The organism is Streptomyces sp. NPDC049040 (assembly GCF_043197715.1).
In the GTDB taxonomy this organism is placed as follows: Bacteria; Actinomycetota; Actinomycetes; order Streptomycetales; family Streptomycetaceae; genus Actinacidiphila.
The window spans coordinates 378,982-434,642 of sequence record NZ_JBICTO010000005.1 but is presented as its reverse complement, the minus strand read 5'-3'; the positions used below and the strand labels follow the sequence as shown (position 1 = coordinate 434,642).

The window sequence follows — 55,661 nt, the reverse complement described above, 5'->3', positions numbered from 1 at the left end:
ACAGGCCGGACACGTCGTCTCACCATCCCATCGCAGTGCCTCGCCCACCAGCGCCTGAACACCGCACCACTCCGCCTCAGCACCGCATCCCCGGCACACAGCGGAGTACCTGATGGACTCAACCAAGATCGACTTTTCCATAATCCCACCCCTCAAGAGGAGAGGTTGGACGGCGGGCGGCGAACGTCCTTCCGGGGCGCCAACATGTCCCCTGCCACCCGAGCCAGCGGTCCAGGCCGCGCTGGTCCATGCGCTGACGCTGTCTCTCGTGAACATTCCGAGACCCGGTGATCATCAACTGACGCCCAAACCGGCAGACAACGCTGCTGCTGAACGTGAACAAAGCCAACGTCGCGACCATGAGCACCCTCCTCCTCCGGGACGGCCGGGAATTCTGCTGCCCCGCGGCACTCAAGGAGGCTTTCACGCCGCCGTGAAGACCCGGGCGGCTCCGTCGTCGCAGGCGGTGGCGAGCCACTGCCCGTCGGGGCTGAACGCCACTGCGTTCACCGGGAGTCCGTGGTCCAGGCGCAGGATCTGCACGCCGGCGGCCGGGTCGAAGAGGCCGGCCGTGCCGCCGGCGGACGCGGATGCGAGGCGGCGGCCGTCCGGGCTGAAGGTGACCGCTCGCACCGGGGCGCCGATCTGCCAGTGGAAGAGCTCGGCGCCGTCGGCGAGGCGGAACAGCCGGACGAGCTCGTCGTCGCAGGCGGTGGCGAGCAGGCCGGCCGGGCTGACCGCGACGGACAGGACGGAGCCGCCGTGGGTCAACTGGTACCGCTGGGCGCCGGTCTGGCGGTCGAAGACCCGCGCCGTCCGGTCGGCGGAGGCCGTGGCCAGAAAGGCTCCGTCCTGGCTGAAGGCGACGTGGTGCACCGGCCCGGCATGGCTCAGTACCGCGTGGCCGGTCCCCGTCCCGGCGTCGAAGATCCGTGCCGCCGTGTCCGCGCTGCCGGTGGCGAGCCACTTTCCGTCCCCCGTGAACGCGACCGTCCCGACCTCGCCGCCGTGCGTGAGCTCGAACCTTGGCTCGCCGGTGTCACCCGCGAATACCCGGGCCTTGCCGTCCGCGCTTCCCGTGGCCAGGGACAGCCCGTCCTCGCTGAACGCGACGGCGGACACGGCCCCGCCGTGGACCATCTCCTTCAGGACTGCGCCTGTGGCCGCGTCCCAGAGCCGGACCTTGCCGCCGCTGCCGCCGCTGGCGATCGCGCCCAGGGGCGAACACGCCACGGCCGTGACGGTGCCGCTGGAGATCTGGCCGCTCCCCTGGGTGCCGCCGGCGGCGTCGAAGACCCGGGAGGTCCCGTCCTGGGAGGCGGTCGCCACCTGGCCGCCCGCCGGGCTGAACGCGACCGCGTTCACAGGGCCGCCGTGGGTCAGTCGGCAGCGCTCCTGGTCGGCGAAGGGGTCGAAGACCCGCGTCACGCCGTCGGAGGGACCACCGGCCGCGGCGACCAGCGTGCCGTCCGGGCTGAACGCCGCGCTCACACAGAAGCCCAGGAGCGACAGCTTCTTCCCCGTCGCCGCGTCGAACACGAGCCCGCCGCCCTCCGTGCCCGGCGGCGCGTCGACGACGATCCCGGACGACGACGTGGCCAGCCATCGGCCGTCCCGGCTGAAACCCGCGATGCCGGCGGTGTACCCGTGCGCCACCCGGTACCTCTCCGCACCGCTTGCCGCGTCGAAGAGGCGGACCGTGTAGTCGGCTCCGGACAGTGCCACCGACGCGTCGTCGGGGCTGAACACCGCGCCCCCCACCTGGTGGTCGAGATCGAGGGGCTCAAGGAGCCGGGTGCGCAGCGTCCCGGTGGTCGAGTGGACCACCATCGCACTCCCGTCCCCGCAGGCGGCGGCGAGGTACTTTCCGCTGTTGCTCCAGGCCACGCTGTTGACGACGCCGGTCATCGCGACCTGCGCCATCACGATCCCGCCGTCGGTGTCGAAGATCGTCACCAGGCCCCGTTGCGTGTCCGCGGCGGCCGACGAGCCGAAGCCGACAGCCAGCCGCAGGCCCGGGGTGTCGGGGCTCCAGGCCACGCACCTCACCGGGTACCACTGGGTGTCACCGGACGGGAACGCCAGTTCCAGCGCGCCGGTGGCGGCGTTGAAGATCAGGGCCGCGTCGTCCGCGCCCGTGGCCAGTCGTCTGCCGTTCCTGTTCCACGCCAGGCAGGACGTGCCGCGCTCCTCCGGCGTGCCGACGGCGTGCTCCATGCGGCAGCGCTCCGCGCCGGTCGCGGCATCGACGACCACGGCCCGCACCGTGTCGAACCCCATCGCCAGCCACTGTCCGTCGGGACTGAAGGCGACGACGTTGGGGGACCCGGCGATCCGGCAGCGTTCCACGCCCGTGCGGGCTTCGAAGACACGCACCGTCCCGTCGGCGAAGCCGGTCGCCACCCATCGGCTGTCCGCGCTCCACGACGTGCCGAACGCCGCCCTGTCCTCGCCGCCCGGAGCCAGGAAACCCACCAGCTTCGCCTGCCGCGTCGTCATGCCCCGACCCGCCGATGTCCGACGTCGTCCCCGCTCGGCACTGCCATGGCGCGCTCTCTTCCCTGGACGGCTACGATCATCCGGACGGCCCCGATGGGGCATCCCGCCCGTCCAGGATCAAGGAACCCGCCGGGGCCCGCACCCGGGACGACCCCGTTCAGGCCGGCCCGCCACAGGGCGGGAACCTACGGCCCCCGCCGGATGCGCAGGGCCGCCCGCCGTGGGGCACGCGGGAGCAGGCGAAGATCACGCTCCTCATACACGACCACCACGGACTCGGCGGGACGAGCCGGACCACCCTCAATCCCGCCGCGGCGCCCGCGGACCGGCACCCGGTCACGAGCCTCCCGCTGCAGCGGCACCCCCGGCCCCCACGACTGCCGCCACAGTGAGATACGCGGGCCCGGAGTCCACCGTCCACCGTCGGCGGACCCGGCTTCATCCCACAGCCGAGCAGCAGCTTCTTCACCCTCCGCTCCCGCTTCCCGAACCACTCCGAGCCCTCCCACCGCTCATCCAGCGACTGCCGCTCGGCTGCGTCACGGCGCTGCCTCCTGCCTCCCGGCTTCGGCAGCCTCCACGGCACGCCGGCTCTGCCTGCGGCGCCGGCGATACCCGGCTGCGGTGTGGGTGTCGGAGAGCACCTGCAGCAGCGGCTCGAGTTCCTGGCCGCGTTCCCGCGCGACGCGGAACCACACCGATCCCATCGGGCCGTGCTGCTGCAGACGCTCCCGTGTCGTCACCACCACCGGGACCCTGGCGGTGAAGTCGAGGTGGAACCGCCATCATCGGGGTGGCTGTAGCCGGCGTGTTCGGTCCCGGCCCAGAACTCGCACGACAGCCCGGCGACCGCGCGCATACGGTTGGCCAACGCGGTGGGGCCGGCCCCCGTGAGCACGATCGCCACCGGCGGCAGACCCGACAGGCCGGTGCGGGGGCAGAGGGTCTCCCAGGACGGCACCGTGTTCATCTCGCCGATCGTGCCGCGGCCGGGGCCCGGCAGCCCCAAAGGCCGCACCCGGCGGGCGTAGCAGTCCGCGTAGGACCCGGCCTTGTCTGCCAGGACGTGCGCGGGCTCGGTCGCCCGGTCGACCTCCACCATCAGCAACCGCACACCTGCGGCCTTGTCCTGGAACATCGCATCGGCGCGGACGTTCCGCTTGCCCGAGCCGGTGAGCGGGTGCGGCACCTCGGTGCGCCATGCCTCGAGGCCGCCCATCCGGCCGCAGCACCCGGTGCTCTGCCGCCGCAGATGAAGGCCGTGACCGTGGCATTGACCGCCATCGCGTGCGGCACGCCCCCGATACCCGCACCGCGGGTAAATGGCCGCCCATCACGTCCTGTTCGCGCCCGAGTTGCTCCGCGGCCGCGCCCAGGCCTGGCCGGTGTCAGGCACCACAGCTTCCGCGACGGCTCACCCACACGGTCCGGCGCACCGAACTTCCCCGCCGGACCCGCCGTGCCACCCTCGACGACCACCAGCTTGTCGGCCTGGAGTAGCAGCAGGGCGTTGCGGATCGCCCTGTCGTCGAGAAGGTGCGGGCGGACCAATCCCACGATCTGCCTCGCCATCGCCACCTCCAGCACACCCAGCACCCGCAGCACGTCCATCCGGTCCCGCACCGTCGACCGCGGCCGCCGCGCCTGCTTCCCCCCGATCTGGTCACCGAGCCTGCCGCATCCGCCACGTGAGCCTGCCTGCGACATCTGGCTGCGGAGGCTGTCCATGGTCGCCCGGCCCGGCTCTCCTCCCCGGCCGACACAACCAGCGGCCGCCAGCTTCCGCCAGGTACGGCCAAGGAGAGTGGAGAGCACATCGCCATCGGCGCCATCGCCATCCGCTTCGGGGATCACCTCCGCTCGCGCGGAGATGGTCCGGAAGGCACGCACCTGAGCGGCCGGCAGCTGTAGTGCTCTCCGCGCGAGCGGAGATGGTCCGTGCCCGCGGCTGGCAGGCCCGGGGCGTGGCCGGGGAACAGAAACCCACAACGCACCAGGGCCACCGGGCCCAACAGCACCTTCATGACCCGTATCCTGAGTCAGGTGTGCCAGAGCGTTCCCGGGGGGGAATATGAAGAAGCATCGGCCTGTGTTCCGCTGGATCACCGCTCTCGGACTGGTCCTGATGGCCGGCGGCATCGGCTTCTACTGGGCTGATCCGCAGAACGCGCCCAGCAAGCAGGTCGAGCTGACCGTGCTCCAGGAGGATGCCGACGGGACCTGCACGGTGCAGTGGCACGACCCGGTCAGCGGCCACGACCGCAAGGGGCCGTTCCACTGCGACGCCGACCGCGACTCGCTCCTCAAGGTGCCCCAGGGGGCCGGCTGGGACACAGGTTTCGTCGTCACCAGCGGCCCGTACAAGGACCGCCTGTACTCGGCAGACGACGAGACGTGGCAGACGAACGCCTCCGACGTCCTCATCTCCGTTTCCGTGCTCGCGCTGAGCGTCGGCGTCATCGGCGGCAGCATCCGCGCCGTGACGCGCCTCAGCGGAGTGCGCCCGGAGACCGTGCGCCGGGCCAGGCGGCTGAGAGAAGCCGCTGCGCTCGCGGCACAGGACCACCAGCGGGCAGTGGAAGCGGTGCGGGCCGCCGCACAGGCCTGGGGCAGCGGCGGCATCGGGGCGCTGACAGCGGACGGCGAGCGAACGGACCCGCAGACCGCCGCACTGCTCACCGCCGTGCAGATCCTCGTCAACGCCGGCCCCCAGGCCACGTACGTGGCCGCCGCGGGACAGGAACTCGCAGCGCGGCTGGACGGCCTGCTGGCCGAGGCCGAGCCGACCGAAGGGTGGCGGCAGATGCTGGACGCAGGGACCGAGGAGCGAAACCGGGCACGTGTCGCCATCGGCAAGCTGCACGCAGTGGTGGAAGAGGCCGAGGCGCGCGGACTGCCCGAGCAGTTCGCGCAGACGTCAGTCGACCTGCTGCGCACCCCGGGCGACGGGCCGGGAGCCCTTCCGGCGTGGCTCGACTACGAAGCGCGGCCCGCGGAGTACCGCAACGTCCTCACCTCGCTCGTCAGCCCCGCGCTCGCCCCGCCGCGCGAGAGCGCCTGAAGCAGAACACGCACAGGGCACGGCTTGATAGCAGCAGCGCGTGAAGGGCCGAGGCCGGACTTCCCCCAGGGCCCGTGCCCGGTCCTTGTACGCCGCCCTGGCTGCCCCGCTGACACCAAGTGGCACAACCCAGCCCGGCCCGGATACGGACGCCAGAGCGGTCCGGGCGTGAGACGGCTGGCCGGGCCGATCAGTAAGACGGCCGGTGGCTCTGTCGGACAGAGGCCGTATCGAGGGTCCAACAACCAAGATCAGCCGTTGACTGGACACACCCGGTTCGCTCCGCCGCCTTGACCGGGGACGCCTGGTTAGGCTCCGCCATCTTCACCGCGGACGTCCGGTTCGATGCAGCAGTGTTCAAGGGGACGTCGGTGTTGGGTCCGTTGGTGTGCGCAGGGACGGTGGTGTTGTCGCGTGCGTCGTTCGGGACGGCGGTGACGGTGGAGGTTGCGTCGGCTGCCGTGATCTTCCGGCGGACGCGGTGGGAGCAGATGGCCATGGTGTGGCTGCGGTACGCCGAGGTGGATCTGACCGACGCGGTAGCCGAATACCCTGTGACCGTCGCCGCCCGCCCACGCAATTTCACGAGCCACGCAGGCGCGCCAGTCCTTGAGAGCGTGCTTGGTGGCATGCCGACGGATCAGGTGCCGGTGACTTCGCTGCGGGGGGTGGACGCCGCCCATCTGGTCCTGACCGACCTCGACCTGAGCCGGTGCCTGTTCGCCGGCACGGTCCACCTGGACCAGCTGCGCCTTGAGGGCGCTGGCCGAGGAACACCACTGGGGCCAGAGCGTTCCCCACGCCGTCGCCGGCTGGCAGCCACCCCCCGCCAGTGCCGGCGGGGATGTGGTGCAGCCGCGGGCTCTGGCCGCGGCCTACCGGGCGCTGCGCAAGTCGTATGAGGACTCCAGCAACGCGCCCGGGGCCGCGGACTTCTACTACGGCGAGATGGAGACGCGCCGCGCCGACCCCCGCACACCGCCGGCTGAACGCGGCCTGCTCACCGCGTACTGGGGCCTGTCCGGGTACGGGCTGCGCCACTCCGTGATCTTCCGATCCTCCGGCAAGGACCTCACCACCGCCGGCACCTACACCGAAATGGCCTCACGCCTGACCGAACCCGTCCTCCTCGGCCTGGCCGTCCTCGCTGTCCGCGGCCGCATCAAACGCTGACCGCACACGCCAAGGCCACCCCCACCCCGACGGTCAACGCAGGGGGCGGGTTTCAGCCTCGTCGACGCGGCCGCCTGGTCCGAGGGCACGTACACCGCCGACAGCCTCACCACCTGCCGGGGCATGAGCTTCTCCGCCCGGTTCAACGCGCACGTCGAACTGGCCTGGCCGGCCAACGCCCAGTTCGAGCTGGCCGATGCGATCCAGATCAACGGCGGCGCCCTGGCGGTGCGGGTCCTGCACGGCGTCTACGCCAACGGCCCCGCCCGGCACGAGCGGCACAGCTTCGGCGTCTCCCAGGCGTCCGGACTGGCCCCGCACACCGGCTACGCAGCCCGTGTCTGCCCGGCGGTCCACGTGATCGCGGGGAGCGTCACGTTCAACCAGTGGATCACCGACACCGACCTGCTCGTGGTCACTCGATAGGAGCCCGGCATGCACTACTTCGTCAACGACGGCGGCAGGTGGATGTCGATCGGCGTCGACATCGACGTGCTCGGGATCGGCCCGGACGGCTACCGCGAAGTCGGCGAGGACGAGTTCAACGAGGCCGCCGGAATCGTCGTCATGACGCCGGACCGCCGACGAAATGCGGTGACCTCTGGCTTTCAGCGCTCCGTACAAGACCGTTCCCGGGCGTGACGGGCGGGATTCCCGGCTCTTGTGCTCTCCTACGGTTTGTTCGCCTGCTCGCGGCAGTGGGCGAGGAGGTCGCGGACAGTGAGGGTGTCGGGGTGGTCGGGGCCGAGCACCCGTACCAAGTCGTCCAATAACTCTGCGAACGTGGTTGCAGCGCCGCCCTCGTCCCCCGCCATCCCCCGCCACCGGGCGAGGTAGCTGCGGGTGGCGAAGGTGTACCGGTGGTCCGGACCAAATACCCGCAGCCGGTCCTGCAGCAGGTCGGCGAACGCTTCCACGGCGCCGGCCGGATCCCCTGCCTCCCCCTGCCACCAGGCGAGGTCGGTGCGGGTGGTGAAGGTGTCGGGGTGGTCGCGACCCTGCACCCGCAGCCGGTCCCGCAGCAGCTCGGCGACCGCGGCTGCGGCGCCGGCCGGATCCCCTGCCATCCCCTGCCACCAGGCGAGGTAGCCGCGGGCGGTCAGGGTGTCCGGGTGGTCGGGGCCGAGCACCCGCAGCCGGTCCTCCAGCAGCTCGGCGAATGCCTCAGCGGCACCAGTCGGGTCCCCCGCCTGCCCCCGCCACCAGGCAAGGCCCCCGCGGGCGGTCAGGGTGTCCGGGTGGTCGGGGCCGAGCACCCGCACCAAGTCGTCCAGCAGTTCTGCGGTCGCGGCTGCGGCGCCGCCCTCGTCCTCCATCGCGCCCTGCCACCGGGTGAGGTGGCGGCGAGCGGTGAGGGTGTCGGGGTGGTCGGGGCCGAGGTCGTGGCGGGTGGTGTGGCTGAGCTGCCGGAAGTGGTCGAAGGCGGCAACGGCCTGCCCGGATTCGCCCAGGCTTTCCCCGTACCGGTAGAGGACCGCGTGGGTGTTGGGCCGGTGGAGGGACCGTGCGGGTTCGGCGCGGTTGGCCAGGACGGCGGTGCCGGCGCGCAGGGCTTGGGCGAGGGCTGTGTCGCGTTCGATTTTGGGCCAGGCAGCCAGGAGTGCGTCGGCTGCCGCCCGGATGCAGGCGGTGTGCCGGTCGGGGGTGAGAGTGTCGCTGGTGGTGCGTTGGATCAGGGCGTGGACGCGAACAGCCTGGTGCGGGGTGTCAGGGGTGTGGTCGATCAGGCTCAGGCGGTCCAGCACCCGCAGCGCCTGGTAGACCTGCTCCCCAGACACCGCCGCCACGACGTCCGCGCCGCGCCGCCACCACCGGCGCTCCCGCTTCGTCTCCTGCTGGGCGCACCACGCACGGGCCGGGTGGGAGGTCAGGACCGCCGCGGGGATGCCGTTGGGGTCGAGCAATGCTGTCAGTTCGAGCAAGCGGCGGGCCAGGCCGGGCGGGCCCTGGCGGTCGGCGAGGTCCACCGACAGCGACCAGGCAGCGCTCACCCGGTGGCGCTGACCGTCCGGGAGACCGCCAGGTGCCGGCAGGGCGCGGTCCAGGGTGCTGGTGCGGTCGGCCAGCAGCACCCGGTAGTCCGCTGCGCTGAGGGCCTGGTCGACCAGGTAGGCCGCGGCCTGCGACAGCGCAAGCGGCAGGCACCCCAGATCCTCCGCAAGCGCCGCGAGCTGCTGGTCGGGTTCGGTACGGCCATGCGCGGCCAGCGCTCCGGACAGGCACGCGGCGGCCTCCGTGGTGGAGAAGACGCCGACGTCGATACGGCGGCCCTGACCGGCCAGCGCCGCATCCCTGCGCCGGGTCGTGACCAGGGTCCGCCCGGCGGGATTGTCGGGCGGCCACAGACCCGCCAGGTCGGCGGGGTCGGCGACATCGTCGAGTACCACCAGCCACCGGTGTGACCGGGCCCGCAACCACGCCAGGAACGCCGCCGCCGCCCGCTCGGGATCGGTCGGGTCGGCCCCGCACAACTCCTCACCGGCCTGCGCGTATGCGGCCAGGACCGTGCTGCGGGAGACCGCGGTCACCCACACCAGCATCTCGACCTCGTGCTCGTCCCAGGCCCGGTGCGCGAAATCCGCCGCCAACTGGGTCTTGCCGACCCCGCCCATCCCCGTCAGCACCTGGCACAGCACCGCCGTGCCACCACCGTCGACCGCCGCCCGCAACCGTTCGGCTTCGGCACGGTCCTGGAAGGACCGTGCCCGGGACGGCACCACTCCCACCTGATGCGGCAAGTCCACGGCTTGTCGCGGGGGCGCATGGAAGTTGATATCGCCGTCGACCCGGGCCGCCGCCAACGACCCGCCCGCGGCGCGGAGATCCACGTTCCCGCCCACGGCCGTGCCACCATCCCCCGCGCCAACCGCCGGCCGTGACCCCCCGCCCCGCCCACGCCGCCGACCCATCGGCTCCCCTCCCGCACTGTCCGGCCCACCCCCCGTCCCCCAGGGCCGGATGCCTCAGCAACCAAGCCCAGCACACACCCGGCATTCCGTCACCCCGAAAACCCCAACTCGTCGGTGGCCCGCATCGGGGACGAGGATCTCCGGGTGCGGGTGCAGGCCCTGCCCGAACAGCGCCGCCATCTCCACCTCGGTCACCACACCCGACATCCCCAGCAGCGGCGCCTCGCGGCCGGTCCACTACTCCGATGGCACCCCGGCCAACTCCTGGCCGACCGGTAGCGGCACGTCGCGGTCCCGGTGGCCATCGCCCACCGCCACACTTCTCAGGTGGTACCGGTACGCAGGCCCGGGGTCGAATCTCGCTATCGACATCGACCCAGCGCAAACACCCCGCCCCGGCCGGGCAGAACGGCGCGGTGGGCACCAGGCCGGCAAGCCGGGAGGGGATGGCTGGGACGACTGCGTGCGCCGTCCCGTACGGCGGTGCGGTGCGGTGCGAGGGCAGAACGAGATGGGCTGTCCCAAAGCTCCGACTCGCGGTCCAGACCGTCCCCTGCCGACGGTGTGCGGCAGTAGTTGTCGTGGCTCTGCAGGCGGTCGGTCAGGGTGTTTGCTCCCGTGCGGTCGTCTCCGGCTGCTCGGCATCCCGGTCGTCCTGGGGCGGTCGGACCACCAGGGATTCGGGCGTGCTCGTTGTCAGTTGTCGCTCGGTTTGCGGAAGCAGCGCGAGTAGACGTCGAAGACGATCGCTGGATCGCCGCGTTGGAGGTTCTTGTGCCAGGTAGCGTCGAGCTGCGTTTTCGTGGCCAGGTGGACGGCCTGGATCTCCTGGCTCCTGCTCAGGCTTCTGTCGGGGCCGTTCTTCACCACCTTCCAGCCCTGTTCTGGGAGGCCCGCGACCAGGTTGGCCATCGCCTTGCCCAGGGTGGTGTTGTCCACCTCTGTCAGGGACCAGATGTTGAGCATCTCGCGGTTCGGGTCGTCGTCGCTGTCGTAGTTGCAGGAGACCTCGGTGACGCCGCCTCCGGTGATCCTGCCTTTGACCTGCGTCATGGTGACAACGGCGTCGGTCTGCGTGCTGACCTCGTCAGTGACAGCCTGCGGGTCGCGGACCGGCGTGCTGTGGCCCGCACCGCATCCTGCGGCCTGTGTGAGGGCGAACACGAGCGCCGCGCCTCGCCAGGCATAGCGTGCTCGGGTTGTTGCCGGCATCAGAGGGACTCCTGTACAGGGATGAAGAAACGCGAGTCGACGGAGAAGATGATCAGCGGATCCCGTCCGTGGATGCCCTTCCTCATGGTGGCTTCGAGTTGAGCACGGGTCGCCATGTGGACGGCCAGGATCTGCTGGTTCCTGCTCTGGCTGGAGTCGGGGCCGTTCTTCGCCAGGGTCCAGCCGTTTTCCGGCAGGCGGTCGGCGAGAGCGGCTGAAGCGGAACCGGGCGGTGGCCACCCGTTTCGACAAACTCGCGGTCCGTTTCGAAGCGACCGTCCTGATCGCCGCGATCAACGAATGGCTGTGACCTGACGGACGAGTCGGTCCCGCATGTCATCCTGACCGCGATCAGGTCAGCGGGGTGAGGGGAGGCAGAGCCGATGGGGGCTACGCACCACCGGGCCGAGAGCGAGAGCGGCGACCACGTCGACGACCCGTCCGAGGACATGCTGTTCATGCTCATCGAGGACCTCAACGACTCGGACAACACCTTCGTCGTCATCCAGCCCGACGAGGACGACCCGGCCTGGTTCACCTTCCGTCGCCGTCCTCGACGGCGGCCTGTCCCAGAGCTTCGCAGAAGTGCGATTTTCCGGTCCCGGACGGGCCGACGACGCAGAGGTTCTCCCGGCGGCCGACCCATTCCAGGGTCCGCAGCGACGACAGGATGGGGACCGGAATGGAGGAGGCGTCCTCGTTCCAGATGTGGAAGGTCTTGCCGGTGGGGAACGCCGCGCGTTGGCGGCGGGTGCGCAGGTTGGAGGCATCGCGCCCGGCGGCTTCCTCGGCGAGCAGTGCCCGGACGACCTCGGCGGGGTCCCAGCGCTGGGCTTTGGCGACCGGGACGATCTCGGTCAGGGCGCGTCGGATGTGCGGGAGTTTCAGCTTGCGTGTCAGCGCGATCGCCCCGTCGAGGGCAGCGCCAGAGGTCGCGGCGACCGCGGAGGCCGGGGCCTGGGCACGGGGACGCGGAACGGACAGGGTGCTGGTGGTGTCGCTCATGGGCAGGGGGTCTTCCTGATCGGTGCGGACAGCCCTCGGCTAGGGTGCCGGGATGCTGGAGAAGGTGGGTGCTGAGGTTCTGGCCGAGCGCGAGCGCATTGCGGCCCGGGTGCGGGACGAACTGGTGGCCGCCGGCTTGCCAGTCGTGGCGCCGGGGCTGAATCCGGTGCTGGCACAAGGCGTTGAGGTCACCGTCGACCCGTTCGACGACGCAGCCGGCGGGGTGTCGGTGGGCTGGAAGTCCAGCCCGCGGCTGCAGAGCTGTGTGCTCCGGGCGGTGAAACACAGCCTCCTGGACGATCCGGCGCTGGCCCATCAACAGGTCGTGCTGGAGGCGATGCTTGCGGCGATCACTGCGATCCTCGGGTCGGCCGGGTTCACGGTGCGCGACAGCCTCAACGACTACGCACCTTTCACTTTGGAGGTGCCGGCCGGGCCCGGTGGCAGCCCGTCGTGGGGGCCGCGCGAGGAAGAGGTGGCCGTGTCGGGCTGGTCGGGATCCTCAGCCGGAGAATCCGAATCCTGACCAGGCCGAGGTGCCCGGTTGAAGGCTGTGCTGTTCGCCGGGCTTGGTCGGCTCGGCATCGTCGTGCTCGACCTGGTGGGCCAGGATCGCCATCAGGTCGCCGTCGGCGAACTGCTCGACGGTCGCGGCGGTGCCCAACGACCGGTCGACCGCGTCGATGCCGTGCAGCTTCGCCAGCGCGACCGCGTCGGTCATCTTCGCCGACACCCGCCGCACTCCTGCCTCGCCGGCTTCCTGCAGCCACAACGCCGCGCCTGGCCCAAGCGCCAGGAACTCCGCCTCGGCCGGAGTGGTCGGCGTCGGCACCCGCTCGCCGCGGGCGCTCTCGGGGTAGTGGGCGTCGTCGATCCGCGGGTTGCCCGGGGTGGAGCGGGTGTGTCGGGCGGCCTCGACCGGCAGGCCCTCGATCATCGCGGTGACGATCAGGTCATCGCCGTGGAAGCGAACCCAGACACTCTGCTCGATCAAGGCGTGTGGCACCGAGTAGCGGACCGCGTCGACCTGGATCGTGGCGTCCTTGCCGACCGGGCGGCTCTGCCCGAGGGCTGCGGTGAACGCGTGCTGGGGCACGGGATGCAGCCGCTGGCGTTCCTCGGCGAGCATCTGGGCGGGGACCCGCCGGGTCTCCCGGTGGGCCCGGCTGTTGACCTCGGCCATGAAGGCGTCGCAGGCCGCCAGCAATGCCGGGAAGTCGCGGTATTCCTCGCGCAGGTTCACCGCGGTCGGCACCAGGTCCCGCTTGGCGATGCGGACGGTGGCCTCGGACCCGCCCTTGGACTCGGGGTCGGCGGGCAGGCATGTGCGCACGACCGTGCCGTAGTAGCGGCCGATCGGCACGATCTCGGGGTTGCGGATCGCGATCCGTGCGATGTGCTTGACCGTGACGGTCTTCTCGTTGTCGGTCAGGCAGTAGGTCGGCACCCCGCCGACCAGCCGGAACGTCTGGTCCAGGCAGGCGGCGATCGTCGGCAGGGTCTTGTCGAGCACCGGGATCACCACCCGGAAGCGGGGCCAGGCCAGCCAGGCGCACCACAACTGGGTCTGGCGGCCCTCGACCGTCGGTCCCCATCCCCAGTCCCACTGCAACCACATCCCAGGCTCCGGGGTCCACGGGCGGTAGACCCGCCGGCGCTCGGATCGGTAGGACTCCTTGGCGGCGGCCACTGCCCGCCGGGTGGTGCGGTCAGTCCCGCCGAAGCCCATGGCCTCGATCTTCTTGCGAACAGCGTCCGCGCCGATCTTTCCGTGCGACCGCTCGACGAGCTCCTCGACCTTCGGTAGGAACTCGTCGATCAGTTTGGTCCGGGCCACCGGCTCGGTCCTCGGGCTTCCTCACCCCGGCTGTGCAGCGGTAGGTCCTTGGAAACCAGATCCGGGCGGAGCCTGATCCAGCGGACGCTGTGTCGCCACCCGCCTCCGGCGACCCGGAAGGCGTCCACACTGACCTCTCCGACCGCCTCGGGCTTCACGAGGTCGACACCAGCAGGTCGCGAGAACCCCGGCTTGCCGAGAAGCGCCGGCCCTCCCACGAGTGGCCGGGCGAGGCCGGCGTCAGTACCGCGGCAAGGTCCCGCGCCTGGCACGCCCTCAGCGCTGCGGTGCGACCGAGATGGCGCAGGCGCCCGCCGGCGTCCCACCAGCCCAGCAGCGCGGTCCCCGAGCGATGCGCTGTCCCGGCGACTGCCCCGACCACAGCCTCGCGCGTATCGCGGACCCGCCACTTCCTCCGCCCGGCCCGCGCGCCGCGCCGGCCGGGCCGACAGGCGGCTGACGTGGGATTGAGCGCTGCCACAGGCCGACGGGCCGCTGGTGGAGGTGCGGCTGCCCGAGGACCAGGAGCATCGTGGGATGTACAGAACCTCATGAAGGAGTCTGAGATGAGTGCCTTGGTACGCCCTCGCGAAGGCCGTGTGATCGGCGGCGTCTGCGCCGCGCTCGCCAACCGGTTCGGCACCTCCGCGACGACAATGCGCATCATTTTCCTGGTGTCCTGCCTGCTACCCGGGCCGCAGTTCGTGCTCTACATCGTGCTGTGGATCGTCCTCCCGGACGAGAACCGGACCGCGGCGCCGGCCCATTAGCCGCGCCACAACGGGCCACGCCCCCTGCCCGTGACAGGGGTCGTGCGGCCCATTCGCGCAGGTGCGGGTCAGCCGCCTTCGTTGAGACAGGCGAGCAGGCCGGATGCCGGGCCGATCTGGTTCCGGGACGGAAGCAGATCGAATGAACCGGGCCGGCCCGGCGCAACCCAGCGTCGACCAGGAGACCACCGTTGGCGACCACCGGGCGGGCTGGCACGTCCGGGAGGCCCTCCCCCGCTAATCGAGCCAGATCAGAACCGTGAGCGGCGCTGACCAGGACGGGGAGCAAGCGGCAGGCCCCGAACTGCTTCCTGACCGGCTCCTCGCGATGGACTTCGGAGAACACCGCTTTGCCATCCCGCTGAACCAGGCCTCGGGTGCGGCGGCGGGCGGGCACGGATCGGCGCCCGGTTCCGAGCATGGGTGCCTGCGTCCTGCGATGGGCCGCGGGTAGCCGGGGGTACGAGGTGGATGCGGGATGAGGGAATCGTGGTCGGCACCTACGCGGTCGGGGTGCTGGTGTGGCACTTCGGCGGCCGTACCGGCGGCGGACACCCGCGGCCCCAGTCCTGGCTCGGCGGACCCGCGCTCGCCGTCGCCGTGGGACTGTGGGCGCTGATCAAGCACCAGGGGAAGAAACACCCCACCCCCGGCAGCGCCCAGAACTGACGCACGCCAGGCCCACCGGTGGGATGCTGGCCTGCGCCGTCCGAGGGTTGTCCCGCCGTGGGCGAGCCCCCTTCTGGACCCGGCGCGGCAGTGCTTGGCCGATGCGGTCGGGTCGGCTCGTCGGGGCAGGCTGGTTGGTGCGGGCCTGATAACCGTACCGGCGGCAGGTGGAGGAGTTCGCCTGGCCGACCCGCTGGCGCCCAGACGGCGCGGCGGTGGCGCTGGTGGTGTCGGAGCTGGTGACGAACGCGCTGCGGTCCGCGGGTGGGCTGGTCGGGCCGTCTTTGTTCTTCGGTGCGCGGCGGGTGCGGATCGCGGTCAGCGACGACTCGCGCACCCTGCCGGCACTGGGTCCGCACTCCGCGGGTGGGTGGGGTCTGGTGATCATCGACCGCCTGGCCCGGTCGTGGGGCGCGGTCCCGCACCCCGGCGGCAAATAGGTCTGGGCCGACCTCACCGCACCCGGCACCCCGGTTGCTGCCCCGCCGGCGCCCCATCGCACGCCCGGCGTTCCGAGTCTTCCTCAGGAATGCTTGCGCTGCTCCGCGGTCACCACCGGGAACAAGTCGGCGGCCCCGACCACGCTGAGCAGGCGCTGGACACTGGTACTCGGAGCGGCCAAGAGGATGGTCCCCCCTTGGCCCAACGCGGTCTGGCGGGCCTGCAGGAGCACCGTGAGGAAGGTTGAGTCGGCGAACGTCACCCCGGCCAGATCGAACACCACATCGGGTCGGTGAGCCAGCGCCTGGTCGGCTGCTTCCCGCAACAGGCCGGCGTTGTCCAGGTCAGCCTCCCCGTACACCCTGACCACGCTCGGAGACCCCAGCACACAGGAAACAGACAGCGGCGGCCCGCCCTGCTCAGCGGCACCAGCGGAAGAGTCCATGATCGCTCCCCGGTTCGACCTGTCCTCGGTCAAGCGTGGCACAGCGCCGGCAGCCCACGCGACGGCGGGGCCGAAAGGTCAACCCAACTTGTGCGGCGATGACAAACGTGTCCAGAGGAGCGAACCGAGCAGACAGTCGTGCACCCCAGCGCGTCACGCCGGCGAAGACTCCCCCACCGCTACCTGCCGGATCCCCCGGCCTCCACGCGACCGCCGACACGCCACGACGGTCGCGTCAGCCATTCGCCGCGCTCAGCGGTACCAGAGACGTCCGCGAACGCCTCCAGCCCGAGATCGCACAGCCCACCCCCGGGGGATCGACGTTCCGGCAGCCTGAACGGTCGGCGGCCAGGGCGCCTCGTCATGCCCCTCTGCGCGCGCTTGCGATTGTGGCGACGCCACAGCGCCATTACGCCTGCCAGTGCGGCCTTGAACCACATCGCGCCCTCCTCACCTCGATACATCCCCCTGCCTGACAGCCTAGGGTCCAGGCCGCGCCACCCGTTCAGGAACGCAGTTCGAGTCGATGTTCGAGCGCAGGGGCCGGAACTCCGGTCAGGCACCTGACACAGCCCGCCCAACCCCCACAGACGGGCCGCCCCCACCGGGGCCGCCGCGCGGACCAAGGGCGGGCGGGTGAGCAGCCGGAGCGGTTGCTCACCCGCCCGCCCGGGTCGCCACTTTCCACCGTTCCAGGGCTGTGACCTGCGGTAGTGATGTCCGTGGAACGCGTGTCCCGTGCAACTGAACCTTGACCGTTTGCCACTGGACTTCGACCAGTGGAAGCGGGCCATCGGCAGGGGTGAAGCGGTCGTGCTACCCCTGCCGCCCCTGGGACCAGCCCCCGGGACAGCAGGTGTGCGGCAGGTCAGCCGAACTTGTACACGGTCACGGTCACGGAGCCGCCTTCGGCGCTGATGGTGTAGTCGCCGGGGCCGGTGAAGGGCAGGCAGCCGTCGGCGAGGATGTCGTCGTCGTTGATGCCGGTGTCGTCTTCGCCGACGTTGGCGCAGATCTCACTGACTGGGTGGGGGACGAACCGGTGGTCGAAGGGGCCGAAGTCCGGGTAGCGGGGCAGGGTGGGGGTGTTGATGCCCACGTCGGGGTGCTCCCAGAGCGCGGTCGGCTGCCCCCACGGGGCCCGCACGTCGACCTCGCCGTAAGGCTCGGGCAGATTGTTGTCGTCGCTCTCACGGGGGTTGGAGAACGTGATCGAGTAATAGATGGGCCCAGGCCCGGCGGGCACCTGAGCGTGGGCCGCGCTGACGTTGGCCATGCCCGTCAGCATCAGGGCCGTTGAGGCGAAGGCCGCCACCCGGCCCGCAGAGCGCAGACGCATCCCGATCTCCTTCTACTCGTTCCGTAGCCGTTTGACTACTCTATGTAGTCTACCTGATACGGAACGTGACATTACTCAACGAACGCACGTTTGGTCCTCGATCCCCCGAGCGGGGCCGCAGCCTGGGAGTCCCTGCGTCGCGCCACCGGTCAAACATCAGTGGCAATCGGTCAAGGTTCAGTGACACCGGACAACGCGGTCCGGGCGCGGCGCCTCCTCCCCTTCGTGGCCCTCCCTGGTTCGTGGCCATCCCGGGTGCGGTGCCGCCCAGCCGTCGTCGGCGTGGGGAGTCAGAGGGCGACGATTCCCTCGCCGCCGGCGGCGTTCGGCACCGTCACGGTGCCCGTCTTGGTCAGGGAGCCGTCGGCGGCCTGGTCGTAGGCGACGACGGAGTTGCCCTGGAGATTGTCCGTTCGAGCCCTTGTGCGGGGAGTGCGCGTCGGCCGGGCCCGCGAACACCGCGGCGGAGGCGAGGGCCGCGGTGAGGAGGCCGGTGGCGCGGAGTGCGGTGGAGGTCATGATCGTCCCTTTCGGAAGGCGGTTCCGGGGGCCGGCGGCGAGCGCCGTTCCCCATCACCTCGTCTGCTGCCGGCAGGGATGTGCCTCTTGCATGACGCAACTCTTACGCGGGGCGCGGTTGGCCGGGTCGGAGGCGCTCTGTGGTTACGATCTTCGCGTGGCAGACAACGAATACGACGTGATCGTGATCGGAACCAGCCAAGGCGGCCGCTTCCTCCCCCCTGAGCTGGCGAAGGCCGGCAAGAAGGTGGCGCTGGTCGAGCGCGGCCATCTGGGCGGGGTCTGCGTGAACACCGGCTGTACGCCGACGAAGACGATGGTTGCCAGTGCGCGTCTGGCCTATCAGGCGCGCAGGGGCGCGGAGTACGGCGTGCGTACGGGCCCGGTGTCGGTCGACCTCGCCGCAGTCCGGGAGCGCAAGCGGGCCATGGTCGCGGGTGCACGCGAGAACTACGCGAGTCGCCTGACGCAGGAGGGCCTGGACCTGATCGAGGGCGAGGCCCGTTTCACCGGGCCCAAGACCGTCGAGATCGCGCTGACGGACGGTGGGACGCGAGAGATCGGCGCTCCGGTCATCGTCGTCGACACGGGCACCAGCCCCAGGCCACTGACGATCGCCGGAGCGCAGGATGTCGCGCTTCTGGACTCGACATCCATCATGGAGCTGGACACGCTCCCCGAGCACTTGATCATCCTCGGCGGGGGCTACATCGGCCTGGAGTTCGGGCAGATGTTCCGCAGGTTCGGCAGTGCGGTCACCATTGTCCACACCGGTCCGCGCCTGCTGAAGATGGAGGACGACGACGTCTCCGACGAGGTCGCCGCGATCCTGCGCGACGAGGGGATCACGATCCTGACCTCGGCGACGCCGGTCCGGGTCGAGGAGGCGGGCGGCGGGCAGGTGCGGCTGACCGTTCGCACGCGGGACGGCGAGGAGCACATCGAGGGCTCCCATCTGCTGTCGGCGATCGGCCGCGTTCCCAACACCGAAGCACTCGCGCCGGCGGCGGCCGGTCTCCGGCTGAGTGACCGCGGCTACATCGAGGTCGACGAGTACCTGGAGACCTCCGTCCCGGGCGTCTACGCGATGGGAGACGTCAAAGGCGGACCGGCCTTCACCCACCTCTCCTACGACGACTACCGCGTCCTGAAGGCCAACTTGCTCGGACCCGACAAGGTGAGCACGCGGGACAGGACTGTCCCGTACACCATGTTCATCGACCCGCAACTGGGTCGCGTGGGCATGACGGAGCGCCAGGCGCGAGAGCAGAACCGTGCGGTACACGTCGCGAAGCTGCCGATGAGCGCCGTCATCAGGGCCCTCGAGACCGGGGAGACCCGGGGCTTCATGAAGGCGGTCATTGACGCGCACTCGGGAGAAATCCTCGGCGCCACAGTGCTCGGCGTGGAAGGCGGCGAGATCATGACGATCATCCAGACCGCGATGCTGGGCAAGCTCTCGGCCACCGCCATGGCCGGCGCCATCTTCACCCACCCGCTGCTGGCAGAGGGGCTCAACAGCCTCTTTCTGACGGTTGACGGCTAAGGGCTCGTAGACAAGCGGTCTGGTAGACAAGCGGTCTGTCCGGCGACATCCCGGGCGGGTGACCGCCGCAGCTGCCCCGGCGTCGCTCACCTCTCGTGGCCGCGGTGGCGCCGGCGCTTCGCCTCGGAGATCTCGCCTGCAATGGGAAGCCAGTAGTAGACGATGAAGGCGCCGATGGAGGCCAGGCCGAGCACCGGAATCAGAGCACCGAGCAGGGTTCCGGTGGCGAGCCAGACAAGGGCAAGCCGGAAGCGTCGGGTGACAGCTGTCACGCCGGCCTCATCGATGGTGTCGGTGAGCAGCCAGCGGTCGCGGCGGACCCACCACCAGATCGCGTTGAACAGCACGGCCAGGAGTTCGAAGGCGGCGCCGTGGAGGACGACTGCCGTGCGCTGCCCGTGTCCTTCGCGGAACGCCCCGGCCAGCACGGAGGCGGCGAACGGCAGGAACGCGATGTCCATCAGGACCAGCGTGTTCAGGAACAGCACGACCCGGTCGGCGCTGCGGATGTGGTCGAACATGATGTGGTGGTTGGCCCACACCTGCCCGATCAGCAGGAAGGTGAGGACGTACGCCAGGTAGGACGGCCAGAGCTTGCCGAGGCCGTCCAGCAGGTGGCGGGTGTCGTGCGGCGGCTGGATCTCCAGGACGAGCAGCGTGATGGAGATGGCGATCACACCGTCACTGAACGCGAGCACCCGGGAGGGGTCACGCTGCGTGCCGAAGGACGTCGCCCTGCCTCCTGGCCCACCCGATTCCTGCGTAGGTGCTGTCATCGTCCCAGCCTCCGGCACCGCACGCCCCTGCCCGCGCAACCACGCAGCGTTTCTCCGAAGACTGTCGCGGCCGGTGCCGTCCGGACTCTCCGGACCGCTGGTGCTGCATACGGCTCGCATCCGCCGACCCTGACGGCGGTCAGGGGCGGTCCCGGACGTCCCAGATCCGGCCGTTGTCAGGGCCGGTCAGCCGTCGCAGAAGCCCGGCGGCGGAGTCCTCGGGCCTGATGAGGGCGCCCTGCTCGTGACTGCGGAGGAGTTCTGGTGGATGGCGTCCCCGAGGCGGTCCTTGCCGTGGTCCCTGATCCACGCCTGCATGGCGGTGTCGACGGAGCCGGGCCGGTAGACGTTGGCGGTGACCCCGCTGCCGTCGAGTTCAGCGGCCAGGTTGAGGCGGTGGGCCTCGAGTGCGGCCTTGGTCGTGGCGTAGGCATTGCCGCCGATCATGAATCCCTGGGTTGGCCGCGATGCCGCTGGAGACATCGGCGATCCGTCCCCAGCCGCGCGAGAGCATGCCCGGCAGCAGTACGCAGGCGAGGGTCGCGGGCACGGTCACGTTGAGCTGGAACGGCCGCGCTCCATGCCGCGGCGCCCACTAGCGTGCTCGGGGCGAGCGGCTGGACGGTGGCGGCGTTGTTGACGAGGACGTCGATCGGACCCAGGTCCGCCTCGGCCCGGCTGACGACTTCGGCGACCGCGCCGGGGGAACCGGGGTCGGCGGGCGCGGCGACCGCCCGCCCGCCGCGTCCGCGCACCGGCTCGATCGTCTGTTCAAGCTCGTTCCCCGAGCGAGCCACCAGCACCTGCGCCCAGGTCTGCCAGGCCCAGCGCTATGGCGCGGCCGACCCCCCCGGCTTCGTCGAGGCAAGGCAGGACGACGTCGGCGGTGGGATTCACGATGGGTCGAGTCGGCTCGGAGGTTCGGGGCGGAGCGGAACGGGCGAACCGGTGGCGGGACGGGCCCGCGGCCAGGGCCCGGCAGCCGCCGGCACACCCTCCCGCTGCACGGCGTGGGCGAACTCGGCGACGCCTTCGGCGAAGCCCACTTCGGGCCGCCAGCCGAGTTCGCCGCGCAACCGGCCGGAGGTGGCGGTGATGTGCCGGACGTCGCCGAGCCGGTATGCGCCGGTGATCTCGGGGGCCGGTCCGCCATAGGCGGTCGCGAGGGCGGTCGCCATGTCCGCGATGGTGTGCGGAGTGTCGCTGCCGGTGTTGTACGCGCGCAGCACTCCGTCCGGGCGGCCTCCGACAGCCTCCAGCGCCAGGACGTTGGCTTCGGCCACGTCCCGCACGTGGACGAAGTCCCGCCGCTGGGCGCCGTCCTCGAAGACCTGTGGTGCCCGGCCGCGGGCGAGGGCAGAGCGGAAGAAGGAGGCGACGCCCGCGTACGGGGTGTCGCGGGGCATGCCGGGTCCGTACACGTTGTGATACCGCAAGGAGACGGCCCGACCGCCGGTGGCTCGGGCCCAGGCGGCGGCAAGGTGTTCCTGGGCGAGCTTGGTCGCGGCGTAGACGTTCCGCGGGTCGAGGGGGGCGTCCTCGTCGACGAGGCCCGGCTCCAGGTCGGCGCCGCACTGCGGGCAGAGGGGTTCGAAGCGTCCGGCATCCAGGTCGGCCACCGAGCGCGGCCCAGGGGTCATCCGGCCGTGCCGCGGGCAGTCGTAGCGTCCCTCCCCGTAGACGACCATGGATCCGGCGAGCACCAGGTCCTGGACGCCGGCGCCGGCCATGGCCGCGAGGAGGTGCGCGGTGCCGAGGTCGTTGCAGCCGACATATCCCGGGGTGTCGGCGATGTCCTTGCCCAGACCCACCATGGCGGCCTGGTGGCAGACCGCCTGGACACCGCGCAGCGCCCGGGACAGGGCCTCGGGGTTCCGCACGTCCTCAGCGATGAACTCGGCAGTCCCGGCCGGCGGTCGAGCCGGCCGGACGGCGTGGGCGGTGGGCAGCAGGGCGTCGAGGACGACCGGTTCGTGGCCCTGGGCAGCGAGTGCGGCAACGATGTGGGAGCCGATGAAGCCGGCGCCGCCGGTGACAAGTACGCGCATGGATCGGACCCTAGGGTGACACGCGGTCCAGCGGACCGCTGTCACCGAGGGCACCACCGGTTCGTAAGGATTTCACCTGCTGTTCCCGCCGGCCGCCCGCCGGCTGCGGAACGCAAGGAGCAGGCCGGACAGAGCGAAGAGCACGGCGCTGATCAGCAGCCAGCGGCCGAAGAACACCCTGGGCGACAGCAGAGTCGCATTCCGGTACTGCGTCCCGGCGTCCTGGGAGATCAGCGGCCAGTAGACAAGCAGCAACAGCAGGGACAGGAAGGCGGGGACACGGACGTGGTTGACCACCGCGATCCGTGGCTGCGATCCCGGGCGGCGGCCTCGCACCGCCTTGTGGAGCAGCCAGTCGGTGCCGCCGTACAAAGGCAGCAGCACCAGGTCGTGGATCAGTGCCGCGCCGACGACCCACTTCACCACGCCCCACCAGTCGCCCTCCAGCAGCCGGGTGATCGCGTATCCGCACAGGGCGAAGGAGGCGAGCAGGACCAGCAGGTGGAGGACGGACTCGCCGTACACGGCGCGGAACAGGCGTTTCATGCGCGCTCCTCGAAGTCTGTTGCGCCGAAGGTCAGTCGGCGGACCCATTTGGTGTTCATCACGCCCGGGGCGTCCGGCACGATGATCCGGGCGGGGCGGCCATGGTCGGGGGAGAGCTCGGCGCCGTTGACCCGCAGGGCGAGCAACGAGCGGCCGTCGCGGACCTGGTTGGCGCGCAGCGCCACCGCCCGGAAGGACCCGGCCAGCTGCACGGACTCCACGAAAACCCCTGGCGGGTCGCCCTCGTGCCCCACGAGCGCGGCGAGGTCCCGCAGCCGTACGCCCTCCCAGTGCTGGTTGTCCGTGGACCATCCCTCGACGCAGGCGATGGGCAGCGCGGAGCGGTACTGGGGCAGGTGCCGGAGCTGGTCGAGGGTGAGGGTGACGCTGCGGCCGGTCGCCCCACGGACGGTCAGCCGCCAGTTCTCGGCCATGTCCTGCGGGCGGACGTGCGCGGTCACCGCAGGCTTGTTGACCGGGAAACCGTTGGGGCCGTCGCCCGGCCGGCGGCCGTGCGGTGCCAGCAGCGCGGTCTCGCGCAGAGGTCCGCCGATGCTCTGGCCGGCGGTCACCAGGAAAAGCACGAATGAGCCCAGTCCGACCATGCCCAGAGCACCGCGCCTCGACATCGTGGGTTCTGCGGGGTGGGTCGACACCAGGCCGCTGTCGTCCGCGGGTTCTGGCTCCGTCCGGGAGGTCGGTGTGCGCAGTTCCGCGCGGAAGTCCCGGCTTCGCAGGGCTCGCACGGCCCGGGGCATGCGCAGCGCGACGTGGGCGAACACCGCCCCCACGAAGACCCACGCACCGTAGAAGTGCAAAGGGTAGAAGGACCCCGGGAATATGTAGTCCAGCTGCACGTTCAGCAGGCCGGTGGTGAACTCGAAGATCCCGCCCCCGACAAGCAGCAGCAGCGACAGCCGGTCCAGTGCGTGCCCCACCGACCGCACCGGTGGCAGCGTGAAGAGCTTCGGCACCACCGACCAGAGCTTGGCCAGCAGCACCGGGACCAGCACCACACCGAGCGTGACGTGAATCCCCTGCGTGAGGCGGTAGAGCCAGTACGGGTGGGTGGGCCAGGAGAACAGGTAGAAACCGAGCAGGCCCTTGCCAGGTGTCTTGTCGTTGATGTGCGACAACCCGGGGTTGTACGCGGCGTACGACAGCAGGCCTGTGGTGAACAGCAGCGGGATACCCAGGAGCAGCACCAGCCCGAAGACCGCTGTGAGCCACGGGCCACGCAGCGGACTGCGCCAAGGGCCCGCGGGAATGCGGGAGGAGACTTTCATGCCTGACGACACTAGGGCCGGGAAGAGAGCCTCCCGGGTCGGCAAATCATGACGAAACTCTGACGTCCTGTCCGGCCACGGCCGGAGCGGGCGGGCGTCTGCCGAGGGTGCGACGCGTGAGTCTCTCCCCCTCCCCGTTGCACGGCACCAGCCCGCACCCATCTGACGACGGCGGCCGAGTGGCCCCTTCCGCCCGGCGTCCTGACTTTGCTGGCGGCCGCCGCGGCAGGGCTGTTCTTCCTGCTCATGGCGCGTATCCGGGCCTGGCTGCAGCACGGCAGCCATCCGCTCAAGGCGCCGTGGCCGCCGCTGGATGCCTGGTGGCGGCCACATGCTGGAAGGGCGCTCCGAGCCGTGATGCCTGACCCAGGTCGGCGACGCGAGTACCCGACTCCCGTGCTCCGCTGAGCTCCGCGGCCACGGTCGGGTGCCGGGAGAGCCGGTGGACGGTGACGAGCCGGCCGCCAAGTGCGGTGAGTTCTTCACGTCCGGGGACGGAAAGCATTGGCTGGACGGCCAGTTCGAGCAGGTCGGATTCGTCTTGGAGGAGTTGTTCGAACCTGCCGGCTACTTTGCACCCGACGCCAAGCGCGTCCTGGGCGGCTACCCCCGGCTCGTGCCCGAGGACACCACCAAGTGCGCGACCGCGGCGCCCGACCAGACGCAGCTGCCGTTCGCCGGCATCCCCCAGCATGCCCTGCCCGTCCTGGACGAGATCCAAAAGCGGCTGAACGACACCATGAAGAAGGCCGCCGCCGACACCGAAGGCGGCGCCGCCGGCTTCGTCGACCTCTACGCCCACACCGGCGCCAACACGGCTTGTGACGGCGCCGACCCGGGCATCGGCGGCCTCCTGGAGGACTCCCAGATCGGCAGCGAAGAGGCCAAGATCCCCGGGTACGCGCACCCCGATACCAAGGGCCGCGGGGGCATCCTCGGCATGGATCTTCGTGTTGGGCCGGCCGGCTGGAGAACCCGTTCGCAGATGGCCTGCCCGTGACCGGGGCGTCGGAGTGCCCGTAGTGCAGGGCACGCCCTCGGCATCAAGAGATCCGGAGAACTTCGGCCTGCCCGAGACCGACGGCGGCAAGGGCACGGAGGCGGTGGACAAGGAGGTGCGGGCATTCGCGTCGGCCGTGCTTCACGCGCGCTGCGACGTCGGACCGTCGGCCTGCCGGCGCATGGACCGGTGAGGACCGGACACCGCTGGGCGCGAAGTCGTCACGCTGCGACAGAACGTCTGCCCGCGACAGCCGGGGCCAGGGGAGGTACCCGTGTGTGCTCAGTCGGAGAGGTGCGCGAAGACGACGGTGTTGCCGTCGTAGGAGTGGGTGCGGGGGTTCCAGCCGCTGCAGGTGATCAGGCGCAGCTCCGGGTCTGGGGTGTTGCCGTAGACGTCGAGGGTCGGGAAGGCGGCCTTCGCGTAGGAGCGGACTGCGTCCACGGTGAAAACGGCGACCTTGCGGTCGGCTCGGGTGACGCGGATCCGCTGGCGGGGCTTCATCGCGCCGAGCCGGTAGAAGACCGCGGGCCCGGTGGCGTGCGAGTCGACGTGGCCGAGGATGACCGAGGGCCCGGCCTGACCGGGTGCCCGGGAATCGTGGTACCAGCCCGCCTGTAGAGGCTTGGCGGGGACCTCGATGGTGCCGTCCTTGTTCAGTCCGAGGTCGAGCAGCGTGGAGTGGATGCCGACCGAGGGGATGTCCAGGACGGTCGGCCGGGACGCCCCCGGCGCGGGTGTCGGGCGGGCCGTCGCCGGCGCGCTCGGCGGCGCCATAACCGTCATGTCGTGCCGCGGCAGCTGTCCGGCTGCGGCGGGGCCGGGCTGGGGCGGCGGAGCGCTCCCGCCGGTGGTGCCGGCGAGGACGGCGACGGTACCCGCGGCGACGCAGGCCACCGCGAGCACGACGAGGAGGATCGCCGTGCGTCGCGGGTGGCCCGCCGAGGTGGGAGGGGTCGTCATCGGCCGGCGGTGCCCCGTCGGCGCAGCGCCCAGCCCCCGGCGCCGAGGCCGAGCAGCACGGCGGCGGCACCGCCCGCGGCCATGCCGGCGTCGGTGCGGCCGCCCTGGGTGGCGCCGTCACCGGTGTCGGCGGCGCCTGACGGCATCGAGGACATCTGGGAGGCGGTGAACGCCCCACACAGCGCGGGGTCGGTGGCCTCTGCCGGCAGTGTCTTGTCGAGTTCGCTGGCGCCGAGGACGTTGTCGTAAGCGCCGTTGCCGTTGTAGTCGATGCCGTGCACGACCAGGACGGCCCTGCCGGACTTGAGGTTGGCGGCGACGTCGTCGCTCACCTCGATCGTGCGGTGGTAGGAGACGGTCGAACCGGCCGGGAAGCGGTCGACGGCCAGCGCGCTCTTGTCGGTGCTGTCGCCGCTGGTGGTCAGCGAGGTGCCGATCATCCCGTAGTCCTTCATGGCGTCGGCGACGTCGATCGAGGGGTGCCCGTTGTGGTCCACCGCTTCGGACGGCTTGGGGCAGGCCCCGCCGCCGTCGACGTGGATGTGCATGGCGTGCGGGGACTTGCCGCCGGCGAGCCCTGACGCGGTGACGGTGATCTTCGCGGTGTTGCCGGAGAGCTGGACCATCGCCTTTCCGCTGCCGGTGACGTGATTGGCCGTCACCGGGTCCAGAGCGGCCTGGTAGGTCGTCCAGGCGGCATCGGCGTCCTGCGGTGCCGCCCAGGCAGCCGCGGGGAACGCCAGGGGTACGGCGGCCACTGCCATCGCGGTCGCGACTCGTGCGCGGGTGGATCGCATGCTGGTTCTGCCCTTCGCTCGCGGAGACCGGAGGACCGAATTGACGCCGGCCGGGCGGCCGGAGGCGGGTGTGCCTCCACCCGGTCCTTCGGAGTGGCCGCTGTCACGGATTGGTCAGCCGTGGCCAGAGGTTGAGTTCCATGCCCGCACGGGCGGGGTCCGCATGCGGGCCCGGGTGATCGATGGTCACATGGGAGGACGCAGGAGGACGGTGCCACCGGCACGTCCCGCGACCGAGGTGGGTGATGGCGTCTGGTGCGCACCGACAGCGCCGGTCTCGCGTACCCGTCGGAGGACCTGGACAAGCTGATGGCCTGGGTCGCGGTCGGCGACCGAGACGCCTTCGACCCGCTGTACGACCTGGCCAGCGGCCCGGTGCTCGGCCTGGCCCGCCGGATCGTGCGGGACCCGGCGCAGGCCGAGGAGGTCATGCAGGACGTGCTGGTCGAGGTGTGGCGCACCGCGGGCCGCTTCCGGCCGGAACAGGGCAGCGCGCTGACCTGGATCATGACGCTCGCCCACCGCCGCGCGGTGGACCGGGTGCGGTCCGCGCAGGCGAGCGCCGACCGGGAGGTGCGAGCCGCGCGACTGGGGGCCGAGCGCCCCTTCGACGAGGTGAGCGAGCAGGTGGAGCTGCGCATGGAGCAGCAGCGAGTGCGGCGCTGCCTCCGGCGGCTCACCGACATCCAGCGCGAGTCGGTGGTCCTGGCCTACTACGACGGGCTGACGTGCGCGGAGGTGGCCCACGACCTGTCGATCCCGCCGAGTACGGTCAGGACCCGGCTGCGCGACGGGCTCATCCGGTTGCGGGACTGCCTGGGGGTGTCGTCGTGAACGACGCCGCAGCCCACACCTCGACCGGGGCGTACGTGGTGCACGCGCTGTCCGACCGTGAGCGGGAGCGCTTCGAGCAGCACATGGAACACTGCGAGGCATGCCGGCGTGAGGTGGCCGAGCTGGAGGCCACCGCGGCGGAGCTGGGTGCCGCCGCTGCGGTTCCGGAGTCGGAGCCGCAGCCCGCGGGCACGAAGCAGGCGGTGCTGCGCCGGGTCGCGGCCACCGAGCAGGAGGCGCCCGTCTGGGTGCCGCAGCAGCGGGTGCGGAGGTTCCGCGGGCGGGTGGCCGCGCTCGTGACGGCGGCCGCGGTGGCCGCCGCGGCGACGCTCGGCGGGGTGGCGGTGTGGCAGCACGAGGTCGCCGTCGACGCCCGGGACCAGCGGCACAGCGTCGAGCAGCAGGCGGCGGGCCAGCAGGCGGCCATCGCGGACGTGCTGTCCGCCTCCGACACCCAGCTGAGCTCGCAGCGGCTGGCCGATGGGGGGGTGGCCAGCGTCGCCGCGTCCCGCAGCCGCGACTCGGCGGTCTTCATCGCGGACGGGCTGCGGGAGCTGCCGCGGGGCCGCGCGTACCAGGTCTGGTTCACCGGGTCCGGTGCGGCGCGGTCGGGAGGCGTCCTGCCCGGCGACGACGCCCGGCAACTGCGCCTGCTGGACGGCCCGGTGGCCGGGGCGAGCGATGTCGACCTGACCGTCGAGCCGGCCGGCGGGTCGCCGCAGCCCACCACCCCGTCGCTGGCGACGATCCGGCTGCCGGGCTGAGCGCGGCGGCCAACTCCCGCCGGGGGACAGCCCGATCGGCCCGCACGCCGACCGCGTGCTGCCCGCCGGCATGTACGGCCGGGTGCACCAGCGAGATCCCGGGCCGGCTCCGAATCACCTGTACAAGGCCGCGCACGCAGCCGGCGCCCCACCCGCCCTCCGGGGGCGGAAACCCTCCGCAGGACGTGAAGGACCACCGGCGAACTGCGCCCGATCCGAGGGAAGGAGGTGCGTCCGGATGGCCGGCACCATGCGTACGCGTCGCCTCACAGCAGGAAAGCCGGCCGCAACGATCCCCGTCCGAGGCAGCTCCTACGGGAAAGCCCATTCCCCTGCCTCAGCTCCGGCAGGCACCCCGGGCGGCCGGCACGCCGACCGGCGGGCACGGGCCGGCGCCGCGACCGGCCTCCCCCACGGTCCGCAGGCGGCCGCCGCCGCCCGAAGGGCCGCCGCGGCTTACGTCGACCACCTCTCACCGCCGCCGGCAGCCGACCGCAGGCAGGACGTCCTGCTCGTGGTGTCGGAGCTGGCCACCAACGCGGTGCGCCATGCGGCAGGGCCGCACGCGCTCACTCTCGCCGCCGACCACGGTGTGCTGGACGTCGCGGTCAGCGACCACTCCGCGACTCCGCCGCACCGGCGCCGCCCGGACCGCACCGACGGCACCGGGGGGATGGGCCTGGGCCTGATCCGCCAGCTCGGCGGCGCCCTGTTCGTACGGAACACCCGCGACGGCAAGTGCGTCCACGCCGTCCTCAGGCTGCGCCCCTCCCCCGTATGAGACGGGCGGCTCGGCCGCCGCCACCCCGCCCCCGCCGGCGCGCGCCCCACCGGGCCCACGCCGGCGGGGGTTTCCGCCTGGGCGGCACCGGAGGCGGGCGCACGGCCGGGCGCACGCCTGCGTACCGCCGGACTCACGGATCTCCGCCATGTGAGACGGATGTCCACGATGAGGGACACCGCCGCACACCGGCAGCGCTTTGCCGCAGCAGCGCCGAATAAGGGGCGTGCTGCCCGAGCGCCGACTCCCGCGAGGGAGACGGCGGGGTTCCGGCAACCGGCACGGAGCGGCACCGACACTCTCGAAGGGAGACCGGGTGATGGGAAAACAGGTCGAAACACTGCCACGCGGCACGGCCGGGAGCACCCCGGCGCAGCAGACGCACGCCGCCCGGGTCGCCGCCGCGGAACAGGGCTTCGGCGCGCTGCTGGCCGACGTGATGCACGTCGACGAGGTCGCGGCCGACAGTCACTTCTTCAACGACCTGGGCGCGGACTCCATGGTGATGGCGCACTTCTGCGCGCGGGTCAGGAAGACCGAGGACCTGCCGCCGGTGTCCATCAAGGACATCTACCGGCACCCGACCGTCGCCCGCCTCGCGACCGCGCTCGTGGGCTCCGCCCCCGCCCGACCGCCTCAGCGGCCGGAGCGCGATCCCGCCCCCCGGACCCGCCGGACGGCGCCCGCGCCCCCGTCCGGGACGGCCCGCTACGTGCTGTGCGGGGCGCTGCAGCTGCTCGCCTTCCTCGGCTACTCCTTCCTCGTGGCCCTGCTCACCGTCCAGAGCTACACATGGATCGACGCAGGCTCCGGCGCCGCCGAGGTCTAGCTGCGGTCGGTCCTGTTCGGGCTGGCCGGCTTCGTGGGCCTGTGCGCGCTGCCCGTGCTGGCGAAGTGGGTGCTCATCGGCCGGTGGAAGCCGCGGCGGATCGACCTGTGGAGCCTGGACTACGTCCGCTTCTGGATCGTCAAGACCCTGGTCCGCTCCGATCCGCTGGTGCTGTTCGTCGGCTCACCGCTCTACACGCTCTACCTCCGCGCCCTCGGCGCGAGGATCGGCAAGGGCGCCACGATCTTCACGCGGAACGTCCCCGTCTGCACCGACCTGCTCACGGTCGGCGCGGGAAGCGTGATCCGCAAGGACTCGTTCCTCACCTGCTACCGGGCCCGTGACGGCCGGATCGAGACGGGGCCCGTGGCCCTCGGCGAGAACGCGGTCGTCAGCGAGGCCGCGGTGCTCGACATCGGGACCCGGATGGGCGACGGCGCCCAGCTCGGCCATGCCTCGTCCCTGCACGAGGGGCAGACGGTGCCCGACGGCGGGCACTGGCACGGGTCGCCGGCCCAGCCGACCGACGTGGACTACCAGGCCGTCGCCCCGGCCCGCTGCGGTTCGCTGCGCAGGGGCCTGCACAGCGTCGTCCAGCTGCTGAGCGTCCTGCTCGTCTACATCCCGCTGACCGTCGGCGGCATCGGCATCCTGCTCGCGCAGGCCCCGAACCTGGCGTCGGTCGCCCGGCCCGGCACGACCGCGCTGACGCACGGGACGTTCTACGGCGAGGCCCTCGCGGTCTCCACGGTGCTCTTCTTCGGCGCCCTCGCCCTCGCCCTGCTGGTGACGGGTACGGTCCCGCGCCTGTTGAACCGGGCCCTGATTCCCGGCCGGATCTACCCCCTCTACGGATTCCACTACGGGGTGCACCGGGTGATCGCCCTGATGACCAACCGGAGGTTCCTCACCCGGCTGTTCGGCGACAGTTCGGCCGTCGTGCACTACCTGCGGCGGCTGGGATACGACCTGTCCCGGGTCGAGCAGACCGGGTCGAACTTCGGCACCGAGGTGCGGCACGAGTCCCCGTTCATGAGCGCGGTCGGCAGCGGGACCATGGTCGCCGACGGCCTGGCGGTCAACAACACCGACTTCTCCAGCACCTCCTTCCGGGTGCGGCGGACCCGGATCGGTTCCCGCAGCTTCCTGGGGAACCGGATCGCCTATCCGACCCGCAGCAGGGTCGGGGACGACTGCCTGCTCGCGACGAAGGTGATGGTCCCGATCGACGGGGAGGTCCGCGAGGGGGTCGGCCTGCTCGGCTCGCCCTCCTTCGAGATCCCGCGCTCGGTCCTGCGGGACAGCCGCTTCGACCGGCTCAAGAGCAGCGAGGAGCTGCGCCGGCGCCTGCCCGCCAAGAACCGGCACAACGCGGCCACGATGGCGTGGTACCTGCTCGTGCGGTGGATGTACTTCGTCCTGGTCACGCTGATCTTCTGGGTCGCCGCGGACCTCTACGACTCGGTCGGCGTCACCGCCGTCGCCCTGGCCAACGTCATCGCGGTCGTATTCAGCGCCGCGTACTTCGTGCTGGTGGAACGGGTCGTCACCCTCCTGCACCCGCTCAGCCCGCTGTTCTGCTCGATCTACGACATCCGCTTCTGGCGGCGTGAGCGCTTCTGGAAGGTGCCGTCCGAGACGTACGTGCGGGCGTTCAACGGCACGCCGTTCAAGAACCTGGTCTGGCGTCTGCAAGGCGTCCGCCTCGGCAGGCGGGTCTTCGACGACGGCTGCTCCCTGACGGAGCGCACACTCGTCACCATCGGCGACGGCTGCGTGCTCAACGCGGGAAGCGTCATCCAGTGCCACTCCCAGGAGGACGGCACCTTCAAGTCCGAACGCACCGTGATCGGTTCGGGTTGCACCGTCGGGGTGGGCGCCCTGGTGCACTACGGCGTCACGGTCGGCGACAGCGCGGTGGTCTCCCCCGACTCCTTCGTCATGAAGGGCGAGACGCTCCCGCAGGGCGCCCGTTGGGGAGGCAATCCGGCACGACCCCTCCGATCGGCCGAGGACGGTGAACGCAGGTGACCACGACAGCGATTCGGACGCAGGCAAGCGGAGACGCCGGGAGCGGCGGGACCTCCAGGGAGCGGTACACCGCGCTTCCCCGATGGACCGCGGCACCCCGGCCCGGCACCGCCGCGTACGAAGTGGCAATCCCCCCGGACCTCCTGGCAGGGCTCGGCCGGCTGGCGGACGCGACGGGCCTGACGCTCGAGGCGATGCTGCTGGGCGCGCACGCCAAGGTGCTGGCGGCACTCTCCGGTGAGCGAGAGGTCGTGACCGGCTACGTCACCGTGGACGGTGACCGGCCGCGGCCCTGCCGGGTGACCGTCGCCCCCGGCGCGTGGCGAACGCTGCTGCGCGAGGCCCGGCAGGCGGTGTCCAGGACGCTGCGGCGCACCGGAATCCCCGCCGGGGCCGGTGCCCGACCGGAGGCCGTCTTGGACCCGACCGGCCGGAGCGCACCGGACCAGGAGACCGTGCTCCACGTGGCCGTGGCCCGCAAGGGCCGCCGCCGCCTGCTGCGGCTGCGGTACCGGACGGACGCGCTCGACGCGTACTGCGCGACCCGGATCGCCGGCTACCACCTCACCGCTCTCGCGCTGATGGCAGCCGACGCGGACGCCGAGCACGACCGGCAGAGCCTGCTGTCCGCGGGCGAACGCCGCTTCCAGCTCGAAGCGCTCGCCGGTCCCCACCGCGCCCTGCCCGACGCGCGCTTCCACGAGCTGTTCGAAGATCGGGTGCGGGCGCACCCCGACCGCGTCGCGGCGGTCCACGACGACCGGCAGTGGAGTTACCGGCGGCTCAACGCGCGTGCCAACGAGCTGGCACACGGGCTGCTGGCGAACGGGCTTCGCCGGCAGGGCGTCGTCGCCGTGGCGGCCGAGCGCGGTCTGGACTGGATGGCCGCGGTCATCGCGGTGCTGAAAGCGGGCGGTGCCTACCTGCCCGTCGAGCCGCATCTGCCGGCCGACCGCATCTCCGCCATGCTCGCGCGGGCGGGCTGCGAACTCGTCCTGGCCGAGCGCGGCAGTACGGAGACGACCGGTCGGGCGGTGGCCGCGCGGCCCGGGACGCGGATGCTGTTCCTGGATGCGGCGGGGGACGGCCGCGACGTGAGCAACCCCGGCGTCGCCGTCGGCGCGGACGACCTCGCCTACATCTACTTCACCTCAGGATCCACAGGCGAGCCCAAGGGGGCGATGTGCGAGCACGCGGGGATGCTCAACCACCTCTACGCCAAGATCGAGGACCTCGGCATCGGCGAGGAGCAGATCGTCGCCCAATGCGCGCCGCAGTCCTTCGACATCTCCCTGTGGCAGCTGCTGGCCGCGCCGCTGGCCGGTGGGCGGACCCTGCTCGTCGAGCAGAGCGCGATCCTCGACGTCGGCCGGTTCCTCGACACGATCACCGAAGGCAGGGCGGGCGTGGTGCAAATGGTGCCGTCCTACCTCGATGTCGTACTGGGCCTGCTGGAGCACGACCCGCGACGCCTGCCGCACCTGCGATGCGTATCGGTCACCGGCGAGGCGCTGAAGAAGGACCTCGTCCAGCGCTGGTTCGCCGCCCAGCCCGGCATTCGGCTGGTCAACGCCTACGGCCTGACCGAGACGTGCGACGACACCCACCACGAGGTCATGCACCGGGTACCTGACACCGCCGACATCCCGCTCGGTCCGCCCGTCAACAATGTGCACGTCTACCTTGTCGACGAGCACCTGTCACCGGTGCCGCTCGGCGCCCCCGGCGAGATCGTGTTCTGCGGAGTCTGCGTCGGCCGCGGCTACGTCAACGACCCCGAGCGCACCCGGGCCGCCTTCACCGAGGACCCGTACCACCCGGGTCGGCGCCTCTACCGCAGCGGCGACTTCGGCCGCTGGCAGGCCGACGGCAAGCTGGCCTTCCTCGGCCGCCGGGACGCGCAGGTCAAGATCCGCGGCTTCCGTGTCGAGACCGGCGAGGTCGAGAACGTCCTGGCGTCGGCGCCCGGTGTCCACGACGACGCCGTGGTGGTCTCCCCCGCGGCCGGCCGCGACACCCTGGTGGCCTTCTACACGAGCCCCCGCCCGCTGGACCCCGAGGCGCTGCGGAGTCACATGAGCGGGTCGCTGGCCGCCTACATGGTCCCCACGGCCTTCCACCGGGTGGCACGGCTGCCGCTGACCGGCAACGGCAAGGTCGACACGAAGGCCCTGGTCGCGCTCGCCGCGGCCGGCGCACCGGCCGACCACGGCGATGACCGCCCCGACGCGCCCGCCACCCCGGCCGAACGTCGGCTCGCAGCGGCATGGGCCGCGACCCTCGGCATCGAGCAGGACGGCATCGGACGGCAGGACCGCTTCGACGACCTCGGCGGCACGTCGCTGTCGGCCGTCCAGGTCGCGATCCGCCTGGACCGGGCCGTCTCGCCCAGGGACATCGCCACCCACCCCGTACTCGCCGATCTCGCCCTCCTGGCCGACACCGGCGCCGGGTAGGCCCCGGCGGATCGCGCACCCGGCCGGAGCGGCCACTCGAACCGCACACCTCCCACCGAAACAACCGAAAGGACAGCGCCATGACGTCGACACTGCCCGTCACTCCGATCGACCTCCAACTGCGCCGCAACCAACCGCCGATGCTGCGGGTCGAACCCCCCGCCGATCCGGCGGACTGGGTCCTGGCCCACCGTGATCCGCTGCGGGCCGCCGTCAGCACGCACGGATCGGTCCTCGTCCGCGGCCTGGGCCTGCGCAGCCCCGTGCAGGTAGCAGCGGTCCTGGAGCGGCTGAGCGCCGCCCCGGTCACGGAGCGGGAGGCGTTCGCACCCCGGCAGACCTTTGCCGAAGGCGTCTACTCCTCTTCGAAGTGGCCGCAGAACGAGCAGATGTGCATGCACCACGAGTTGAGCTACGCCCTCGACGTCCCCGGGCTGCTGTTCTTCGCCTGCCTCACCGCGCCCACGGACGGCGGCGCGACCGCCGTCGCCGACTCGGCGGCCGTACTGCAAGCACTGCCGCCCGAACTCGTCGACCGCTTCGAGCGGGAAGGATGGGTGCTCACCCGCAGCTACAACGACGAGATCGGCGCCTCGGTGGCCGACGCCTTCGGCACCGACGACCGCGGCGAGGTCGAGGACTACTGCAGAACCCACGCGATCGAACCCGCCTGGCAGAGCGACGGAAGCCTGCACACCCGGCAGCGGCGCGACGCCGTGCTGCGCCATCCCGCCGACGGCCGCCGATGCTGGTTCAACCAGATCGCCTTCCTCAACGAGTGGACGATCAACCCCGACGTGCGGGACTACCTCGTCGCCGAATACGGAGTCGACGGGCTGCCGTTCAACACCCGCTGGGGCGACGGCGAGCCCCTCGCCCAGGACACGGTCCGGCAGATCAACCAGGTCTACCAGGCGCACACCGCACGCACCCGGTGGCATGCCGGCGACCTGCTGCTCGTCGACAACATCCGTACCGCCCACAGCAGGGAGCGCTTCACAGGACCACGGGAGGTCGTCGTCGCGATGGCCGACCCGCTGCGGCTCGCCGAGTGCTCGCCGACCATGGAGGTGAACGTCCGATGACCCCCGCCGACACCCAGGCCGCCGCACCGCCGGCGACCGCGCGACCGACCGTTCCGCCGTTCGCGGTGATTCCCGGAACCCAGGTACAGGACGCGCTCCGGGGCCGCGAGAAGCACGTCGTGGAGGTGGTCGAGGACGCCTACCGGCTGCACGGCGCCGGAGACACCGTCAATCCTCCGTCCTCCTTCCTGCGCTTCCCCGATCGGGCATCCTCCCGGATGATCGCGCTGGCCGCCTCCGTCGGCGGGCCGGACCGGGTGGACGGGCTGAAGTGGATCTCAAGCTTCCCGCGGAACGTCGCCGCCGACATCCCCCGCGCCTCGGCCGTCCTCATCCTCAACGACCCCGCCACCGGCTACCCGTTCGCCTGCCTGGAGAGCTCGATCATCAGCGCCAGCAGAACCGCCGCCTCCGCGGCGGCGGCAGCCGACCGGCTCAGCCGCGACCGCCCGCGACCGCTGCGCGTCGGATTCGTCGGGACGGGCCTGATCGCCCGCTACATCCACACCTTCCTCGAAGGAACGGGGTGGTCGTTCGACGACATCGGCGTGCACGACGTGTCCGCCGGCAGCGCCGCGGGCTTCCGCACGTACCTCGAACAGTCGGGGACGGCCGCCCGGATCACCGTGCACCACAGCGCCGAGGACCTGATCCGCCTCAGCGACCTCGTGGTCTTCGCGACGGTCGCCGGCGAACCGCACATCACCGATCCCTCCTGGTTCGGCCACAACCCCGTGGTCCTGCACGTGTCCCTGCGCGACCTCGCGCCCGAGGTCCTGCTGGCGTCGACGAACATCGTCGACGACGTCGACCACTGCCTGCGGGCGCAGACCTCGCCCCACCTGACCGAACAGCTCACCGGCAACCGCGACTTCGTGCACGGCACGCTGGACGACGTGATGGCCGGGCGGGTCAGCGTGCCGAGGGGCCGGCCCGTGGTCTTCTCCCCGTTCGGCCTCGGCGTGCTGGATCTCGCGGTCGGCAAGTACGTCTACGACGAAGTGGCCCGGAGCGGCGAATTGAAGATCGTCGAGGACTTCTTCCACGAACTGCGCCGCTACGGGTGAGCACCACCGCGGCGTCCGCACGCTGTGACCCGCCCCGCCGAGCAGAACTCCGCCGGTGGTCCAACCGAGGAGGAGACACCCGTGACAACCATCACCGTTCCCCAGGCGTTCAACGAGGAGGACCTGTACGTCGACCTCCAGCCGATCTTCGGTCGCTCGCTGTTCCTCAAGTGCGAAGGTTTCAACTTCGCCGGCTCCATCAAACTGAAAGCGGCCACCGAGATGGTGGATGCCGCCGAGCGCCAGGGCGTCCTGACCCACAGGTCCCTCCTGGTCGAGTCCTCGTCCGGAAACCTCGGCGTGGCTTTGAGCATGATCGCCGCCAGCAGGGGCTACCGGTTCCTGTGCGTGACGGACTCCCGCTGCAACCTGACGACGAGACTGATGATGGAGGCGCTGGGCAGCGAGGTGCATGTCGTCCCGACCCCGGAGACCCCCGGCGGACACCTCAGCGCGCGCCTCGACTACGTCCGCGGCCTGTGCGCCGCCGACGACCGCTGCGTATGGCTGAGCCAGTACACCAACTCCGCCAACTGGCAGGCGCACTACCGCAGGACCGCACCGGCCATAGCCCGGGCCTTCCCCCGGCTGGACGTCCTGTTCGTCGGGGCCGGCACGACCGGAACCCTGATGGGATGCGCGCGCTGGTTCCGTGAATGGGACAGGCCCGTGCGCATCGTCGCCGTCGACAGCGTCGGCTCGGTGACCTTCGGCGGACCGGCCGGCCGCAGGATGATCCCCGGCCTGGGCATGAGCGTCCGCCCGCCGCTGCTCGACGAGTCCTTCGTCGACGAGGCGCTCCGGATCGAGGAGGCGGAAACCGTCCGCACCTGCCACCGCATGGCCCAGCGGGGCTTTCTGTTCGGCGGCTCGACCGGCACCGTGGTCAGCGGTGCGATGAACTGGCTGGCCCGCCAGGACATCGACGGGCTCACCGCTGTGGCCATCGCTCCCGACCTCGGCGAGCGCTACCTCGACACCGTCTACCACACCAACTGGGTCCAGGGCCTCTACGGCGAGGAGAGCACCGACACCGAGGCGTCCGAAACACTCGTCACCCACGAAAGGTCGCGATGACGGCTTCGCAACCGCGAAGACCACCGCCGGGACCGCCTCGCACCTGCGAGCTCCCGCAACCACGTCCGCGGACCCCTCGCGATATCCTCGGCGCCCAACGACATCGCCGGCGCCTACCGCGAGCACGCCAACGCCTACGTCACCAAGGCGGTCGACCTCGACGGCCTCATCCGCGCCGTCCAAGGCATCGACGACTTCTTCCTCGACACGGTCGCCCGATCCGACAACAGTCGCCCGGTGAAGTCGTTCACCCGATGGCCTGACCAGAAGCCGGTGCCTGGACCACGGACTGAACGGTTCCAGCTCCTTCACCAACTGAGCAGGCCGGACCCGTACCCCTCATCCCCATGGAAGTTGCCGCACCTCGCCCAGGTGCCCGGACGGAGGCCCATAGGTCCTGGCAAAGGCGTTGGACGTGGCACCAGCGCGTCGCACGGGCCTGGCCACGTCGGCGCGGTGGCGGTCTGCCATCGACCACCCGACGATCCGCGGGTGGCCAGGTCCAGCCAACAGGCGAGGTAGAGCCAGCCCTGCTCGGTGGGCAGGCAGGTGGTGGCTCCTACCAGGCGGGTTCCGGGCCGGGCCGCGGTGAAGTCGAGGCCGATGAGGTCCGGTTCGGGCCGGGCCTGCTTGTCCGGGCGGGCAGCGACCGGCGGTGGCAGCGGGTGACTCCGGCGATGCCACGTTCGCAGTGCGGTGTGCGCGGGGCCTGGCCGCTCGCAGCTGCACCGCAGTCCTGCCCGGCGCGGCGCAGGTGTGGGCCGGGTGGTCGGAGCGGAAACGGCGGTGCAGCTCGGTGACGGCAGCGGGGGTGTCGTCGTGGAGGAGGCGCAGCAGGATGTCGTCCTTGTCACCGGTGGGCGGTGCGCCCACTCAGGCCCGCGCTGTGTGGGGGTCGGGGAGGGGCTGGGCCGCGGCGGCGATCAGGTCGGGATCGATCCGCAGGAAGACGGCCAGATCCGCCAGCGAGTCGGGCAGAGCGGCCAGACCAGCGGGCACAGGGGGTTCGACGTCGTCGTCGGCGATCTCACCGGCCTGCAGCGCGAGGAGCCAGGCCAGGTAGAGCAGGCGCAGGTCACCGGCTGCCACGTCGGGACGTGCTCCGGCGATCGAGGGCAGCCACCGGTCCTCCGGGTCGCTGTCGTAGTCGCCGTGGTCGAACAGTTCGTTGAAGTCCTCCGCGCCGTCCGGGTCCGAGAGCAGGGTGATCACAATGTTCGCGCCGTGCTGCCGGGCTCGGGCCGCCTCGCCGGTGCAGTACCGCTCCGCGACCTCCAGTGGCAGATCTCTGACGGGCCAGCGCAGCATCACCGTGCGGGTCCCCCAGTTCGCGAAGTAAAGGTGCGCGTCGTAGTAGTCCTCCATGAGACGCTCCGGGCTGCCTTTGAAGTCCCCCCACTGGTAGGTGTTCACAAAGTCGGTGTGGGTGATCTCGGCCCGGGTGGTCAGCTCGCGGACGGCAGCGACCTGCTCGTCACTGAGCGGCCGGTCGATGGCCATGAACTGATAGTGCTGGTACTCCGACATACGTCCCTCCGCTGCTTGCCGGCGATGGCGCTGGCTCGATCCAACAGCCGCCTGCTGACGCCCGTGCGCTTGGTGCTCTCCTTTCGCGTGGCCTTGTTCGCATTTCCCGCCCTCTCGCGCGGAGGTGGCGGGACACTGCGCGCATGGCGGGCAACGCATGGTGGAGTGTCCGGATCACCTCCGCTCGAGCGGAGGTGATCCGACGCTCACCCGGCTGTGTGCGGACGGCGTGATGTGCTCTCCGCGCGAGCGGAAGTGGTCCGCTCAGCACGGCGTTCGGCCTCGACCTCAGCGAGCACTCCCACCTTCCCGACACACCCGACTCCGGCGCCCGAGCCGCCCGCCGACCCGCCCCGCCTACGCCCGCGCCCCCACCCTCTCTCCCGCAGGCTCCGCCGCGCGCTCTGCCGCCGGCTCGGGCAGCAGCAGCGCAACCACCGCGCCGCCGACCACGCCCAGCACACCGGCCACGAGGAAGGTCGTGCCCAGCGCGCCACCGACGGCCGAGTGGATCGCCGTGTCGAGGGTCGCCCGTGAGCCGGCCGGGACGCCCGCCAGGACCGCGGCGGATCCGCCACTGCTCACAGCGTGCGCGATCTCCGCGCCGCCCGGCAGGAGGGCGTCGACCCGAGCGCTGAAGATGCTGCCCAGCACGCCGATGCCCGCCGCGAACCCGAGCTGACGTCCCGTGTTCACCGCGCCGGCGGCCATCCCGCCGCGCTCGCGCGGGACCGCGGCCATCGCCGCGGCGACGACCGTCGGGATCGCGATGCCGGCCCCGACCCCGATCACGGCCAGCCCGGGCAGGACGGCGGCCCATCCGGAGCTGCCGTCGAGGCCGAGCATGAGCAGATCGCCGACGCCGATGATCGCCAGGCCGCCACCGACTGTCCAGCGGGGCGACGCGCCGTGCAGCACGCGACCCAGGCCGCCGGCCACCAAGAAGGCGATCCCGCTCAGCGGCAGCGTCACCAGACCGGCCGAGATCGCGCCGAGGTCGAGCACGGTCTGCAGCCAGATCGACACGTAGATCAGGCCGGCGAAGGCGGAGATGGAGAGCAGCCCCGCGGCGATCAGCACGAGCACGAACGGGCGGCGGCGCAGCATGGCCAGGTCGAGCATCGGCTCGGCCACGCGCCGCTCGATGGCAACGAACGCGCCCAGCGCGGCAACGCAGACGGCCAGCGCCCCGAGTGTCTGCGCGGAGCCCCAGCCCTCCTCGGCGACCCGCACCAGAGCGAAGGTCAGCGCGGCCGCGGCCAGGGTGAAGGCGCCGCCGCCGGCCCAGTCTATGCGCGGGCGCTGCGGCAGGCGCGACTCGCTGAGCGTGCGCCGGGCCATGACGATCGTCGCCAGGCCGATCGGGATGTTGACGAAGAAGATCCAGCGCCAGGAGAGGCCCTGGGTGAGCAGGCCGCCCATGATCGGGCCGGCGGCCACCGCGGCACCCGAGGTCGCGCCCCAGATGCCGAAGGCGGTGCCGAGATCACGGCCGTGGTAGGCCGTGTTGAGCAGGGCGATGGTCGTCGCGAGCATCGCCGCGGCGCCCGCGCCCTGCACGAACCGCGCGGCGACCAGCAGCCCGACGGACGGCGCGATGCCGCAGACCAGCGACGCGGCGACGAACACCGCGAGGCCGACGAGGTAGGTGCGGCGACGACCGACGGCGTCGGCGATCGACCCGACGAGGAGCAGGAGCGCGGCGAGGGCGAGCGCGTAGGCGTCGACCACCCACTGCAGGCCGGTGAACGAGGCGTCCAGCGCGGTCGCCATGTCGGGCAGCGCGACGTTCACGATCGAGACGTCCAGGAGCAGCATGAACGTGCCCAGGCAGACCGCCAGCAGCGGTGCCCAGCGTCCGCGCCCGGGCGCGACAGCTGTGGGAGAAGCGGAAGAAGTCATGCGCCGATGGTCTTGCGGACCCCGGTCACGACCAAGCGAATCGATGTTTCGTGTAGAATCCCGCCACAATCATGGCTGCAGAGACGGAAACCATCACCACCGACGCGCTGGACCGCCGGATCATGAGCGCCCTCCAGTTCGACGGGCGCGCCTCGTTCCGGCGCATCGCCCAGGCGCTCGGCTCCTCGGAGCAGACGGTCGCCCGCCGCTACCGGCGCCTGCGCGAGGCCGGCATCCTGCGCGTCGTCGTCCTACCCGACCCGCGCGCGTCGCACGGGAGCCTGTTCGTCCGCATCCGCACGACCCCGGGCGCCGCGGAGCCTATAGGCAGCGCGCTCGCCCGCCGGCCCGACGTCTCGTGGGTCACGCTCGCCGCGGTCGGAACCGAGGTGATGTGCGCGTTGCGGGCCGACGACCCGCGCGACGGCGAGGAGCTCGTACTGAAGAACCTCCCGCGCCTGAGCCAGGTCACCGACGTCTCGACAGCCTCGCTGCTGCACGTCTTCGCCGAGACCGGCCTGCATGAGTGGCAGGGCTTCGACGCGCGCCTGGACGCTCAGGAGATCGCCGCGCTCGGTGCCCGCTCGCGCCGCCACCTCCCCGTGCGACGGACCGCCGACGAGCCCGGCCTCACCCCCGACGACGACGCGCTCCTCGCCCCGCTCGCCGCCGACGGTCGCATCTCCTACGCCGCGCTGGCCGCCGCCACCGGGCGCAACGAGAGCGCGGTCGCCCGGCGGGTCGAGGCGCTCCTGGAGCGCGGGTTGGTCTTCGTCGACGTCGAGGTCGCCCACGCCCTGATCGGGTTCCGTGCGGCCGCGACGCTCTGGCTCACCGTCGCCCCGGCCGACATCCACCGGGTCGGCAGCGAGATCGCCCTGCACCCGGAGGTCGGCTTCGTCGGCGCCGTGTCCGGCCCGGCCAGCCTCGTCGTCGCCGTCACCTGCCGCGACACCGCCGACCTGTACCGCTACATCACCGAGCGCCTGGCCCCGATCACCGCGATCCGCCAGCACGAGGTCACGGTCACCGTGCGCCACCTCAAGCAGGCGGGCACCGTCATGGACGGCGACCGCCTGCCGCGCCTGTCAGCGTCGATCGCGCGTCCGGCGGGAGGGTGAGGGCCCTGCCGGTCGCCGGCCCTGCGTGACTCAGCCGCGTGCTCGACCACCGTCCAAGGCACGTCCAGCGGGCCATCCGGCAGGAATTTGCCGATGAGCCGCACCGTGCACATCTGGAGCGCTAAGCCGAGTCGGTTGTCCACCGTCTACCGCGCCCTCGTATGCCGCCGGAACGCGTCCACGTCGTCGATCTCGGGCGGGAAGTGACGTGCTGCCTTACGTCTACCAGGTGACGAAGTACAACCCCGCCGACCGCGACCAGCACGGGCACTGTACCGGCGCTTTTGCCGGGCCTTCTCCTCCTCGGCGGCGGCCTTCTCCAGGGCCGTGAGGACATCCTCGGCCAGGTAGATCCCGGCGGCATCGTGGTGGGCGCTGGCGGTGGTGGAGTCCACACTGACCAGGGACATGTCCACCTCGTCCCGATGTGCGGTCTCGGCGATCATCCTCTCCAGCGGTTCGCGAAGACGCCGGCATGCCGCCACTGCCGGAATCGGTTGTGGACGGTCGGCCAGGCCCCGAACTCCGCTGGCATCTCCCGCCACTGCCCGCCCGTCTTGAACCTCCAGATCACGCCCTCGAACTGCTGCCGCAGCCGCTCGGGGTACGGGCCGTGCATGCCGACCGGCAGGTACGGACCGACGAACTCCTGTTCCGCCTCTGAAGGTTGGGCCCGCGTCATGAACGACGATTTACCAGATCGCGTCACGGGAGACGGGCGAGTCCCACAGATCGATGTCTTGTGCCATCGAACTGTGAGTGAGCGTCATCGAGGTGTGAGCGGTACGTGTGACTGACGCCGCCCTACTCTCAGGGCAGCACGCGATAAGTCACGTGTGTAACCGAGTTCGCTGCTCGCGACTCCACCTGCTCAAGATTCAGTGACGGCACTCCGTCGAACAGCCGCGTGCCGGCGCCGAGCGTGAACGGCACAATGTGCAGCCGCAGCTCGTCGATCAAGCCTGCGGCTAGGTACTGGTTGATGGTGGTCGCGCCCCCGTGGATCGACACATTGCGGTCCCCGGCCGCCTCGCGAGCCTGCCGCAGTGCGGATTCGATGCCGTCGGTGACGAAGTGGAACGTGGTGCCGCCGTCCATCGGTTGCGGGTCGCGCGGGTGGTGGGTGAGGACGAAGACCGGCGCGTGGTACGGCGGATTGTCGCCCCACCAGCCCTTCCACTGCCGATCCCACGCGCCGCGTACGGGGCCAAACATGTTGCGCCCCATGATGAAGGCGCCGACTGCCGTCAGCCGGTCGAGTTCGACCTGCCGCTGCTCCGAGGTTTCGAACATCCATGCGTGCAGCCTATCGCCCCAGCCATCACCGGCGTCGTCGCCGAACGGGCGCTGCTCGGCCTGGTTGAGCCCGGCCGAGTACCCGTCGACGGAGATCGAGAGATCGCAGGTCACCCTGCCCAAACGTTTGGTCACTGTGCCGTCCTCCTGGTGGCGACCTTCCGTCGCCTTCGCGGTGAGTCGCCTGATCCATTCACTACCGAGGTAGACCGTTCCGGGCCCGCGAACTCATCGCGCGGCCGTTTCGCTGTTTTCGGCGCCGCCCAGCTGGCCACGACCCTTGACACTGTGCTCAAACTTCGACGACACGAACTCGCGTCCCTCAAGGTTCGATGGCGCGCGATCAAGGTTCGGTGACACGGGGCAATTGATCACAACCGGATACACGCCCCAAGCGTTGTCCCGTAATCGCACGAGGCTGAGGGTCATGCCGTGTGCGGGTCGGTGCCGATGGCACCTGCCGAGCGAAGCGAACGGCCGAGGTCTCCGGTGAGGATGCGGGGGTGGTGCCGCCACCACCACAGGTCGGGGCCGGGCAGCCTGTGGAACTGATCGAGTGCCTGGCCGTCGTCGTCGATGGTCGCGGCCTTGTACCGCGCGTCCAGGGCTTTGATCTGCGGGGTCCAGAGCTGGACGACGTGTTCATCCAGCAGGAGCCATGCCTCGTGCAGCCAGTTTCGGCAGTAGAGGTCGTTGGTGTACTCGTAGATGTCGTCGCTGTAGCCACGCTCTATGGCGCTCACCAGAGCAGCCCACGCGTTCACTCGTTCAGTGACTGTGAACGCCGTCCTCCAGCCGCGCTGGTGCAACAGCTCTCCCACCTCGGTTTCAGTAGCCACGGGCGTGAGGTTCTCATGCCGAATCCGTCCGGGCGACCGAGATATGTCCGGGCGGAGGCTGGCGGCCCGGGACATGATCAAGATGAGACGATCTCGCCGTGGCTGGTGTGATCACGGCGTCGGAGCCGTCCTGGATAGCCCCGTTCACCAGGCTGAGCCCGAGGCAGTTCGGGAAGCTGGTGACCATACTGAGGCGCCAGGGCGCGGACGCCGTCCGCAAGGGCCGGCCTTGGAGCCTTCCACTGGAGGACCGGGCCCTGCTGGTCGCGGCCTACTGGCGCACGAACCTGACCATGCGGCAACTCGCCCCGCTGTTCGGGGTGTCCAAGTCGGCGGCGGACCGCATCATCGACCGCCTCGGGCCGATGCTCGCGCTCCAGCCCCGCAAGCGGTTCGCCAAGGACACCGTGCTCATCGTGGACGGCACCCTGATCCCCACCCGTGACCACACGATCGCCGAGCGGTCGAAGACATCTCATGTCGCTGGAGGTCAACTCGGTGGGTGCTGGCGTGACGTCCAGCCCCAGTGGTCGGAGGTAATGGGTCTGACATGTCGTAGCCGCCCGATAGCATCGCTGCGCGTCATAAGGCGGACACCGGAGAGGACCGAACATGCAGGTCGCTGGCGTTGAGTTTCGGGTGAATCACCCGGTTCTGGCGTTGGGGTCGACCGACTGGCTGCCGGTGTTGGAGTTGGGAAGCGAGGCCGCGGTCGGATGCGACACCCATGTGGTGGTCCGGGTTCAGGCTCAGGTGCAACTCATCAAGGTCCGGCTCTTCAGCGAGCCGGTCGACGAGGGGCTGGGGCCGGATCCTTCCTTCACGACTGTCTTCGAGGGGCCGATGTCGTTGGCTGACGGACGGCTGGTCATCGGTGATGTCATGGGTGTGACGCGCTTCGTGAGCCTCATCGGTGAAGCGGGTAGGCGGCAAATCCGTGTCGCAGTGAACGAGCCCGGCTGGGCCGCGGCCGCAGTCGACATCTTCGTGGGCCCCAAGGTCTAGGCAGCGAGCCCGACGGGTGCAGCGAAGGCCCGTTCAGGGTCGTAGGTCATGTGGTTCTGCAAGCAGTGGTAGAGGCAGCCGAGTAGCTTGTTGAACAGGTTCCTGAGAGCTGCGGTATGGCGTTCTCCACCAGCGCGCCGTCGGTCATAGCGGGCGCGTGGAGCCTGCGTGCGCAGGGCTGCGAAGGCCCACATGTGCCCGGATGAGGCTAGTCGCTGGTTCTTGACGGTCCGGGCCACAACCACGTGGCTGCGGCCGGAGGCCCGTGTGACGGGAGCCGCGCCGGCTATGCCTTCATGGCTCTGGCGTCCGCGAAGCGTTCGCGGTCGTCTCCGATCTCGGCGAGGACGCGTGCTCCAGAGAGCACGGATAGCCCTGGGAAACTGGTGATGATCTCGGCATCCGGGTGCGCGAGGAATGTCTCTTCCGTGGCCACCGCCAGCTGGGCCACGCTGACGCAAGCGGCGTCGACCTGTCCGATGAGTGCCACTGCCTGCTGTCCCAGAGCCTGTTCGACCTGCGGCAACTGCTGGAGGGAGTCCGCGCGGAAGATTGCCCGTAGCCGCTCGACCTCGGCCTCGATCCCACAACGCGGACGTTCACCGCACTTGAGCAGCGCGCAGCTGGCTGCGGGTGAGCTTGGCGGCGTCGGTCGGCGTGGGTGCGGCAGTCAAGATCACGCGAGCGCGCGGCGAGTCGCCGGGTTTTCCAGCACCGTGGAAGGCAGTGAGAGCTGCTGGATAGTACTCGCGCAGGTGTGACCGGAGCCGGTTGATCATTTGTTGTCGGTCCCAGATTGCGTCCTGGTGAGCGCGGGCCAGGACGGCGACGGCCTGCCCGGTCTCGCTGTCGTCGGGCAGGGGGTGGTGGGCGTGTCGGTCGGTCCGCAGGATGTTGGCCAGGACTCGGGCGTCTGCTGCGTCGGACTGACCCCGCTGGACGCTTGAGGCGCAGCGCACGACGCACGTCAGCGGTAGTGCGATCGATGGCTGGCGGTACGGCGGCGCCGCCACGGCTCTGCGCTCATCTCTTCGCCTTCGGCGCCTCTCGCGTGAGTTCGCCGATCCGGCACTGCGGCTCCTCGAGCCATGCCGGCCGCTCCGGGCTGAGCACCAGCCGCTCCTCCTGGTCCTCCTGATTGACGGCCCCTGCGTCGGCCGGGGCGGCGAACTGCAACTGCATGTACAGCACCGCGGCAGTCGCCTGGTCTGCCGGCGACGGCGTGCCGGCACATGCGGTGTGGCGCGGCCGGAGCCGCCGGGGCCGGAGTCCTGGAAGCCCACAGGAGGGCCTCCCGACGGATGCCGGTGGCCACAGCCCGGTCATGGACGCTCAGCTGTGGCCCCTTTTCCACCGCCGGCTGCGTGACCCGAAGACGCACGGCACACGCGAAGCCGGATGACCAAGGGGACGATACACGCCGGAATGTCACAGAACGTGCGTCTCATCACACCCACACGCATGATGGTGAACCAGTCCAAAAGACACGGAGCAGGCCGGTCTCAGAGAGGGATCCCATCATGGCTGACGAACTCATTTACGCTGACGCGAGCAAACTCGCGGAGCTGATCCGTATCGGGAAGGTCTCCTGCGTCGAGGTGGTCCAGGCGCACCTCGACCGCATCGAGGCCGTCAATCCGCGGCTCAATGCGATCGTCACGCTCGTCGATGGCGCGCTGGAGGCCGCGAAAGCCGCGGATGACAAGCTCGCCGCGGGCGCGGAGGTGGGGCCACTTCACGGCGTGCCCATCACGGTCAAGGACTCCTTCGACACCGCCGGAGTGCTCACCCAGCGCGGCTCGCCGATCTTCGCCGGGCGTGTCCCGGACACGGACGCCACCGCTGTGGCGCGCATCAAGGGGGCCGGAGCGATCCTCATCGCGAAGACCAACCTCCCGGAGTTCTCGTACTGGATCGAGTCCGACAACCTCCTGACGGGCAGGACGAACAATCCCTGGGACCTCAACCGCTCGCCGGGCGGTTCGAGCGGCGGGGAGTCAGCGTCGATCGCGGCAGGGATGTCGCCGCTCGGACTCGCGAGCGATCTGTCCATCTCGGTGCGCGGTCCGGCCGCCGACACCGGTGTCGTGTCCTTCAAGCCGACGCACGGGCGCATCCCGATGACCGGGATCTGGCCGCGGGAGCCGCGCCGTAACTGGCACGTCGGCCCGATGGCCCGCAGCATCCGCGACATCGCACTCGCCTACAAACTCCTGGCCGGCCCCGACGGCGCGGACGGCTTCTCCACCACCCCGCCCGAGTTCGACACCGGCCTGGGCTCCGCACCGAACCGGGCCCTGCGCGTGGGCTGGCTGGTCGACTCCGGACTCGGTCCCACCGACCCGGAGGTCGCGGCAACCGTCCGGGCAGCCGCCGAAGCCCTGCAGACAGCGGGAGCCCAGGTAGACGCCGTGAGCATTCCGGCCTTTGAACGGGACAACCCTCTCGAACTCTGGACCAAGCTGAGCACCATGGAGGTGAAGCCGGCCTTCAACCAGGTCACCGCCGGTCACGAGGACCAGATGTTCACGTACTCCAAGTTCGTGCAAGGCATCCCCGACACGTCGATCGAGGACTTCGTCCTGGCCGAGCAGGCCGTCGAACGGCTCCGGGACGGCATGGCGGAGTGCTTCCACAAGTACGACGTCCTGCTGCTCCCGGTCACGACGATCCCGGCCCACAAGCATCAGCTCGGAGACTTCACCGTCGACGGCCGGACGATGGGCGCCTTCCACGTGAGTTCGACGACCGTCCCGTTCAACCTGACGGGACACCCGGCCCTGTCGATGAGGTTCGGCACGAGCAGCGACGGCATGCCGATCGCTGTGCAGGTGGCAGCCAACCTGCACGCGGAGTCGACGATCCTCCACACCGCCGCGCTGCTGGAAACGCTCAGCCCGGTACGCGACCAGCACCCCGCCCTCTGAGGAGCTCCATCGGCCGGCCAATGGCCGTCGGATTCTCCGATCCGCAGTGACGAGACCGCCGGGCAGGCCCTGCCCGGCGGAAAGCGGGCAGCGAGGCGTTCCACGCATGGAATCGAACAGAGAATCGAACCAGGTGGGAGGGGTGAGCGACGACCACGGCCAGGAGCACGACGCGGGGCAGCGGGCTGCGCTGCCGCAGGCCGACGGGCCGCTGGTGAAGGTGGAGCTCCCGGACGGGCAGCACCTGTACGCCGTGGTGAAAGCCCGGCGCAGGGAGCCCGACCGATCGTGGTGGTACGACCTGCGGATCCACCTCCCCAGCCAGGCACCGAGCGGGGCCGGTCCCTGGTCGTGCGCGCCGCGGTCGACTTCCGCGCCCCGGCCGCGCTCTGCACGCCCGTCGACGGCCAGCCCTACGACCACGTCCCCAACGAACGGCCCGGGGTCACCCCCGGCCTGGAAGGTCGAAGAGACGGTGTACTTCGGGCCCGAGCGCGGCCCGGCGCGCATCATGCACCGCGGCGACTGCCGCACGGCCCGCGACCTCACCCGGCCCGCCACCACCGACCAGGCCCGCACCGTCCTGACGCGCGACGACACCGCCCCCTGCCCCGTACGCAGACCTGAGCAGCCGCCACGCGCGGCCGCGTAGGCCGCGCGTCGCCGACAACCCTCGGCAGACCACTGCAGGGGGCGCCACCTGAGCGGGCGGGCCCTTCACCGACGGCGAACCGGCCCAACGCCGTGCCGCGAGGCCGTCGCGTACTGCGGGGGAAGCCCGGGCCGTCCCGGACCGGGACCGAGCGGTCCCGGGACCGAGCGGCGGGGCAGCCGGGCTGGGGCCGGCTACCTGACAGGTAGCCGGCCCCAGCCCGGGAAGTGGCGTCGGCCGATGAGGCGACGCCGCTCTTGCCCGGTCAGTCCTTGTGCTTGAAGACGCTCTTGACGGCGTCCTTGGCCTTCTCGCCTGCCTCGCGCACGTCACCCTTGGCCTGGTCGCCACGACCCTCGGCCTCCAGGCTCTCGTTGCCGACTGCGCTGCCTACCGTCTCCTTGACGTGCCCCTTGGCCTGCTCGGCCTTGGCTTCGACCTTGTCACTGCCGCTCATGAGAACTCCTCGTTCTTTCGGCCTCTTCTGCCACCATCTCGACCGCGGTGAAGCGGGAGGAACGGCGGCTGCAAAGCGGCCCCGATACCAAGTGCCGGAAGGCTTCCGGCGGAGGTTGAGACGCTGCATGTTTTCCGGAAACCTCCCGGCAGGAGACTCCTGTCCATAAATCACCCGGGCATTCCCGATCACCGGGACAATATTCGACACAGCAGTGTGGGGGGGGGGGGGGGGGCGCCCCCCCGGGCCCGGCCCCCCCCCCCCCCCCCCCCCCCCCCCCCCCCCCCACGCTGCTCACCTACCGGTCTACCAGCGATACCAGCGGTTCCTGCCGCCACCGGAGTGCGTGCCACGCATGACGAAGCCGAGCGCCCACACGATGACGACGACCACAGCGATCCACCACAGAAGATGCAGTGCGAATCCCGCGCCGAACAACAGGAGCGCGAGCAGAAGAACTATGAGCAACGGTCCCATGATTATCTACCTCCGACAGGCCGCATTCCCCCTCCTGAACATGTCATGCAGTCAACAACGACCGGCCTCCCGCCATCACCGAAATACCGGATACGCATCACGGAAAAACCGTTCGCGGTCAAGCACGCTGCCGGAGCCGGCTGTCAGAGGCTCAGATGGGCAGTACGGCCAGGGCCAAGGGCAGGGAGGGAGCCCCAGGTGGTGAAGAGTTCGCCGGCGCCGGTGCGGTCAGGCGGCGGGCGAAGGAGCCGGTGATCGGGCCGGCCAGGGTGATCCCGTGGCAGCTGCGGGCGGCAAGGAGGAGTCCGAGCAGGACTTCGTCACCGCAGAGCAGGCCGGGCAGGTCCACGATCAGCGGGCGCCCGGTGGCCGCGGCCCGGGTGAATCACTGCTGGAGACCGGTCAGGCTCCCCTCCCCGGCGCTACCGCGCAGCAACCAGGACACCGGCGTTCGGGCGGGTGTGCTCGGTGACCTGGATCACCAGCTCACCGGGCGGGGCCTTCCTGCATACCTGTCGACTCCTGTTCGACACGGTGTGCACCAAACCCCGCACCGGCACGGGACCGCAGCGTGCCTGCGGGAAACCGGCTCAGGTACGCGGCGGTACGTGCAGGGCCAGCAGCGCGGTGTCGTCGCCGGCCCAGCCGCCATGGTGGGCAGCCGGCGTGGCCGCGACGTGCCCGGTGATGGCCGTGGCATACAGGCCGCAGGTGGCGGCCGCGTGTCGGAGCGACGGTGCGGCATGTCCAGGAGCCATCGAGGCTGAGGCGCAGACCTGTTGCGCGGACGGTTGGTGCGTCAACCTGGTAGCCAGGAGCAGAGCAGTGGCGTGATGGGTGGTTCACGCGGGGTGGGCCGACGGTCGGCTTGCAGTCCGTGATCATTGTTCGATTGGGCCGGTGAACCGAGCTTGAGGACAGACGCGAGGCGTTCGAGTCCAGGTCCACGTGGTGTCATGCGCTGGCCGTTGGGCTTGCATGTCGCCATGGCACTGGTAGTGGCCGCTGCCGCAGCGATCGCCGTGTTGGGACTGCTGTGGCTGATGTTGGGGACACCTCGGGTGCGGGTGTCGGGATCGCTCAAGCCTGGGGACACATACGACGCCATAAAGATCGCGTTGACCGTGGTGGCAGGAGTCGGCGGCGTCGTCGCACTCGTGGTCGCCTACCGGCGTCAGCATCTGAGCGAGGCCACCGATGCCCGTGAATACGACAGGACGCTGACTGAACGCTTCGGCTCCGCGGCCGAACAACTCGGGGCGACCCAGTCCGCGGTACGCATGACCGGCGCCTACGCCATGGCACGGCTCGCCGATGAATGGCTGCAGGAACGACAAATGTGCATCGACGTGCTGTGCGGTTATCTGAGGATGCCGCACGCCGTTGATCCGCCCGGCAATGACGAGGCGCTGGCAGCATGGCAGCGGGAGCGGGAGGTACGCCTCACCGTACTGCGTCTCATCGCGGCTCATCTGCGCGACGGTGCGGCCCCCTCATGGCAGGGCCACGACCTCGACTTCACCGGGGCCGTCCTCGATGAGGCCGACTTCCGTGGAGCCCGTTTCACTGGCGGCGACATCCTCTTCGTCAAGGCGATCTTCGCCGGTCGCGGCTCGGCCCAAATGGTCTTCGATGAGGCGGACTTCTCTGCAGGCAGCTCTGTCTACTTCCGACTCGCCGAGTTCCGCAGCGGCACAATTCGCTTCAACCGTGCCACGTTCAGCGGCGGCTGGGTCACCTTCGACGGCGCTCGCTTCACCGGCGGGCAAGTGGACTTCCGGGACGCCTCCTTCGCCGGAGGCGAGGTTCCCTTCGAAGGCGCTGAGTTCTCCGGCGGTTCGGTCGACTTCAGCGGCGCAACGTTCACCGGCAGCACGGTGAACTTCGGTCAGCGTCACCTTCCATCCGTCTACACTGTTGTGCCGCCCGCCCACTTCAGCGGTGGGACCCTCGATTTCTCCCGGGTAGCCGACTTCACGCACCCTCCGCGGTTCGGCCTGCACGTGATGCCCCCCGGGCTGCGGCTCCCCTCAGGCGCTGAAATCTCCGATCTGCCTTGACAGGCACGCTGCAACGCGGCGCCGGCCATCGCGATCAACGCCGGTTCGGGGATGGGCACGACGGGTCCCCTTGGGAACGAGAAAGGGCTCACCGGGGACGACTGGCTGTGCAAGGCCAGGGGTCGGTCAGGCAGCCAGGCCGCCGTCGCCGCCGAACTCAACAGCCGCCCACGCAAAACGCTCGGCTGGCAACCCCTGCCGCCCGTCTGCACGAGCTGACAGCTCCCCTGAACCGATCTTCATCTACCTGGGATCGTCGCTGTCTCAGGGAGCGCCGAAGAGGTCGGGCCGGACGCCCCATGTGTTGAGCACGGTGATCGGCTCATACTCGTCCGCGGCGTCAGCGGACTTGACGAGGTCTGCGTCGAAGTCGTCATTCGAAACCGTCGATGCGTTCACCGTCGTACTCCCAGGGCTCAAGCCGGAAGCTACATTCAGCGTCGCCGCGAACCCATCCCTCGTACCGCGCCCGTCCCGGCCGGGAACTCCCGGCAGGGACGCCGCTCACGCTGCTCGCCATACATGCCCAGTGATCACGTGTTGCGACGACCCCTGGAATCCGCCCTCCCCAGGGGCCCGGCTCTTTGCGCTCTGCGGTCGCAGGAGGCTACCCACCCCGATCCGCCGGTGAAGGAGGACAGACGGGTCGAGAAGGTCGCCCACACAGACCCGCTCCGCGTACCCGTACTGCACGCAGGGGGACCGTTCGTAGCAGAAAGTAACCACCAGGAGCCACTGCTGCTGCACGGGCCAGCGCGGGCAGCCCCGTGTCAGTGCCGTCGAAGACCGCGGTTGCGCCGCCAGATCGCGGCGTTCAAGGCGGTGGCGAAGGTGCACCATCCCGCGTACGGCACGAGGGCCGCCGCCGCAGCGGAATCCGTATGAGAGGTGCGCCGCACCAGGTCCCAGCAGGACGCGCTCAGCGCAGTCGTGAGCGCGAGTCCGGCGGCAGGCGTACGGGCGCGGAAGAAGGCCCACCCGAAGGCGGCGTTCAGTGCGAGGTTGCCGGCAAGAGCCCCGGCCAGGGCCGCCCGGTCCGGACTTCCGGCGTGCGCCAGGCTGTGGCCTCCCGCCCAGGCGACGGAGGCGTACAGCGGAGTCCACACGGCCGGGAACGCCCATCCGGGCGGCTGCCACGAGGGCTTGTCGAGGCTCCGGTACCAGGAGCTGCCGGGGTCGATGGGGCGGGCGCTGACGAAGGCCGCCGCAGCCACCGAGCCGGCCACGGCCCCGTAGGTACCCGCCACCCGCCACCCGTCCGGCCTGTCGCGCTGTCCGTTTCGCCCCGCGCTGATGACCCGCATGCAGATCACGTTCCCGTCATCACGGGCGGCCAATCCCCGGGGGCCGCCTCCGGCCCGGGCTGCTCCGCCGGCCCCGCGGGCCAGGACGATCAGCTCCAGGGACGCCGGGGGCCCCACGCCGTGGGGGAGCGCGGCGGGCTGCCTCGCCGCGGCTCTTCCCGCCCCGGCGTCAGTGGTGGCCGTGGGCTGTGTCCGACGCTCCGCCGAAGAGGCGGGCGACCGCACGGAACGGCAGGGTCACGACCGTGGCGACAGCACTGCCGATCTTGCCGAGTACATCTGCTATGGCCTTGAGCACGACATGTCCTTTCCTCCGGAGGGCCACCGCTCCCTGCTGTCCCTGCTCAGCCCTCACCAAGCCCCTACCCGGCATACGGCGGTCCATGGCCGCGGCATCACTGCCGTGCGCCCCCGGGCCCCGGAGGCACCACCCGCCACCGGCGGCGGGGGCGGGGCGGGGGCGCGGTCAGGGCGGCGGTGTGCCACGTTCCCGAGCTGATGGCAGCGCCTGCGCAGTTGGGCATTCCCAAAGGTCAGCCTCCCCGGGTCTGCGGCTGACTCCAGCGCGCCATCGCCCACCGCCTGCTGCACGGCCGTCAGGCGGCCGAGCGGCTGACTGCGGTGTTCGCGCCAGCCCTGGCCGACCGGACCGGGCGCCCCGCCGTCGTCCCCGAGCACCTGGCCCGGCTGTGCGCGATCGATGGCGCCACGGCCGCGGTCGACGCTCTGGAGGCGCTGCGCACCACCGGCTGGCTCACCGAGATCAGCAAGGTCGCAACCGACCGGACCCGGCTGGCCCTCACCCTCAGCCCGCAGACATGGCAGACGGTCCCCAATTCCGAACCCGACCGCCCGCCCCCTATCCAGCAGGCCGTCGCCGGCCTGCGCGGGAGGGGTGGCTCCTGAACAGCAACCAATGGCACGGGGCCAACCACCCGTCCAGCGGGTCGTCGCTCTGCCAGTTTCCGCCGCTATCACGCTCCCGATCGCGAGGCCAAGACCCGCCACCGGCCGCTCGCGGCAGCAGACGCCCGGCCTCAGCTGCCGGTGGGTTGCTTGACCGCGTACGGGTGTGCCCGGCGGGATATCGGCTACCGTCCCCGGTTGCTCAGCCCTTCGGGGTGCCTTCCAGTTGGAGGTGCCAGATGACCACGACCGGGGAATCATCCATGGCCGCAGTCTCCGGGTGCCAGTGCAGCAGGTCCCAGGACATGTGGGTCGGGAGTGGGTTCGGGGCGCTGTGGGGGTTGAGGTCCTTCGCCACGTCTTGGATCAGCGCACGATGGAGCGTGCGACGCGGAATCCCACGTCGTCGACCTGGAAAGTCGGGTGGCTGCGCCGCCGCGCGGAGGCTCGACAACTCCAGTGCTCATCGAACCAACCACCACCACGGAGCACCCGGTAGGCGCCATAGACCTCGGCGTCGTAGACGTCCCAGCACCAGTCCCAGACGTTGCCGAGCATGTCGTAAAGCCCCCACGAGTTGGGGAGTTTGCCGCCCACCTCATGGATGCGCTCGTGCGAATTGGCGCGGTACCAGCCGATCTCCTCGATATCCCCGTAGCGCGGCCCGGTCGTCCCGGCGCGGCAGGCGTACTCCCACTCGGCTTCGGTCGGCAGTCGGTACCCGTCGGCGGACGCGTCCCACTCGATGTCTTCGGTCTCGGCACGGAAGTGGTACGCGGGTGTGAGGCCGTCGCACTGGGACAGGGCGTTGCAGAACCGCACTGCGTCCCACCAGGACACGCACTCGACGGGCAATTGGTCTCCCCGGCCGGCACTCGGCCGCTGGCCGGTGATCTGTGCGTACAACGCCTGGGTGACCGAAGATGCCGCGAGCTGGTAGGGCGGAAGGTCGACGGACCAACTGCGCTGAGTCCGCCGGTCCGACAGCGTCACCTGCCCCGGCGGGATGGCGATCATCCCCTTGCCCATCATCACGTCCATGATCAGGAGATCCTAACGAGACTGCCACGCACCCTCGACGGGCGGTCCGCCGGGCGGCCGAGTCCGCCTCGGTCCCGGCGACTTCGCGCAGCCCGACCTCTCCCGCGGCGACGGTCGCCGGTTCCGCTCACGCGAGTCGTCGACGTCGTCGACGGCCGGCGGTGACAGCAGCCGCGCCCTTGAACTGCCAGGCTCGCCCTGCTGCCTCGGTGACCTCATCGCCGGGGGCCCTGGGACTGGCTCGCCTTCGAGGGAGCGCCGCCCGGAGCGGGCCCCGAGTGGCCGCTCGCCCTGTTGACCAGCGCAAGGACGCCGTGTTCCGACGGAGATGCGGAGGCGGTGGCCGCAAGCACGGCGATCGGTTCCCACCACGAGACCGTAC

At 70.8% G+C, this 55,661-nt stretch carries 55 protein-coding genes and 8 pseudogenes (1 of these 63 running past the window's edge); 28 read left to right on the top strand and 35 right to left on the bottom strand.

The features are described from left to right. From ACGFMP_RS17690 to ACGFMP_RS17675, 4 genes are all read right to left on the bottom strand, one after another. Positions 1-141, bottom strand: partial view of a hypothetical protein gene (locus ACGFMP_RS17690; protein WP_393673311.1) — the 5' end (the start) only. It extends 285 nt beyond the left edge of the window; only the first 141 of its 426 coding nucleotides appear in the window; it begins with the start codon at positions 139-141; the stop codon falls past the left edge of the window. A gap of 282 nt (positions 142-423) precedes the next feature. Then, the gene (locus ACGFMP_RS17685) at positions 424-2,499 is read right to left on the bottom strand and encodes a WD40 repeat domain-containing protein (protein ID WP_393673310.1); all 2,076 of its coding nucleotides are present in this window, start codon (positions 2,497-2,499) and stop codon (positions 424-426) included. A 539-nt stretch (positions 2,500-3,038) separates the two neighbouring features. Continuing rightward, entirely contained in the window at positions 3,039-3,245 is a 207-nt protein-coding gene (locus ACGFMP_RS17680) for a hypothetical protein (RefSeq protein WP_393673309.1), read from the bottom strand. Beyond that, complete coding sequence (locus ACGFMP_RS17675; RefSeq protein WP_393673308.1) at positions 3,239-3,718, bottom strand: replication-relaxation family protein; 480 nt, start codon at positions 3,716-3,718, stop codon at positions 3,239-3,241. The genes ACGFMP_RS17680 and ACGFMP_RS17675 overlap by 7 nt, the downstream gene beginning before the upstream one ends. 870 nt (positions 3,719-4,588) lie before the next feature. Between ACGFMP_RS17675 and ACGFMP_RS17670 the strand changes: the two genes are divergently transcribed. The 4 genes from ACGFMP_RS17670 (at position 4,589) to ACGFMP_RS17655 (ending at position 7,375) form a co-directional block, all read left to right on the top strand. After that, a complete protein-coding gene (locus tag ACGFMP_RS17670; protein WP_393673307.1) occupies positions 4,589-5,560 on the top strand; it encodes a hypothetical protein in 972 nt (323 codons plus the stop codon). Positions 5,561-6,313: 753 nt separating this feature from the next. Continuing rightward, positions 6,314-6,733: a hypothetical protein gene (locus ACGFMP_RS17665; protein ID WP_393673305.1), complete on the top strand. Its 420-nt coding sequence runs from the start codon at positions 6,314-6,316 to the stop codon at positions 6,731-6,733. A 123-nt stretch (positions 6,734-6,856) separates the two neighbouring features. Then, positions 6,857-7,159: a hypothetical protein gene (locus ACGFMP_RS17660; RefSeq protein WP_393673304.1), complete on the top strand. Its 303-nt coding sequence runs from the start codon at positions 6,857-6,859 to the stop codon at positions 7,157-7,159. A gap of 9 nt (positions 7,160-7,168) precedes the next feature. Next, entirely contained in the window at positions 7,169-7,375 is a 207-nt protein-coding gene (locus ACGFMP_RS17655) for a hypothetical protein (RefSeq protein WP_393673303.1), read from the top strand. 29 nt (positions 7,376-7,404) lie between these two features. Here ACGFMP_RS17655 and ACGFMP_RS17650 read toward each other — a convergent pair whose 3' ends face one another. Beyond that, positions 7,405-9,450, bottom strand: coding sequence for a tetratricopeptide repeat protein (locus ACGFMP_RS17650; protein ID WP_393673302.1), 2,046 nt, complete (start codon positions 9,448-9,450; stop codon positions 7,405-7,407). Positions 9,451-10,338: 888 nt separating this feature from the next. Continuing rightward, on the bottom strand, positions 10,339-10,806 hold the full coding sequence (locus ACGFMP_RS17645) for a hypothetical protein (RefSeq protein WP_393673301.1): 468 nt from the start codon (positions 10,804-10,806) through the stop codon (positions 10,339-10,341). Between the two features lie 259 nt (positions 10,807-11,065). Here ACGFMP_RS17645 and ACGFMP_RS17640 point away from each other — a divergent pair. Next, positions 11,066-11,164: pseudogene (locus ACGFMP_RS17640) on the top strand (IS5/IS1182 family transposase); the annotation flags it as partial. A 73-nt stretch (positions 11,165-11,237) separates the two neighbouring features. Further along, a pseudogene (locus ACGFMP_RS17635) lies at positions 11,238-11,418 on the top strand (hypothetical protein); the annotation flags it as partial. Here ACGFMP_RS17635 and ACGFMP_RS17630 read toward each other — a convergent pair. Beyond that, positions 11,401-11,859, bottom strand: a pseudogene (locus ACGFMP_RS17630) (ATP-binding protein); the annotation flags it as partial. The pseudogenes ACGFMP_RS17635 and ACGFMP_RS17630 overlap by 18 nt on opposite strands. Positions 11,860-11,911: 52 nt before the next feature. Here ACGFMP_RS17630 and ACGFMP_RS17625 point away from each other — a divergent pair. Next, positions 11,912-12,385, top strand: a complete 474-nt coding sequence (locus ACGFMP_RS17625) for a hypothetical protein (protein ID WP_393673300.1) — start codon at positions 11,912-11,914, stop codon at positions 12,383-12,385. On the opposite strand, the pseudogene ACGFMP_RS17620 reads toward ACGFMP_RS17625, so the two are convergent. Further along, positions 12,362-13,717: pseudogene (locus ACGFMP_RS17620) on the bottom strand (IS21 family transposase); the annotation flags it as partial. The gene ACGFMP_RS17625 and the pseudogene ACGFMP_RS17620 overlap by 24 nt on opposite strands. A gap of 545 nt (positions 13,718-14,262) precedes the next feature. On the opposite strand from ACGFMP_RS17620, the gene ACGFMP_RS17615 reads away from it, so the two are divergent. From ACGFMP_RS17615 to ACGFMP_RS17605, 3 genes are all read left to right on the top strand, one after another. Then, positions 14,263-14,466, top strand: a complete 204-nt coding sequence (locus ACGFMP_RS17615) for a PspC domain-containing protein (protein ID WP_393673299.1) — start codon at positions 14,263-14,265, stop codon at positions 14,464-14,466. A gap of 471 nt (positions 14,467-14,937) precedes the next feature. Then, a complete protein-coding gene (locus tag ACGFMP_RS17610; RefSeq protein WP_393673298.1) occupies positions 14,938-15,135 on the top strand; it encodes a hypothetical protein in 198 nt (65 codons plus the stop codon). 167 nt (positions 15,136-15,302) lie between these two features. Beyond that, positions 15,303-15,575, top strand: a complete 273-nt coding sequence (locus tag ACGFMP_RS17605; RefSeq protein WP_393673296.1) for an ATP-binding protein — start codon at positions 15,303-15,305, stop codon at positions 15,573-15,575. Between the two features lie 83 nt (positions 15,576-15,658). Here the strand turns inward: ACGFMP_RS17605 and ACGFMP_RS17600 are convergent, their stop codons facing one another. Beyond that, positions 15,659-16,021, bottom strand: a complete 363-nt coding sequence (locus ACGFMP_RS17600; RefSeq protein WP_393673295.1) for an STAS domain-containing protein — start codon at positions 16,019-16,021, stop codon at positions 15,659-15,661. An 868-nt stretch (positions 16,022-16,889) separates the two neighbouring features. After that, positions 16,890-17,360 carry a hypothetical protein gene (locus ACGFMP_RS17595; protein WP_393673294.1) on the bottom strand — a complete coding sequence of 157 codons (471 nt, stop codon included), beginning with the start codon at positions 17,358-17,360 and terminating at the stop codon, positions 16,890-16,892. 676 nt (positions 17,361-18,036) lie between these two features. Here ACGFMP_RS17595 and ACGFMP_RS17590 point away from each other — a divergent pair. After that, positions 18,037-19,425 (top strand): mercuric reductase, encoded by a 1,389-nt coding sequence (locus ACGFMP_RS17590; RefSeq protein ID WP_393673293.1) that lies wholly within the window; start codon positions 18,037-18,039, stop codon positions 19,423-19,425. A gap of 86 nt (positions 19,426-19,511) precedes the next feature. On the opposite strand, the gene ACGFMP_RS17585 is transcribed toward ACGFMP_RS17590, so the two are convergent. From ACGFMP_RS17585 to ACGFMP_RS17560, 6 genes and pseudogenes are all read right to left on the bottom strand, one after another. Next, entirely contained in the window at positions 19,512-20,201 is a 690-nt protein-coding gene (locus ACGFMP_RS17585) for a TMEM175 family protein (RefSeq protein ID WP_393673292.1), read from the bottom strand. 186 nt (positions 20,202-20,387) lie between these two features. Continuing rightward, positions 20,388-20,726, bottom strand: a pseudogene (locus ACGFMP_RS17580) (SDR family oxidoreductase); the annotation flags it as partial. Further along, complete coding sequence (locus ACGFMP_RS17575) at positions 20,645-20,998, bottom strand: SDR family NAD(P)-dependent oxidoreductase (RefSeq protein ID WP_393673347.1); 354 nt, start codon at positions 20,996-20,998, stop codon at positions 20,645-20,647. The gene ACGFMP_RS17575 and the pseudogene ACGFMP_RS17580, both read right to left, overlap by 82 nt. Positions 20,999-21,094: 96 nt before the next feature. Next, positions 21,095-22,249, bottom strand: a complete 1,155-nt coding sequence (locus ACGFMP_RS17570) for an NAD-dependent epimerase/dehydratase family protein (protein ID WP_393673291.1) — start codon at positions 22,247-22,249, stop codon at positions 21,095-21,097. Between the two features lie 72 nt (positions 22,250-22,321). Next, entirely contained in the window at positions 22,322-22,795 is a 474-nt protein-coding gene (locus ACGFMP_RS17565; protein WP_393673290.1) for a hypothetical protein, read from the bottom strand. Then, entirely contained in the window at positions 22,792-24,081 is a 1,290-nt protein-coding gene (locus ACGFMP_RS17560; protein WP_393673289.1) for a molybdopterin-dependent oxidoreductase, read from the bottom strand. Before ACGFMP_RS17560 ends, ACGFMP_RS17565 begins: the two co-directional genes overlap by 4 nt. 442 nt (positions 24,082-24,523) lie before the next feature. Here ACGFMP_RS17560 and ACGFMP_RS17555 point away from each other — a divergent pair, with 442 nt between their 5' ends. Continuing rightward, positions 24,524-25,081: a hypothetical protein gene (locus ACGFMP_RS17555; RefSeq protein WP_393673288.1), complete on the top strand. Its 558-nt coding sequence runs from the start codon at positions 24,524-24,526 to the stop codon at positions 25,079-25,081. Between the two features lie 22 nt (positions 25,082-25,103). Next, positions 25,104-25,274, top strand: coding sequence for a hypothetical protein (locus tag ACGFMP_RS17550; RefSeq protein WP_393673287.1), 171 nt, complete (start codon positions 25,104-25,106; stop codon positions 25,272-25,274). A gap of 89 nt (positions 25,275-25,363) precedes the next feature. Here the strand turns inward: ACGFMP_RS17550 and ACGFMP_RS17545 are convergent, their stop codons facing one another. Then, positions 25,364-26,044, bottom strand: a complete 681-nt coding sequence (locus tag ACGFMP_RS17545) for a class F sortase (RefSeq protein WP_393673286.1) — start codon at positions 26,042-26,044, stop codon at positions 25,364-25,366. Further along, entirely contained in the window at positions 26,041-26,841 is an 801-nt protein-coding gene (locus ACGFMP_RS17540) for a hypothetical protein (RefSeq protein ID WP_393673285.1), read from the bottom strand. Before ACGFMP_RS17540 ends, ACGFMP_RS17545 begins: the two co-directional genes overlap by 4 nt. Before the next feature lie 252 nt (positions 26,842-27,093). Between ACGFMP_RS17540 and sigK the strand changes: the two genes are divergently transcribed. The 8 genes and pseudogenes from sigK (at position 27,094) to sbnA (ending at position 37,765) form a co-directional block, all read left to right on the top strand. Next, positions 27,094-27,675: an ECF RNA polymerase sigma factor SigK gene (gene sigK / locus ACGFMP_RS17535; RefSeq protein ID WP_393673346.1), complete on the top strand. Its 582-nt coding sequence runs from the start codon at positions 27,094-27,096 to the stop codon at positions 27,673-27,675. Further along, the gene (locus ACGFMP_RS17530) at positions 27,672-28,439 is read left to right on the top strand and encodes an anti-sigma factor domain-containing protein (protein ID WP_393673284.1); all 768 of its coding nucleotides are present in this window, start codon (positions 27,672-27,674) and stop codon (positions 28,437-28,439) included. Before sigK ends, ACGFMP_RS17530 begins: the two co-directional genes overlap by 4 nt. Before the next feature lie 238 nt (positions 28,440-28,677). Further along, positions 28,678-29,220 carry an ATP-binding protein gene (locus ACGFMP_RS17525; protein WP_393673282.1) on the top strand — a complete coding sequence of 181 codons (543 nt, stop codon included), beginning with the start codon at positions 28,678-28,680 and terminating at the stop codon, positions 29,218-29,220. Between the two features lie 319 nt (positions 29,221-29,539). After that, positions 29,540-32,080, top strand: a pseudogene (locus tag ACGFMP_RS17520) (Pls/PosA family non-ribosomal peptide synthetase). Positions 32,081-32,202: 122 nt separating this feature from the next. After that, the gene (locus ACGFMP_RS17515) at positions 32,203-34,536 is read left to right on the top strand and encodes an amino acid adenylation domain-containing protein (protein ID WP_393673281.1); all 2,334 of its coding nucleotides are present in this window, start codon (positions 32,203-32,205) and stop codon (positions 34,534-34,536) included. Positions 34,537-34,616: 80 nt separating this feature from the next. Next, entirely contained in the window at positions 34,617-35,621 is a 1,005-nt protein-coding gene (locus ACGFMP_RS17510) for a TauD/TfdA family dioxygenase (RefSeq protein ID WP_393673279.1), read from the top strand. Next, positions 35,618-36,688, top strand: a complete 1,071-nt coding sequence (gene sbnB / locus ACGFMP_RS17505) for a 2,3-diaminopropionate biosynthesis protein SbnB (protein WP_393673277.1) — start codon at positions 35,618-35,620, stop codon at positions 36,686-36,688. The genes ACGFMP_RS17510 and sbnB overlap by 4 nt, the downstream gene beginning before the upstream one ends. Before the next feature lie 81 nt (positions 36,689-36,769). Next, positions 36,770-37,765, top strand: a complete 996-nt coding sequence (sbnA, locus tag ACGFMP_RS17500; RefSeq protein ID WP_393673276.1) for a 2,3-diaminopropionate biosynthesis protein SbnA — start codon at positions 36,770-36,772, stop codon at positions 37,763-37,765. An 873-nt stretch (positions 37,766-38,638) separates the two neighbouring features. On the opposite strand, the gene ACGFMP_RS17495 is transcribed toward sbnA, so the two are convergent. Further along, positions 38,639-39,292: a hypothetical protein gene (locus ACGFMP_RS17495; protein WP_393673274.1), complete on the bottom strand. Its 654-nt coding sequence runs from the start codon at positions 39,290-39,292 to the stop codon at positions 38,639-38,641. A 357-nt stretch (positions 39,293-39,649) separates the two neighbouring features. Beyond that, positions 39,650-41,194, bottom strand: a complete 1,545-nt coding sequence (locus ACGFMP_RS17490) for an MFS transporter (RefSeq protein ID WP_393673273.1) — start codon at positions 41,192-41,194, stop codon at positions 39,650-39,652. A gap of 71 nt (positions 41,195-41,265) precedes the next feature. On the opposite strand from ACGFMP_RS17490, the gene ACGFMP_RS17485 reads away from it, so the two are divergent. After that, positions 41,266-42,315, top strand: a complete 1,050-nt coding sequence (locus ACGFMP_RS17485) for an Lrp/AsnC family transcriptional regulator (RefSeq protein ID WP_393673272.1) — start codon at positions 41,266-41,268, stop codon at positions 42,313-42,315. A 278-nt stretch (positions 42,316-42,593) separates the two neighbouring features. On the opposite strand, the pseudogene ACGFMP_RS17480 reads toward ACGFMP_RS17485, so the two are convergent. The 3 genes and pseudogenes from ACGFMP_RS17480 to ACGFMP_RS17470 form a co-directional block, all read right to left on the bottom strand. Beyond that, positions 42,594-42,997, bottom strand: a pseudogene (locus ACGFMP_RS17480) (transposase); the annotation flags it as partial. Positions 42,998-43,125: 128 nt separating this feature from the next. Next, entirely contained in the window at positions 43,126-43,746 is a 621-nt protein-coding gene (locus ACGFMP_RS17475; RefSeq protein ID WP_393673271.1) for a dihydrofolate reductase family protein, read from the bottom strand. Positions 43,747-44,036: 290 nt separating this feature from the next. Next, positions 44,037-44,354, bottom strand: a complete 318-nt coding sequence (locus ACGFMP_RS17470) for a hypothetical protein (protein ID WP_393673270.1) — start codon at positions 44,352-44,354, stop codon at positions 44,037-44,039. Positions 44,355-44,548: 194 nt separating this feature from the next. Here ACGFMP_RS17470 and ACGFMP_RS17465 point away from each other — a divergent pair. Next, positions 44,549-44,920, top strand: a pseudogene (locus ACGFMP_RS17465) (transposase family protein); the annotation flags it as partial. A 142-nt stretch (positions 44,921-45,062) separates the two neighbouring features. Beyond that, a complete protein-coding gene (locus tag ACGFMP_RS17460) occupies positions 45,063-45,455 on the top strand; it encodes a hypothetical protein (protein WP_393673269.1) in 393 nt (130 codons plus the stop codon). A 286-nt stretch (positions 45,456-45,741) separates the two neighbouring features. On the opposite strand, the gene ACGFMP_RS17455 is transcribed toward ACGFMP_RS17460, so the two are convergent. The 3 genes from ACGFMP_RS17455 to ACGFMP_RS17445 form a co-directional block, all read right to left on the bottom strand. Then, positions 45,742-45,981: a hypothetical protein gene (locus tag ACGFMP_RS17455; protein ID WP_393673268.1), complete on the bottom strand. Its 240-nt coding sequence runs from the start codon at positions 45,979-45,981 to the stop codon at positions 45,742-45,744. 73 nt (positions 45,982-46,054) lie between these two features. Further along, positions 46,055-46,414 (bottom strand): transposase, encoded by a 360-nt coding sequence (locus ACGFMP_RS17450; protein WP_393673345.1) that lies wholly within the window; start codon positions 46,412-46,414, stop codon positions 46,055-46,057. A 64-nt stretch (positions 46,415-46,478) separates the two neighbouring features. Beyond that, entirely contained in the window at positions 46,479-46,646 is a 168-nt protein-coding gene (locus ACGFMP_RS17445; RefSeq protein ID WP_393673267.1) for a hypothetical protein, read from the bottom strand. A gap of 329 nt (positions 46,647-46,975) precedes the next feature. Here ACGFMP_RS17445 and ACGFMP_RS17440 point away from each other — a divergent pair, with 329 nt between their 5' ends. Beyond that, positions 46,976-48,382: an amidase gene (locus ACGFMP_RS17440; protein WP_393673266.1), complete on the top strand. Its 1,407-nt coding sequence runs from the start codon at positions 46,976-46,978 to the stop codon at positions 48,380-48,382. A 142-nt stretch (positions 48,383-48,524) separates the two neighbouring features. Continuing rightward, positions 48,525-49,034: a DUF6233 domain-containing protein gene (locus ACGFMP_RS17435; RefSeq protein ID WP_393673265.1), complete on the top strand. Its 510-nt coding sequence runs from the start codon at positions 48,525-48,527 to the stop codon at positions 49,032-49,034. 265 nt (positions 49,035-49,299) lie between these two features. Here the strand turns inward: ACGFMP_RS17435 and ACGFMP_RS17430 are convergent, their stop codons facing one another. The 4 genes from ACGFMP_RS17430 to ACGFMP_RS17415 all read right to left on the bottom strand — a co-directional run bounded on the left by ACGFMP_RS17430 (position 49,300) and on the right by ACGFMP_RS17415 (position 50,726). Further along, positions 49,300-49,491 carry a CsbD family protein gene (locus ACGFMP_RS17430; protein WP_393673264.1) on the bottom strand — a complete coding sequence of 64 codons (192 nt, stop codon included), beginning with the start codon at positions 49,489-49,491 and terminating at the stop codon, positions 49,300-49,302. A gap of 306 nt (positions 49,492-49,797) precedes the next feature. Then, positions 49,798-49,968 carry a DUF5670 family protein gene (locus tag ACGFMP_RS17425; RefSeq protein ID WP_393673263.1) on the bottom strand — a complete coding sequence of 57 codons (171 nt, stop codon included), beginning with the start codon at positions 49,966-49,968 and terminating at the stop codon, positions 49,798-49,800. A gap of 151 nt (positions 49,969-50,119) precedes the next feature. Beyond that, the gene (locus tag ACGFMP_RS17420; RefSeq protein WP_393673261.1) at positions 50,120-50,317 is read right to left on the bottom strand and encodes a hypothetical protein; all 198 of its coding nucleotides are present in this window, start codon (positions 50,315-50,317) and stop codon (positions 50,120-50,122) included. Positions 50,318-50,558: 241 nt separating this feature from the next. Further along, positions 50,559-50,726, bottom strand: a complete 168-nt coding sequence (locus ACGFMP_RS17415; protein WP_393673259.1) for a hypothetical protein — start codon at positions 50,724-50,726, stop codon at positions 50,559-50,561. A 228-nt stretch (positions 50,727-50,954) separates the two neighbouring features. Here ACGFMP_RS17415 and ACGFMP_RS17410 point away from each other — a divergent pair, with 228 nt between their 5' ends. Next, positions 50,955-52,028, top strand: coding sequence for a pentapeptide repeat-containing protein (locus ACGFMP_RS17410; RefSeq protein WP_393673258.1), 1,074 nt, complete (start codon positions 50,955-50,957; stop codon positions 52,026-52,028). Between the two features lie 264 nt (positions 52,029-52,292). Here ACGFMP_RS17410 and ACGFMP_RS17405 read toward each other — a convergent pair whose 3' ends face one another. The 3 genes from ACGFMP_RS17405 to ACGFMP_RS17395 form a co-directional block, all read right to left on the bottom strand. Continuing rightward, on the bottom strand, positions 52,293-52,427 hold the full coding sequence (locus ACGFMP_RS17405) for a hypothetical protein (protein ID WP_393673257.1): 135 nt from the start codon (positions 52,425-52,427) through the stop codon (positions 52,293-52,295). Between the two features lie 371 nt (positions 52,428-52,798). Continuing rightward, complete coding sequence (locus tag ACGFMP_RS17400) at positions 52,799-53,332, bottom strand: TspO/MBR family protein (protein ID WP_393673256.1); 534 nt, start codon at positions 53,330-53,332, stop codon at positions 52,799-52,801. Between the two features lie 169 nt (positions 53,333-53,501). After that, entirely contained in the window at positions 53,502-53,630 is a 129-nt protein-coding gene (locus tag ACGFMP_RS17395; RefSeq protein WP_330792290.1) for an LPFR motif small protein, read from the bottom strand. 323 nt (positions 53,631-53,953) lie between these two features. Between ACGFMP_RS17395 and ACGFMP_RS17390 the strand changes: the two genes are divergently transcribed. Further along, positions 53,954-54,238: a hypothetical protein gene (locus ACGFMP_RS17390; RefSeq protein WP_393673255.1), complete on the top strand. Its 285-nt coding sequence runs from the start codon at positions 53,954-53,956 to the stop codon at positions 54,236-54,238. A 202-nt stretch (positions 54,239-54,440) separates the two neighbouring features. Here the strand turns inward: ACGFMP_RS17390 and ACGFMP_RS17385 are convergent, their stop codons facing one another. Further along, the gene (locus tag ACGFMP_RS17385) at positions 54,441-54,596 is read right to left on the bottom strand and encodes a hypothetical protein (protein ID WP_393673254.1); all 156 of its coding nucleotides are present in this window, start codon (positions 54,594-54,596) and stop codon (positions 54,441-54,443) included. 8 nt (positions 54,597-54,604) lie between these two features. Continuing rightward, positions 54,605-55,279 carry a formylglycine-generating enzyme family protein gene (locus ACGFMP_RS17380; protein WP_393673253.1) on the bottom strand — a complete coding sequence of 225 codons (675 nt, stop codon included), beginning with the start codon at positions 55,277-55,279 and terminating at the stop codon, positions 54,605-54,607. Between the last annotated feature and the right edge of the window lie 382 nt (positions 55,280-55,661).

Excerpts from the sequence above, each read along its gene's own strand:
- ACGFMP_RS17685 (WP_393673310.1), bottom strand. The coding sequence starts at position 2,499 with ATGACGACGCGGCAGGCGAAGCTGGTGGGTTTCCTGGCTCCGGGCGGC.
- ACGFMP_RS17675 (WP_393673308.1), bottom strand. The coding sequence starts at position 3,718 with ATGGGCGGCCTCGAGGCATGGCGCACCGAGGTGCCGCACCCGCTCACC.
- ACGFMP_RS17660 (WP_393673304.1), top strand. The coding sequence starts at position 6,857 with ATGAGCTTCTCCGCCCGGTTCAACGCGCACGTCGAACTGGCCTGGCCG.
- ACGFMP_RS17655 (WP_393673303.1), top strand. The coding sequence starts at position 7,169 with ATGCACTACTTCGTCAACGACGGCGGCAGGTGGATGTCGATCGGCGTC.
- ACGFMP_RS17625 (WP_393673300.1), top strand. The coding sequence starts at position 11,912 with ATGCTGGAGAAGGTGGGTGCTGAGGTTCTGGCCGAGCGCGAGCGCATT.
- ACGFMP_RS17615 (WP_393673299.1), top strand. The coding sequence starts at position 14,263 with ATGAGTGCCTTGGTACGCCCTCGCGAAGGCCGTGTGATCGGCGGCGTC.
- ACGFMP_RS17610 (WP_393673298.1), top strand. The coding sequence starts at position 14,938 with ATGCGGGATGAGGGAATCGTGGTCGGCACCTACGCGGTCGGGGTGCTG.
- ACGFMP_RS17600 (WP_393673295.1), bottom strand. The coding sequence starts at position 16,021 with ATGGACTCTTCCGCTGGTGCCGCTGAGCAGGGCGGGCCGCCGCTGTCT.
- ACGFMP_RS17595 (WP_393673294.1), bottom strand. The coding sequence starts at position 17,360 with ATGCGTCTGCGCTCTGCGGGCCGGGTGGCGGCCTTCGCCTCAACGGCC.
- ACGFMP_RS17585 (WP_393673292.1), bottom strand. The coding sequence starts at position 20,201 with ATGACAGCACCTACGCAGGAATCGGGTGGGCCAGGAGGCAGGGCGACG.
- ACGFMP_RS17570 (WP_393673291.1), bottom strand. The coding sequence starts at position 22,249 with ATGCGCGTACTTGTCACCGGCGGCGCCGGCTTCATCGGCTCCCACATC.
- ACGFMP_RS17565 (WP_393673290.1), bottom strand. The coding sequence starts at position 22,795 with ATGAAACGCCTGTTCCGCGCCGTGTACGGCGAGTCCGTCCTCCACCTG.
- ACGFMP_RS17560 (WP_393673289.1), bottom strand. The coding sequence starts at position 24,081 with ATGAAAGTCTCCTCCCGCATTCCCGCGGGCCCTTGGCGCAGTCCGCTG.
- ACGFMP_RS17545 (WP_393673286.1), bottom strand. The coding sequence starts at position 26,044 with ATGACGACCCCTCCCACCTCGGCGGGCCACCCGCGACGCACGGCGATC.
- ACGFMP_RS17540 (WP_393673285.1), bottom strand. The coding sequence starts at position 26,841 with ATGCGATCCACCCGCGCACGAGTCGCGACCGCGATGGCAGTGGCCGCC.
- ACGFMP_RS17525 (WP_393673282.1), top strand. The coding sequence starts at position 28,678 with ATGGCCGGCACCATGCGTACGCGTCGCCTCACAGCAGGAAAGCCGGCC.
- ACGFMP_RS17510 (WP_393673279.1), top strand. The coding sequence starts at position 34,617 with ATGACGTCGACACTGCCCGTCACTCCGATCGACCTCCAACTGCGCCGC.
- sbnB (WP_393673277.1), top strand. The coding sequence starts at position 35,618 with ATGACCCCCGCCGACACCCAGGCCGCCGCACCGCCGGCGACCGCGCGA.
- ACGFMP_RS17495 (WP_393673274.1), bottom strand. The coding sequence starts at position 39,292 with ATGTCGGAGTACCAGCACTATCAGTTCATGGCCATCGACCGGCCGCTC.
- ACGFMP_RS17490 (WP_393673273.1), bottom strand. The coding sequence starts at position 41,194 with ATGACTTCTTCCGCTTCTCCCACAGCTGTCGCGCCCGGGCGCGGACGC.
- ACGFMP_RS17485 (WP_393673272.1), top strand. The coding sequence starts at position 41,266 with ATGGCTGCAGAGACGGAAACCATCACCACCGACGCGCTGGACCGCCGG.
- ACGFMP_RS17460 (WP_393673269.1), top strand. The coding sequence starts at position 45,063 with ATGCAGGTCGCTGGCGTTGAGTTTCGGGTGAATCACCCGGTTCTGGCG.
- ACGFMP_RS17440 (WP_393673266.1), top strand. The coding sequence starts at position 46,976 with ATGGCTGACGAACTCATTTACGCTGACGCGAGCAAACTCGCGGAGCTG.
- ACGFMP_RS17430 (WP_393673264.1), bottom strand. The coding sequence starts at position 49,491 with ATGAGCGGCAGTGACAAGGTCGAAGCCAAGGCCGAGCAGGCCAAGGGG.
- ACGFMP_RS17425 (WP_393673263.1), bottom strand. The coding sequence starts at position 49,968 with ATGGGACCGTTGCTCATAGTTCTTCTGCTCGCGCTCCTGTTGTTCGGC.
- ACGFMP_RS17415 (WP_393673259.1), bottom strand. The coding sequence starts at position 50,726 with ATGGCTCCTGGACATGCCGCACCGTCGCTCCGACACGCGGCCGCCACC.
- ACGFMP_RS17410 (WP_393673258.1), top strand. The coding sequence starts at position 50,955 with ATGGCACTGGTAGTGGCCGCTGCCGCAGCGATCGCCGTGTTGGGACTG.
- ACGFMP_RS17400 (WP_393673256.1), bottom strand. The coding sequence starts at position 53,332 with ATGCGGGTCATCAGCGCGGGGCGAAACGGACAGCGCGACAGGCCGGAC.
- ACGFMP_RS17380 (WP_393673253.1), bottom strand. The coding sequence starts at position 55,279 with ATGGACGTGATGATGGGCAAGGGGATGATCGCCATCCCGCCGGGGCAG.